The sequence below is a fragment of the Streptomyces hiroshimensis genome (assembly GCF_014650335.1).
Classification (GTDB): Bacteria; Actinomycetota; Actinomycetes; order Streptomycetales; family Streptomycetaceae; genus Streptomyces; species Streptomyces hiroshimensis.
The window spans coordinates 54,895-110,857 of sequence record NZ_BMUT01000010.1; the positions used below are offsets into that span (position 1 = coordinate 54,895).

General features: G+C 73.0%; 52 protein-coding genes and 1 riboswitch (2 of these 53 running past the window's edge). Of the genes, 30 read left to right on the top strand and 22 right to left on the bottom strand.

The window, feature by feature from the left end; translation table 11 throughout:
- Positions 1–364, bottom strand: partial view of an alpha/beta hydrolase gene (locus tag IE241_RS22275; protein ID WP_190023574.1) — the beginning only. 764 nt of this gene lie to the left of the window's left edge; 364 of the gene's 1,128 nt are visible here — the first part of the coding sequence; its start codon is at positions 362–364; the stop codon falls past the left edge of the window.
- 194 nt (positions 365–558) lie between these two features.
- Complete coding sequence (locus tag IE241_RS22280) at positions 559–1,209, bottom strand: class II aldolase/adducin family protein (protein ID WP_190023575.1); 651 nt, start codon at positions 1,207–1,209, stop codon at positions 559–561.
- Between the two features lie 126 nt (positions 1,210–1,335).
- Between IE241_RS22280 and IE241_RS22285 the strand changes: the two genes are divergently transcribed.
- The 7 genes from IE241_RS22285 (at position 1,336) to IE241_RS22315 (ending at position 10,127) form a co-directional block, all read left to right on the top strand.
- Complete coding sequence (locus tag IE241_RS22285; RefSeq protein WP_190023576.1) at positions 1,336–2,580, top strand: inorganic phosphate transporter; 1,245 nt, start codon at positions 1,336–1,338, stop codon at positions 2,578–2,580.
- Between the two features lie 19 nt (positions 2,581–2,599).
- On the top strand, positions 2,600–2,833 hold the full coding sequence (locus tag IE241_RS22290; protein ID WP_190023577.1) for a hypothetical protein: 234 nt from the start codon (positions 2,600–2,602) through the stop codon (positions 2,831–2,833).
- 343 nt (positions 2,834–3,176) lie between these two features.
- A riboswitch (cobalamin riboswitch) is annotated at positions 3,177–3,295 on the top strand.
- 126 nt (positions 3,296–3,421) lie between these two features.
- Positions 3,422–4,381 (top strand): cobalamin biosynthesis protein, encoded by a 960-nt coding sequence (locus IE241_RS22295; protein WP_190023578.1) that lies wholly within the window; start codon positions 3,422–3,424, stop codon positions 4,379–4,381.
- Between the two features lie 29 nt (positions 4,382–4,410).
- Complete coding sequence (locus IE241_RS22300; protein ID WP_190023808.1) at positions 4,411–5,958, top strand: cobyric acid synthase; 1,548 nt, start codon at positions 4,411–4,413, stop codon at positions 5,956–5,958.
- Between the two features lie 38 nt (positions 5,959–5,996).
- The gene (locus IE241_RS22305) at positions 5,997–8,054 is read left to right on the top strand and encodes a putative cobaltochelatase (protein ID WP_229899693.1); all 2,058 of its coding nucleotides are present in this window, start codon (positions 5,997–5,999) and stop codon (positions 8,052–8,054) included.
- Positions 8,054–8,662: a cob(I)yrinic acid a,c-diamide adenosyltransferase gene (gene cobO / locus IE241_RS22310; RefSeq protein ID WP_190023580.1), complete on the top strand. Its 609-nt coding sequence runs from the start codon at positions 8,054–8,056 to the stop codon at positions 8,660–8,662. The genes IE241_RS22305 and cobO overlap by 1 nt, the downstream gene beginning before the upstream one ends.
- A gap of 7 nt (positions 8,663–8,669) precedes the next feature.
- Positions 8,670–10,127, top strand: coding sequence for a cobyrinic acid a,c-diamide synthase CobB (locus IE241_RS22315; RefSeq protein ID WP_373300733.1), 1,458 nt, complete (start codon positions 8,670–8,672; stop codon positions 10,125–10,127).
- 9 nt (positions 10,128–10,136) lie between these two features.
- Here IE241_RS22315 and IE241_RS22320 read toward each other — a convergent pair whose 3' ends face one another.
- Positions 10,137–10,844, bottom strand: a complete 708-nt coding sequence (locus IE241_RS22320) for a ZIP family metal transporter (RefSeq protein WP_373300742.1) — start codon at positions 10,842–10,844, stop codon at positions 10,137–10,139.
- A gap of 81 nt (positions 10,845–10,925) precedes the next feature.
- Here IE241_RS22320 and IE241_RS22325 point away from each other — a divergent pair, with 81 nt between their 5' ends.
- From IE241_RS22325 to IE241_RS22335, 3 genes are all read left to right on the top strand, one after another.
- A complete protein-coding gene (locus IE241_RS22325; protein ID WP_229899651.1) occupies positions 10,926–11,309 on the top strand; it encodes a cobalamin biosynthesis protein in 384 nt (127 codons plus the stop codon).
- 147 nt (positions 11,310–11,456) lie between these two features.
- Complete coding sequence (cobC, locus tag IE241_RS22330; protein WP_190023584.1) at positions 11,457–12,509, top strand: Rv2231c family histidinol phosphate aminotransferase CobC; 1,053 nt, start codon at positions 11,457–11,459, stop codon at positions 12,507–12,509.
- Positions 12,510–12,555: 46 nt separating this feature from the next.
- Positions 12,556–13,524 (top strand): bile acid:sodium symporter family protein, encoded by a 969-nt coding sequence (locus IE241_RS22335; RefSeq protein ID WP_190023585.1) that lies wholly within the window; start codon positions 12,556–12,558, stop codon positions 13,522–13,524.
- A gap of 342 nt (positions 13,525–13,866) precedes the next feature.
- Here IE241_RS22335 and IE241_RS22340 read toward each other — a convergent pair whose 3' ends face one another.
- Complete coding sequence (locus tag IE241_RS22340) at positions 13,867–14,967, bottom strand: amidohydrolase family protein (RefSeq protein WP_190023586.1); 1,101 nt, start codon at positions 14,965–14,967, stop codon at positions 13,867–13,869.
- Positions 14,968–15,380: 413 nt separating this feature from the next.
- Here IE241_RS22340 and ectA point away from each other — a divergent pair, with 413 nt between their 5' ends.
- The 4 genes from ectA to thpD all read left to right on the top strand — a co-directional run bounded on the left by ectA (position 15,381) and on the right by thpD (position 18,692).
- Entirely contained in the window at positions 15,381–15,968 is a 588-nt protein-coding gene (gene ectA, locus IE241_RS22345; RefSeq protein WP_190023587.1) for a diaminobutyrate acetyltransferase, read from the top strand.
- A 77-nt stretch (positions 15,969–16,045) separates the two neighbouring features.
- Positions 16,046–17,314: a diaminobutyrate--2-oxoglutarate transaminase gene (gene ectB, locus IE241_RS22350; RefSeq protein ID WP_190023588.1), complete on the top strand. Its 1,269-nt coding sequence runs from the start codon at positions 16,046–16,048 to the stop codon at positions 17,312–17,314.
- A 58-nt stretch (positions 17,315–17,372) separates the two neighbouring features.
- Complete coding sequence (locus IE241_RS22355; protein WP_058044967.1) at positions 17,373–17,771, top strand: ectoine synthase; 399 nt, start codon at positions 17,373–17,375, stop codon at positions 17,769–17,771.
- 3 nt (positions 17,772–17,774) lie between these two features.
- Entirely contained in the window at positions 17,775–18,692 is a 918-nt protein-coding gene (thpD, locus tag IE241_RS22360; protein ID WP_190023589.1) for an ectoine hydroxylase, read from the top strand.
- Positions 18,693–18,788: 96 nt separating this feature from the next.
- Here thpD and IE241_RS22365 read toward each other — a convergent pair whose 3' ends face one another.
- The gene (locus IE241_RS22365; RefSeq protein ID WP_190023590.1) at positions 18,789–19,829 is read right to left on the bottom strand and encodes an aminotransferase class V-fold PLP-dependent enzyme; all 1,041 of its coding nucleotides are present in this window, start codon (positions 19,827–19,829) and stop codon (positions 18,789–18,791) included.
- Positions 19,830–20,039: 210 nt separating this feature from the next.
- Here IE241_RS22365 and IE241_RS22370 point away from each other — a divergent pair, with 210 nt between their 5' ends.
- From IE241_RS22370 to IE241_RS22380, 3 genes are read left to right on the top strand one after another with little or no spacing between them, the layout of a single operon-like run.
- Positions 20,040–21,050 (top strand): hypothetical protein, encoded by a 1,011-nt coding sequence (locus tag IE241_RS22370; protein WP_190023591.1) that lies wholly within the window; start codon positions 20,040–20,042, stop codon positions 21,048–21,050.
- 5 nt (positions 21,051–21,055) lie between these two features.
- Positions 21,056–22,339: a sensor histidine kinase gene (locus IE241_RS22375; protein ID WP_229899653.1), complete on the top strand. Its 1,284-nt coding sequence runs from the start codon at positions 21,056–21,058 to the stop codon at positions 22,337–22,339.
- Between the two features lie 38 nt (positions 22,340–22,377).
- Positions 22,378–23,001, top strand: a complete 624-nt coding sequence (locus IE241_RS22380; protein ID WP_190023809.1) for a response regulator — start codon at positions 22,378–22,380, stop codon at positions 22,999–23,001.
- Between the two features lie 370 nt (positions 23,002–23,371).
- Here the strand turns inward: IE241_RS22380 and IE241_RS22385 are convergent, their stop codons facing one another.
- Positions 23,372–24,541 carry a serine hydrolase domain-containing protein gene (locus IE241_RS22385; RefSeq protein ID WP_190023592.1) on the bottom strand — a complete coding sequence of 390 codons (1,170 nt, stop codon included), beginning with the start codon at positions 24,539–24,541 and terminating at the stop codon, positions 23,372–23,374.
- Positions 24,542–24,781: 240 nt separating this feature from the next.
- Here IE241_RS22385 and IE241_RS22390 point away from each other — a divergent pair, with 240 nt between their 5' ends.
- A complete protein-coding gene (locus IE241_RS22390) occupies positions 24,782–25,591 on the top strand; it encodes an NAD-dependent epimerase/dehydratase family protein (RefSeq protein WP_190023593.1) in 810 nt (269 codons plus the stop codon).
- A 92-nt stretch (positions 25,592–25,683) separates the two neighbouring features.
- A complete protein-coding gene (locus IE241_RS22395) occupies positions 25,684–26,895 on the top strand; it encodes a TerD family protein (protein WP_190023811.1) in 1,212 nt (403 codons plus the stop codon).
- Here IE241_RS22395 and IE241_RS22400 read toward each other — a convergent pair.
- The 3 genes from IE241_RS22400 to IE241_RS22410 form a co-directional block, all read right to left on the bottom strand.
- The gene (locus IE241_RS22400) at positions 26,870–27,904 is read right to left on the bottom strand and encodes an MsnO8 family LLM class oxidoreductase (RefSeq protein WP_190023594.1); all 1,035 of its coding nucleotides are present in this window, start codon (positions 27,902–27,904) and stop codon (positions 26,870–26,872) included. The two genes, IE241_RS22395 and IE241_RS22400, sit on opposite strands and share 26 nt — an antisense overlap.
- 52 nt (positions 27,905–27,956) lie before the next feature.
- The gene (locus tag IE241_RS22405) at positions 27,957–29,420 is read right to left on the bottom strand and encodes an alkaline phosphatase PhoX (protein ID WP_190023595.1); all 1,464 of its coding nucleotides are present in this window, start codon (positions 29,418–29,420) and stop codon (positions 27,957–27,959) included.
- A 449-nt stretch (positions 29,421–29,869) separates the two neighbouring features.
- Complete coding sequence (locus tag IE241_RS22410; RefSeq protein WP_190023596.1) at positions 29,870–31,402, bottom strand: hypothetical protein; 1,533 nt, start codon at positions 31,400–31,402, stop codon at positions 29,870–29,872.
- Positions 31,403–31,700: 298 nt separating this feature from the next.
- Between IE241_RS22410 and IE241_RS22415 the strand changes: the two genes are divergently transcribed.
- Entirely contained in the window at positions 31,701–33,548 is a 1,848-nt protein-coding gene (locus IE241_RS22415) for a DUF8508 domain-containing protein (protein ID WP_190023597.1), read from the top strand.
- Between the two features lie 133 nt (positions 33,549–33,681).
- Positions 33,682–34,572, top strand: a complete 891-nt coding sequence (gene dapA, locus IE241_RS22420; RefSeq protein WP_190023598.1) for a 4-hydroxy-tetrahydrodipicolinate synthase — start codon at positions 33,682–33,684, stop codon at positions 34,570–34,572.
- A gap of 109 nt (positions 34,573–34,681) precedes the next feature.
- Here dapA and dapD read toward each other — a convergent pair whose 3' ends face one another.
- Together dapD and IE241_RS22430 are read right to left on the bottom strand one after the other, a co-directional pair.
- A complete protein-coding gene (gene dapD, locus IE241_RS22425) occupies positions 34,682–35,671 on the bottom strand; it encodes a 2,3,4,5-tetrahydropyridine-2,6-dicarboxylate N-succinyltransferase (protein WP_190023599.1) in 990 nt (329 codons plus the stop codon).
- Positions 35,672–35,747: 76 nt separating this feature from the next.
- Entirely contained in the window at positions 35,748–36,113 is a 366-nt protein-coding gene (locus IE241_RS22430) for a VOC family protein (RefSeq protein WP_190023600.1), read from the bottom strand.
- A 48-nt stretch (positions 36,114–36,161) separates the two neighbouring features.
- Between IE241_RS22430 and IE241_RS22435 the strand changes: the two genes are divergently transcribed.
- Positions 36,162–37,157 carry an agmatine deiminase family protein gene (locus tag IE241_RS22435; protein ID WP_229899655.1) on the top strand — a complete coding sequence of 332 codons (996 nt, stop codon included), beginning with the start codon at positions 36,162–36,164 and terminating at the stop codon, positions 37,155–37,157.
- Between the two features lie 63 nt (positions 37,158–37,220).
- Here IE241_RS22435 and IE241_RS22440 read toward each other — a convergent pair whose 3' ends face one another.
- The 8 genes from IE241_RS22440 to IE241_RS22475 all read right to left on the bottom strand — a co-directional run bounded on the left by IE241_RS22440 (position 37,221) and on the right by IE241_RS22475 (position 43,886).
- Positions 37,221–37,559, bottom strand: coding sequence for a metal-sulfur cluster assembly factor (locus tag IE241_RS22440; RefSeq protein WP_190023602.1), 339 nt, complete (start codon positions 37,557–37,559; stop codon positions 37,221–37,223).
- Positions 37,556–38,020 carry a Fe-S cluster assembly sulfur transfer protein SufU gene (sufU, locus tag IE241_RS22445; protein WP_190023603.1) on the bottom strand — a complete coding sequence of 155 codons (465 nt, stop codon included), beginning with the start codon at positions 38,018–38,020 and terminating at the stop codon, positions 37,556–37,558. Before sufU ends, IE241_RS22440 begins: the two co-directional genes overlap by 4 nt.
- Before the next feature lie 12 nt (positions 38,021–38,032).
- Complete coding sequence (locus IE241_RS22450) at positions 38,033–39,289, bottom strand: cysteine desulfurase (protein WP_190023604.1); 1,257 nt, start codon at positions 39,287–39,289, stop codon at positions 38,033–38,035.
- Complete coding sequence (gene sufC / locus IE241_RS22455) at positions 39,286–40,053, bottom strand: Fe-S cluster assembly ATPase SufC (RefSeq protein ID WP_190023605.1); 768 nt, start codon at positions 40,051–40,053, stop codon at positions 39,286–39,288. Before sufC ends, IE241_RS22450 begins: the two co-directional genes overlap by 4 nt.
- Positions 40,054–40,060: 7 nt before the next feature.
- On the bottom strand, positions 40,061–40,387 hold the full coding sequence (locus IE241_RS22460) for a non-heme iron oxygenase ferredoxin subunit (RefSeq protein ID WP_190023606.1): 327 nt from the start codon (positions 40,385–40,387) through the stop codon (positions 40,061–40,063).
- A complete protein-coding gene (gene sufD, locus IE241_RS22465; protein ID WP_190023607.1) occupies positions 40,384–41,565 on the bottom strand; it encodes a Fe-S cluster assembly protein SufD in 1,182 nt (393 codons plus the stop codon). Before sufD ends, IE241_RS22460 begins: the two co-directional genes overlap by 4 nt.
- A gap of 93 nt (positions 41,566–41,658) precedes the next feature.
- Complete coding sequence (sufB, locus tag IE241_RS22470) at positions 41,659–43,080, bottom strand: Fe-S cluster assembly protein SufB (protein ID WP_058044943.1); 1,422 nt, start codon at positions 43,078–43,080, stop codon at positions 41,659–41,661.
- Positions 43,077–43,886, bottom strand: coding sequence for a helix-turn-helix transcriptional regulator (locus IE241_RS22475; protein ID WP_190023608.1), 810 nt, complete (start codon positions 43,884–43,886; stop codon positions 43,077–43,079). The genes sufB and IE241_RS22475 overlap by 4 nt, the downstream gene beginning before the upstream one ends.
- Positions 43,887–44,103: 217 nt before the next feature.
- Between IE241_RS22475 and IE241_RS22480 the strand changes: the two genes are divergently transcribed.
- The 3 genes from IE241_RS22480 (at position 44,104) to IE241_RS22490 (ending at position 46,933) form a co-directional block, all read left to right on the top strand.
- Positions 44,104–45,063 carry an ABC transporter ATP-binding protein gene (locus IE241_RS22480; RefSeq protein ID WP_190023609.1) on the top strand — a complete coding sequence of 320 codons (960 nt, stop codon included), beginning with the start codon at positions 44,104–44,106 and terminating at the stop codon, positions 45,061–45,063.
- A complete protein-coding gene (locus IE241_RS22485; protein ID WP_190023610.1) occupies positions 45,060–45,845 on the top strand; it encodes an ABC transporter permease in 786 nt (261 codons plus the stop codon). Before IE241_RS22480 ends, IE241_RS22485 begins: the two co-directional genes overlap by 4 nt.
- A gap of 95 nt (positions 45,846–45,940) precedes the next feature.
- Positions 45,941–46,933, top strand: a complete 993-nt coding sequence (locus IE241_RS22490; RefSeq protein WP_190023611.1) for a COX15/CtaA family protein — start codon at positions 45,941–45,943, stop codon at positions 46,931–46,933.
- On the opposite strand, the gene IE241_RS22495 is transcribed toward IE241_RS22490, so the two are convergent.
- The 3 genes from IE241_RS22495 to IE241_RS22505 form a co-directional block, all read right to left on the bottom strand.
- A complete protein-coding gene (locus IE241_RS22495) occupies positions 46,903–47,952 on the bottom strand; it encodes an amidohydrolase family protein (RefSeq protein WP_190023612.1) in 1,050 nt (349 codons plus the stop codon). The genes IE241_RS22490 and IE241_RS22495 overlap by 31 nt on opposite strands.
- Positions 47,953–48,032: 80 nt before the next feature.
- Positions 48,033–48,434, bottom strand: a complete 402-nt coding sequence (locus tag IE241_RS22500; RefSeq protein ID WP_190023613.1) for a hypothetical protein — start codon at positions 48,432–48,434, stop codon at positions 48,033–48,035.
- Positions 48,435–48,457: 23 nt separating this feature from the next.
- Positions 48,458–49,432, bottom strand: a complete 975-nt coding sequence (locus IE241_RS22505; RefSeq protein WP_373300734.1) for a heme o synthase — start codon at positions 49,430–49,432, stop codon at positions 48,458–48,460.
- Between the two features lie 444 nt (positions 49,433–49,876).
- Here IE241_RS22505 and tkt point away from each other — a divergent pair, with 444 nt between their 5' ends.
- The 5 genes in view from tkt to pgl are tightly spaced (at most 35 nt apart) and all read left to right on the top strand, a layout consistent with a single transcriptional unit that may run on beyond the window.
- Complete coding sequence (gene tkt, locus IE241_RS22510) at positions 49,877–51,964, top strand: transketolase (protein ID WP_190023615.1); 2,088 nt, start codon at positions 49,877–49,879, stop codon at positions 51,962–51,964.
- A gap of 35 nt (positions 51,965–51,999) precedes the next feature.
- The gene (tal, locus tag IE241_RS22515; protein WP_190023616.1) at positions 52,000–53,115 is read left to right on the top strand and encodes a transaldolase; all 1,116 of its coding nucleotides are present in this window, start codon (positions 52,000–52,002) and stop codon (positions 53,113–53,115) included.
- Position 53,116: 1 nt separating this feature from the next.
- Positions 53,117–54,643: a glucose-6-phosphate dehydrogenase gene (gene zwf, locus IE241_RS22520; protein WP_190023617.1), complete on the top strand. Its 1,527-nt coding sequence runs from the start codon at positions 53,117–53,119 to the stop codon at positions 54,641–54,643.
- Complete coding sequence (gene opcA, locus IE241_RS22525) at positions 54,640–55,722, top strand: glucose-6-phosphate dehydrogenase assembly protein OpcA (RefSeq protein WP_190023618.1); 1,083 nt, start codon at positions 54,640–54,642, stop codon at positions 55,720–55,722. Before zwf ends, opcA begins: the two co-directional genes overlap by 4 nt.
- Positions 55,719–55,963, top strand: the start of a protein-coding gene (gene pgl, locus IE241_RS22530) for a 6-phosphogluconolactonase (protein WP_190023619.1). 535 nt of this gene lie beyond the right edge of the window; only the first 245 of its 780 coding nucleotides appear in the window; it begins with the start codon at positions 55,719–55,721; its stop codon lies beyond the right edge, outside the window. Before opcA ends, pgl begins: the two co-directional genes overlap by 4 nt.

Here is a 55,963-nt window from a genome sequence, read left to right on the forward strand (position 1 = left end):
CGTGCAGCTGCGGGGTCAGCCACACCCGGTCGCCGGGCTCGGGCACGCCGCGCGTGACGCGCTCCAGGCGGCGTACGACGCCGTCGGCGGCGTGCGGGACGTCGTGGACGACGGGGCCGACGACGGCGTGCAGGCCGCTGCCGGTGAGCCCGTAGGTGCCGGGGCGCAGCGAGGCCTGGTCGCGGGTGAGGGTGATGCAGTCGCCGTCGACGGCGTGGACGGCGAGCCGCGGCTGGTCGGGCGGGGGCCCGCCGGGGACGGCCCGGAGGACTGTATCGGAGGCGTACCGGCCGGCCGCGAGGGCGGCTGCGCCGGCACCGATCACTGTGACGGCGGCCACGGCTGCCGTGGTCCGTATGCCCATGCTCTCCAGTGTGGGCGGCCGGGGCGACACCGGCCAGTGGACGGCGCGGGGCGCCTGCGGCGGGCACTCTGCCCGTCGGCCTCTTGCCCCGCCGGCCTCTTGCCCCGCCGGCCTCTTGCCCCGCCGGCCTCTTGTCCCGCCGCCGCGGCGGGGGTCCACTGCGTGGCGGAGGTCACAGTCGGGTGGCCGGGCGCCTACGGGCTCCCGTAGCCGCGGAGTTTTTCCTTGGCTCGTTCGGCCTGGGCAGGGGTGAGGAGGGTGGGCGCGCGGCCGGGGACCGAGGATGCGGTGAGCCAGACCCGGCACATCCACTCCAGCTGGGCGGTGCGGTCGTAGGCCTGGTCGAGGCTCGCGCCGTAAGTGAGGGTTCCGTGGTTGCGCAGGAGGCAGCCGGTGCGGCCGGTCAGGGCCTCCAGGGCGTGCTCGGCCAGCTCCTCGCTGCCGTAGAGGGCGTAGGGGGCGACCCGGACCGGCCCGCCGAGGGCGCCGGCCATGTAGTGGATCAGGGGGAGCTCGTCGACGAGGGTGGAGACGGCCGTGGCGTGCACGGCGTGCGTGTGCACGATCGCGGCGGCGCCGGTGGCCCGGTAGACCGCGAGGTGCAGGGGGAGCTCGCTGGTGGGGGCCAGATCGCCCAGGAGCGGGCGGCCCTCCGGATCGACGGCGACCACGTCGCGCGGGGTCAGCCGGTCGTAAGGGATGCCGCTCGGGGTGACGACGACCACGTCCCCGACCCGCGCGGAGACATTGCCCGAGGTGCCCACCACGAGGCCGTCGGCCGTGGTGCGCCGGGCGGTCGCCACGACGTCGGCCCATGCCCGGCGGATCTCTTCGCTCTCTCTCATCCGTCCCTCCATCCGTCCCCCGCCTCCGGTTCGCGTCACTGATCGATCCGATCCAGTTCACCTTCCGTTCACCCAAGGTATTTACGGTCCACGCTGTACTGACCATCGAGCTGATTGCCTGGGTGAATGGAACACATCACGCTTCTCATCGGGATCGTGATCGTCACGGCCTTGGTGTTCGACTTTACGAACGGCTTCCACGACACGGCCAACGCCATGGCCACCACCATCTCCACCGGCGCCCTCAAGCCCAAGACCGCGGTGGCGATGTCGGCGGTCCTGAACCTCGTCGGGGCGTTCCTGTCCGTCGAGGTGGCCAAGACCATCTCCGGGGGAATCATCGATGAGACCGCCGGCATCAGACCCGAAGTGATCTTCGCGGGCCTGGTCGGCGCCATCGTCTGGAACCTGCTGACCTGGCTCGCCGGGCTCCCCTCCAGCTCCTCGCACGCCCTCTTCGGCGGTCTGATCGGTGCGACGGTCGTCGCCGTCGGCTTCGACGCGGTCAACACCGACAAGGTCGTCATGAAGGTCCTGATCCCGGCCGTCGCCGCGCCGCTCGTGGCCGGCATCGCCGCCTGGTGCGCGACCCGCCTCACCTACCGGCTCGCCAAGGGCCGTGACGAGCGCGACACCGCCAAGGGCTACCGCGCCGGCCAGATCGCCTCGGCCGCCCTGGTCTCCCTCGCCCACGGCACCAACGACGCCCAGAAGACGATGGGCGTGATCACCCTCGCCCTCGTCGCCGGCGGCGTCGTCGCCCCGCACTCCGACCCGCCGATGTGGGTCATCGTCTCCGCGGGCCTGGCCATCGCGCTCGGTACGTACCTGGGCGGCTGGCGCATCATCCAGACCCTCGGCAAGGGCCTCACCGACATCAAGCCCGCCCAGGGCTTCGCCGCGCAGACCGGCGCCGCGACCGTGATCCTCGCCTCCTCGCACATCGGCTTCGCCCTCTCCACCACCCAGGTCTGCTCCGGCTCGATCATGGGCGCCGGCCTCGGCCGCAAGGGCGGCGTCGTGCGCTGGTCGACCGCCGGCCGCATGGTCATGGCCTGGGGCCTGACGCTGCCCGCCGCGGGCCTGGTCGCCGGTGGCGCCGCCCTCCTCGCCGACCAGGGCGACTGGGGCGTCGCGGCGGTCGCCGTCCTCGGCCTGGCCGTCTCCGGCGCGATCTGGCTGGCCTCGCGCCGCAAGCCCGTCACCCACGGCGACCTGGACTCGCGCGACGCCGTCGCCGACGCCGAGCCGGCCGGTGTCGTCACCGCGGCCCTGCAGGCCGTCGCCCCGCCGCCGGCCGGTCCGCTGGCCGCCGCGGTCTCCCCCTCCCCCGAGGCCGGGCGGGCTCCTGCCGCCGCCGCGGCGGGCTAAGGCTTAAGGAAGAAACAGCATGCACATCGACTGGGCAGCCCTCGGCCAGGTCTTCGGCGTCAGCCTCGTGGTGACGGTCGGACTGGTGGGCATCTTCACCCTCGGCATCGTCGGCACGTCGCCCCGTACGGGGGGCTCGGCGGACTCGGGTACGGGTGCGGGTACGGGTACGCTCGCGCGCTCCGGTGCGTACGTGTGCTTCGCACTGTGCGCGGCGGCCGTGGGTTACGGCATCTACCTGATCGTGGCGTAAGCCCCGCGATCCGATCCGATTCGATCCGCCCGGCCGGGATCCCTACGGGGGTCCCGGCCGGTGTCGTACCCGCGGGCGGGGCCGGGCGGAGGAGCCCGGCGACCCCGGAACCACCGGAATCACACGCTCCCGTTGCCGCGCGACAGACCCCCGCCGCAACGGCGAACAACCACCGCGGCGGAGCCCGGCGGTGCCCGGCGGTGCCATGCCGACCGGCAAGCCCGGCGCCGCCGGGAACGCAGGGCGCCGCCGGCGCGCGCCGTGCGCACTCCCCGCAGGTCAGGAGTGAGTTGACGGCGCCCGCGGCGCATGGTGGACTTCCGGAGCCAAACGGCGACAGCAGAGGAAGCCGGTGTGAATCCGGCGCGGTCCCGCCACTGTCACCGGGGAGCGTCTCCCCACGCGATGCCACGGCGGCGAGCCGGAAGGCCGGGGCGGCGCGGATCCGGGAGCCAGGAGACTCTGGTCGCCGGTCACGTCGAGCCAGGGCGCGGACCCTGAGTGAGGACACATCCATGCCCGGCGCCCGCCGTCGAACGCCCCGCACACTCCCCTCCCCCCGCCGAGGCGTGACGGCGGTCTGATCCGATGCGTGCCGATCCGATCGGTTTCGCGTGCGGCGCCGCCCTCGGCTTCCTCGGTGACCGCGTCCTGGGCGACCCCCGCCGCGGCCACCCCGTGGCCGCGTTCGGCCGCGCCGCCCACGCCGTAGAGCAGCGCCTGTGGCGCGACCACCGCGGCCACGGTGCCGTGCACGCCCTGCTGTGCGCGGGCGGCGCCGCCGCCGGGGCCGCGCTGCTGGCGCGCGCCGCTCGCACGTCCCGCCCCGCCGGCATCGCCCTGACCGCCGCCGCCACCTGGGCGGTGCTCGGCGGCACTTCCCTGGGCCGTGAGGCCCGCGCCATCGGGGGCGCGCTCGCCGTCGGCGACGTGGACGTCGCCCGCGAGCGCCTGCCGCACCTGTGCGGGCGCGACCCGCAGGCCCTGGACGGGCAGCAGATCGCGCGCGCCGTCGTGGAATCCGTGGCCGAGAACACCTCCGACGCCGTCGTCGGCGCGCTGGTGTGGGGCGCCCTCGGGGGCGTGCCCGGCCTGGTGGCCTTCCGGGCCGTGAACACGCTGGACGCCATGGTGGGCCACAAGTCCCCCCGCTACCGCCGTTTCGGCTGGGCCGCGGCCCGTCTCGACGACGTCGCCGGCTGGCCCGGCGCCCGCCTCACCGCGGCCCTCGCCGTCCTCGCGGGCCCGGACCCGCGCGGCGCCTGGCGGGTGGCCCGGCGGGACGCCTCCCGCCACCCCAGCCCCAACGCGGGCCCCGTGGAGGCCTCGTTCGCCGGGGCCCTCGGCGTGCGGCTCGGCGGCACTCTCGCGTACGCGGGCCGCGTCGAGCACCGGCCCGTGCTGGGCGCGGAGAACCGCCCGGTGGCGACGGACGACATCGAGCGCGCGGTACGCCTCTCGCGCCGGGTGTCCCTGCTGGCCCTGGGAACGACGGTTGCGGCCCGCACAGTGGGCAGTCTGTTCATGACCGCAAGGAGGAACCGGTGACGGCTGACAGGAGCGGGCCGGCGGGCCCGCTGGGCGGGGGCCTGCTGGTGGCCGGCACCACCTCGGACGCCGGCAAGAGCGTGGTGACGGCCGGCATCTGCCGCTGGCTGTCCCGCAAGGGCGTCAAGGTCGCGCCGTTCAAGGCGCAGAACATGTCGCTCAATTCGTTCGTGACGCGTGAGGGCGCGGAGATAGGCCGGGCGCAGGCCATGCAGGCGGCCGCTGCCCGCGTGGAGCCGAGCGCCCTGATGAACCCCGTGCTGCTCAAGCCGGGCGGCGACCGCAGCAGCCAGGTCGTGCTGATGGGCAAGCCGGTGGGCGAGCTCAGTGCGCGCGGCTATCACGCGGGGCGCCAGGAGCAGTTGTTCGGCACGGTGACGGAGTGCCTGGAGGAGCTGCGGCGCACGCACGACGCGGTGATCTGCGAGGGCGCCGGCAGCCCGGCCGAGATCAACCTGCGGCGCAGCGACATCGTCAACATGGGCATCGCCCGGGCGGCCCGGCTGCCCGTGGTCGTGGTCGGCGACATCGACCGCGGCGGCGTCTTCGCGTCCTTCTTCGGCACGACCGCCCTGCTCTCGCCCGAGGACCAGGAGCTGATAGCGGGTTACGTCGTCAACAAGTTCCGGGGCGACGTGACGCTGCTGGAGCCCGGCCTGGACATGCTGTACGAGCTGACGGGCCGTCGGACGTACGGCGTCCTGCCGTTCGCGCACGGCCTCGGCATCGACGAGGAGGACGGCCTGCGCGTCTCGCTGCGCGGCGCCGTACGCGAGTCGGTGGTGGCGCCGCCGCACGGGGCGGACGTGCTGCGGGTCGCGGTGTGCGCGGTGCCGCTGATGTCCAACTTCACGGACGTGGACGCGCTGGCGGCCGAGCCGGGCGTCGTCGTCCGCTTCGTCGACCGCGCGGAGGAGCTCGCCGACGCGGACCTGGTGGTCGTACCGGGGACGCGCGGGACGGTGCGGGCGCTGGCCTGGCTGCGCGAGCGCGGGCTCGCGGACGCGCTCGCGCGCCGCGCGGCGGAGGGCCGCCCGGTGCTGGGCATCTGCGGCGGCTTCCAGGTGCTGGGCGAGCGCATCGAGGACGAGGTGGAGTCCCGGGCCGGCGTGGTCGAGGGGCTGGGGCTGCTGCCCGTACGCATCCGCTTCGCAGCGGAGAAGACCCTGGCAAGGCCGGTGGGCACGGCCCTGGGCGAACCGGTCGAGGGCTACGAGATCCACCACGGCGTGGCCGATGTCCGCGGTGGCGACGAGCCGTTCCTCGACGGCTGCCGCGTCGGCGCCGTGTGGGGCACGCACTGGCACGGTTCGCTGGAGAGCGACGGCTTCCGGCGGGCGTTCCTGCGGCGCGTCGCGGAGGCGGCGGGCCGGGCGTTCGTCCCGGCGCCGGACACGAGCTTCGCGGCGCTGCGCGAGGAACAGCTCGACCGGCTGGGCGATCTGATCGAGGAACACGCGGACACGGACGCGCTGCTGCGGCTGATCGAGGACGGAGTCCCCCCGGGGGTCCCGTTCATACCGCCGGGTGCACCGGCTCCGCTCGCGCGGAACGACAACACAGGGGGTACCCGTTGACGGCCTCGGCCACCTATCCGTTCACCGCGGTCGTCGGCATGGACGACATGCGGCTGGGCCTGTTGCTCAACGCGATCTCGCCGTCGATCGGCGGAGTGCTCGTACGAGGTGAGAAGGGCACGGCCAAGACGACGACGGTACGGGCCCTGTCGGCGCTGCTGCCGCAGGTCGTGACGGTGCCCGGCTGCCGGTTCTCCTGCGATCCCGCCGCCCCCGACGCCACCTGCCCGGACGGTCCGCACACGGGCGGGGAGGGCGACGCCCGCCCGGCGCGCATGGTCGAGCTGCCCGTCGGCGCGTCCGAGGACCGGCTCGTCGGGGCGCTCGACATCGAGCGGGCGCTGGGCGAGGGCGTGAAGGCCTTCGAGCCGGGCCTGCTGGCCGCCGCGCACCGCGGTGTCCTCTACGTCGACGAGGTCAATCTGCTCGGGGACCATCTGGTCGACGCACTCCTCGACGCGGCGGCGACCGGCGCCTCCTACGTAGAGCGTGAGGGAGTGTCGGTCCGTCACGCGTCCCGCTTCCTCCTCGTCGGCACCATGAACCCCGAAGAGGGCGAGCTGCGCCCCCAGCTCCTGGACCGCTTCGGCCTGACCGTCGAGGTCGCGGCCTCGCGCGAGACCGACGAGCGCGTCGAGGTCGTGCGCCGCCGCCTGGCCTACGACGAGGACCCGGCCGCGTTCGCCGCCAAGTGGGCCGCCGAGGAGGAGACGCTGCGCGAGCGGATCGCCGCCGCCCGCGCGCTGCTGCCGTCCGTACGGCTGGGCGACGGCGCGCTGCGCCGGATCGCCGCCGTGTGCGCGGGCTTCGAGGTGGACGGCATGCGCGCGGACATCGTGACCGCGCGCACCGCGACCGCGCTCGCCGCGTGGGCGGGCCGCACGGACGTGACGACGGCGGACGTACGGCAGGCGGCGCTGCTGTCGCTGCCGCACCGGCGCCGGCGCAACCCCTTCGACGCGCCGGGTCTGGACGAGGACAAGCTCGACGAGATCCTGAACGGCTTCGAGGACGACGAGCCGGAGCCCGAGCCGGACCCGGAGCCCGAGGGCCCGGACGACGGCGGCCCCGAGGGCGGCCCCGAAGGCGGCGGTCCCGACGGCGGCGGGCAGCCCCCGCAGGACGCCACGGGCCCCGACGGCGCCCCCGACGTCCCGCAGCAGCGGCAGGAGCCGGAGTCCACCGGCCCCGAGCCCGCCTCCCCCGAGAGCCCGGACGCCCCCGAGTCCGCCCCCGCCCGCGGGGAGGCCCCCGAGGCCCCGGCCGTCGCCGCCGCCGACCCCTTCCGCACCCGGAAGTTCGACGTCCCCGGCCTCGGCGAGGGTGCCGACGGCCGCCGTTCGCGGGCGCGGACGGCGCACGGCCGGACGACCGGCGCGCGCCGCCCCCGCGGCGCCCTGTCCAAGCTCCACCTGGCCGCCACGGTCCAGGCCGCCGCCCCGCACCAGCGGGCGCGCGGGCGCAGCGGCGCCGGGCTCGTCGTCCGCCGTGACGACCTGCGGGAGGCGGTGCGCGAGGGCCGCGAGGGCAATCTGGTGCTGTTCGTCGTGGACGCCTCCGGCTCCATGGCCGCCCGCAAGCGGATGAGCGCCGTCAAGGGCGCGGTGCTGTCCCTGCTGCTGGACGCGTACCAGCGCCGGGACAAGATCGGCATGGTCACCTTCCGGGGCTCCGGCGCGGACGTGGCGCTGCCGCCGACGTCCTCGGTGGACGCGGGCGCGGCACGGCTGGAGAAGCTGCCGACCGGCGGGCGCACGCCGCTGGCGGCGGGCCTGCTGCAGGCGCACGAGGTGCTGCGCGTGGAGCGCCTGCGCGACCCGTCCCGGCGCCCGCTGCTGGTCGTGGTCACCGACGGCCGGGCGACCGGCGGCCCGGAGCCGCTGGCCCGGGCGGCGCGCGCCGCCCGGCTGCTGGCCGGCGAGGGCACGGCGTCGGTGGTCGTGGACTGCGAGCAGGGGCCGGTACGCCTCGGGCTCGCCGCCGAGCTGGGCCGGGAGCTGCGCGGCCCGGTCGTCACGCTGGACGAGCTGCGCGCGGACAGCGTCTCCGCGCTCGTACGCACCGTACGGACCGCACACACCAGGAAGGCCGCGTAATGCCCCAGGGACAGCCGACCGTCGTTCCCGACGACGGACTCACCACGCGCCAGCGCCGCAACCGGCCGCTGGTCTTCGTCCACACCGGCATCGGCAAGGGCAAGTCCACGGCGGCCTTCGGCCTGGCGCTGCGGGCGTGGAACCAGGGCTGGCCGGTCGGGGTGTTCCAGTTCGTGAAGTCGGCGAAGTGGAAGGTCGGCGAGGAGAACGCGCTGCGGGTGCTCGGTGCGTCGGGCGAGGGCGGCACGGTCGGCTGGCACAAGATGGGCGAGGGCTGGTCGTGGATCCAGCGCGACCCCAAGGACGGCGAGCAGAGCAACGAGGACAAGGCGCGCGAGGGCTGGGAGCAGGTCAAGCGCGACCTGGCGGCCGAGACGTACAAGCTGTACGTGCTGGACGAGTTCGCCTACCCCCTGCACTGGGGGTGGATCGACACGGACGAGGTGATCGAGGTGCTGCGCAACCGCCCCGGCACCCAGCACGTGGTGATCACGGGCCGCAACGCCCCGCAGGCGCTCGTCGAATTCGCCGACCTGGTCACCGACATGTCCAAGGTCAAGCACCCGATGGACACCGGCCAGAAGGGCCAGCGGGGCATCGAGTGGTGAGCATCAAGTGGTGAGTACGCACATCCCCCGCCTGGTCATCGCCGCCCCGGCCTCCGGCAGCGGCAAGACCACGGTGGCCACCGGCCTGATGCGGGCCTTCGCGGACGCGGGGCTCGCCGTCTCGCCGCACAAGGTCGGCCCGGACTACATCGACCCCGGCTACCACGCGCTCGCGACGGGCCGCCCCGGCCGCAACCTGGACGCGTACATGTGCGGCCCGGACCGCATCGCCCCGCTGTTCCTGCACGGGGCCGCGGGCTGCGACATCGCGGTGGTCGAGGGCGTCATGGGCCTCTACGACGGGGCGAGCGGGCAGGGCGAGCTGGCGTCGACGGCACACGTGGCCAAGCTGCTCAAGGCCCCGGTCGTGCTGGTCGTCGACGCGTCGTCGCAGTCGCGGTCGGTGGCCGCGCTGGTGCACGGCTTCGCGTCCTGGGACCCGGAGGTGCGGGTCGCGGGCGTCATCCTCAACAAGGTCGGCTCGGACCGGCACGAGGCGCTGCTGCGCGAGGCCCTGACGGAGTCGGGCGTACCGGTCCTGGGCGCGGTGCGCCGCGCCGAGCAGGTGCACACGCCGTCCCGGCACCTGGGCCTGGTCCCGGTCGCCGAACGCAGCACCGAAGCGGTGGACGCGGTGGCGGCCCAGGCGGCCCGGGTGAGGGAGGGCTGCGACTTGGAGGGCCTGCTGGCTTTGGCACACAGCGCACCTCCACTGGTGGACGAGCCATGGGCTCCCCATGGTGTGTGGGCAGGCGCCCCGGCTTCCCATCCCACCCCCACCGGTTTGTGGGCAGGCGTCCCGCAGGGCGGGACGGGTGGGCACAAACCGACCACCGGCCCGCACCCGAAGAACGCACCGGTGATCGCCGTAGCAGGCGGCCCGGCCTTCACCTTCTCGTACGCCGAGCACACCGAACTACTGCAGGCGGCCGGCGCCGAGGTGGTCACCTTCGACCCCCTCCACGACGAGGCCCTCCCGGAGGGCACCGCCGCCCTCGTCATAGGCGGCGGATTCCCCGAGGTCTACGCCCCGGAGCTGTCCGCGAACGAACCCCTCCGCAAAGAGGTCGCCGCCCTCGCGGCAACCGGCGCCCCGGTCGTAGCCGAGTGCGCGGGCCTGCTCTACCTCTCCCGTTCCCTGGACGGCAAGCCCATGTGCGGCGTGCTCCCCGCGGACGCCCGCATGTCCGGCCGTCTCACTCTCGGCTACCGCGAGGCGGTGGCCCTCGCGGACAACCCGCTGGCGCAGGCCGGCACCCGCGTCCGGGGGCACGAGTTCCACCGCACGGTGGCGGAGCCGGGCGCGGGCGGGACCCCCGCCTGGGGGTTCACGCACCCGGAGCGCCGCACCGAGGGCTTCGTACGCGACGGGGTGCACGCCTCGTACCTGCACGTGCACTGGGCGGGCGCCCCGGGCGCGGCCGCCCGGCTCGTGGCGAGCGCGGGCGGTGCCCGCAGCCGGTGACGGGCGGCGTCAGCTCGCGAGGCCCACGACCAGCCAGATGAAGCCCGCGCCGGCCACCGTGCAGGCGAGGGTGGAGACGGCCGGGTGGGTGTGGTGGGCCTCGGGGAGGATGTCGGACGTGGCCAGGTAGAGCAGGACGCCGCCGAAGAAACCGAGGTAGACGCCGAGGAACCCGGCCGGAAGAGTGAAGAAGAGGGTGGACGCCGCACCGACGAGGGGGGCGACGGCGTCCGCGGCGAGCATCAGGAGGGCGCGGTGCCGGTCGTTCCCGTACAGGTCGGTGATCGTGTACGTGTTGAAGCCGTCCGCGAAGTCGTGCGCGATGACGGCCACGGCGACGGCGACCGCCACGCCCTCGCCGACCTGGAAGGCCGCGCCGATGGCGACGCCGTCCATGGCGCTGTGACCGACGAGGGCGGCGGCCGCGGTGAGGCCGACCTGGGGGGTGCGTTCGGCGGCGCTGATGCCGTGGGCCGCCTTGCGGACGGCGAGGAGCCGCTCGACCATATGGGCGGCGAGGAAGCCGGCGACGAAGCAGAGCAGGGCGGCCGGCACGCCGAAGACGTCCTGGCCGGCGGCCTCCAGGGCCTCGGGCAGCAGGTCGAGTCCGACGACGCCGAGCATCAGCCCGCCCGCGAACCCCAGGACGAGGTGCCTGCGGTCGGTGATGCGGTGCGCGGCCCAGCCGCCGAGCAGCGTCATCAGGAACGCGCCCATGGCGATCACGACCGGCACGGTTCCACCCTTCTCGCGGCTGAAGTATCTCCCGCGGGCCCGGCCGCCGCACCCGCTGTGTACGTGGGGGTGGGCGCCCGGCGCGGCGTGACGGCCGCGGAGGTGCTGGAGCTGGTGGAGCGGACGCTGGCGGAGGCCGGGGCGGGCGGGCTGCGGCCGGTGGCGCTGGCGACGGCCGAGGCGAAGGCGGGCGAGGGCGGGCTGCTGGAGGCGGCGGCCGGGCTGGGCGTGCCGCTGCGGGTGTACGGGGCCGGTGCGCTGGCCGGGGTCGTGGTGCCGGATCCTTCGGCCGCGGCGCTGGCCGCCGTGGGCACGCCCGCGGTGGCCGAGGCGGCGGCGCTGCTGGCGGCCGGGGAGGGCGGAGTGCTGGCCGTGGGGAAGCGGAAGTCGGCGCGGGTGACGTGCGCGGTGGCGTACGCGTACGGGCCGGCGTACGGGCTGATGTAAGGGCCGGCGTAAGGAACGACGTAAGGACCCGCTTGACGGCCGTTCCGCAGCCGTCAGTACGGTCTTTGGTGCGGGCGCTTCGCGCCCGGCGACAGCGACTGTGACGACGACCGGCAGCACACGGACAAGAGAAGGCGGCCCGCGGCCATGCACACTCCCAGCGAACCCGACCTGCGCCACCACGGTGACGCCGAAGTGCGGGGTGCCGGCGCGGAGCTGACGGACCTCGCGGTGAACGTACGGGCGGGCACGCCCCCGGTGTGGCTGCGCGAGCACATCGCCGCGTCGCTCGACGGGCTCGCCTCCTATCCGGACGGGCGGGCCGCGCGGCGGGCGGTGGCGGCGCGCCACGGGCTGCCGGAGGAGCGGGTGCTGCTGACGGCGGGGGCCGCGGAGGCGTTCGTCCTGCTCGCGCGGGCGCTGCGGGTGCGGCGGCCGGTGGTGGTGCACCCTCAGTTCACGGAGCCGGAGGCGGCCCTGCGGGACGCCGGGCACCGGGTGGAGCGGGTGCTGCTCGACGAGGCGGACGGGTTCCGGCTGGATCCGCGTGCGGTGCCGGGCGATGCGGACCTGGTGGTCGTCGGCAATCCGACCAACCCCACCTCCGTCCTCCACCCGGCGCGGGACCTGGCGCGGCTCGCCCGGCCGGGGCGGACCCTGGTGGTCGACGAGGCGTTCATGGACGCGGTGCCGGGCGAGGCGGAGTCGCTGGCGTCCGTCACGGACCTGCCGGGGCTGGTCGTGCTGCGCAGCCTCACCAAGACCTGGGGGCTGGCGGGGCTGCGGATCGGCTACGTACTCGCGTCGCCCGGCACCATAGCCCGGCTGGAGCGGGCTCAGCCGCTGTGGCCGGTGTCGTCCCCGGCGCTGGCGGCGGCGGAGGCGTGCAGCGCTCCCCCGGCGCTCGCGGAGGCCGCGCGCGCCGCGGACCGCCTCGCCGAGGACCGGACGTATCTGGCGGCCGCGGTGGGCCAGTTCGAGGGGGTCCGGGTCCACGGTCCGGCGGCCGGGCCGTTCCTGCTGATCCGGGTGCGGGGGGCCGCGGCCGTGCGGGGCAGGCTGCGGGGGCTGGGCTTCGCGGTGCGCCGCGGCGACACCTTCCCGGGGCTGGGGCCGGACTATCTGCGCCTCGCGGTCCGGGACCGGGCGACCACGGACCGCTTCGCGGAGGCCCTCGGGAAAGCGCTCGCCGAGGGGTGAGACCGCCTCTGGCCGAGGCCGGGAGTGATCGCTAGGGTGCCGCCGTATGGCGACCTCGCGAATAGCCCCGGCAGCCCCGACAACCCCGGCAGCCGCCGACCGGACGGCACGGCTGGCCGTCACCGTGTTCCCGCTGCTCGTCGTCGCGGCCGGGGCGCTGGGGCTCGCCGCGCCGTCGCACTTCACCGGCTGGGCGCCGGCCGTGCCGTACCTGCTGGGCGTCGTGATGTTCACCATGGGCCTCACGCTGACCGGTGACGACTTCCGCGCGGTCGCCAAGCGGCCCTGGGCGGTCGGGCTCGGCCTCGTCGCCCACTACGTGATCATGCCGGGGCTGGGCTGGCTGATCGCCACGGTGCTGGGGCTGCCGCCGCAGCTGGCGGCCGGGGTGATCCTGGTCGGCTGCGCGCCGAGCGGGACGGCGTCCAACGTGGTCACGTACCTCGCGCGCGGGGACGTGGCCCTGTCGGTGTCCGTCGCGACCGTGTCGACGCTCGTCGCGCCCCTGGTGACACCGCCGTTGACACTGCTGCTGGCGGACCGGTTCCTGGACGTGGACGCGGGCGCCATGTTCACCGACATCCTCAAGACCGTGCTCGTGCCGGTGGTCGGCGGGGCGCTGGTGCGGATGGCGGCGGGGCGGTGGATCGGCAGGGTGCTGCGCGCCCTGCCGGCGCTCTCGGCGCTGACGATCGCCGTCCTCGTCCTCATCGTGGTGTCGGGCAGCGCGGCCCGCATCAAGGACGCGGCCGCCCTCGTCCTCCTCGCCGTCGTCCTCCACAACGGCCTCGGCCTGGCCCTCGGATACGCGGCGGGCCGCCTGGCCCGGCTCGGCGGTCCGTCGAGCCGGGCGATGGCCTTCGAAGTCGGCATGCAGAACTCGGGCCTGGCGGCGTCCCTTGCAACGGCCCACTTCAGCCCCGCGGCGGCGCTGCCGGCGGCGGTCTTCTCGGTGTGGCACAACGTGTCCGGCGCGGCGGTGGCAGCCTGGATGTCAAGGCGCCCTCACTCCTAGCGGCGCGAAGCGCCGACCGGACCCCGGGTGCACCGGGCACCGCCGAACTCCACCGTCGTGGCGGATCGCCACTGCGGCGGAAGGGGGTTGCCGGCCCCAGGCCCGAACACGGGCTGAAGGCCGGCAACCCGCCAGGCCGGCACCGCCGGACACCACCGCCGTGGCACATCACCGCCGCGGCGGAGGAAGTTGCCGGCCCCGGCGGTAGACGCCGAACCCCGGCCCCTGAGCCGACCCGACCGCAGGTCCGCCCGGCACCGCCGGACACCACCGGCGTGGCGGATCGCCGCCGCCGGGGCGGCGGAGGGAGTCGCCGCAAGCCGACCGCAGGTCACCCCGTGCCTAGCCGATCACCCGCCCCCGCAGAATCACCCGCTTCGGTGAGCCCAGGACCCTGACGTCCGCCCGTGGATCCGTCTCGTAGACGACCAGGTCCGCCGGGGCGCCCTCCTCCAGGCCCGGGCGGCCCAGCCAGGCGCGGGCCGACCACGTGGCGGCCGACAGGGCCGCTAGCGGGGGCAGGCCGGCCTTGACGAGTTCGGCGACCTCCTGGCCGACCAGGCCGTGGGCGAGCGAACCGCCCGCGTCCGTACCGACGAAGACCGGGATGCCCGCGTCGTACGCCGCCCGCACCGTCTCGTAGCGCCGGGCGTGCAGGCGCCGCATGTGGTCCGCCCAGCGCGGGAACTTCGCCTCGCCGCCGTCCGCGAGCCGCGGAAACGTCGCGATGTTGACGAGCGTCGGCACGATCGCGACCCCGCGCTCGGCGAAGAGCGGAATGGTCTCCTCGGTGAGCCCGGTCGCGTGCTCGATGCAGTCGATGCCCGCCTCCACGAGCGGCGCCAGCGACTCCTCCGCGAAGCAGTGCGCGGTCACGCGCGCCCCGAGGCGGTGCGCCTCGGCGATCGCGGCCGCGACCTCCCCGCGCGGCCAGCACGCGGACAGGTCGCCCGTCTCGCGGTCGATCCAGTCGCCGACGAGCTTGACCCAGCCGTCCCCGCGCCGCGCCTCCCGCGCCACGTACGCCACGAGGTCGTCCGGCTCGATCTCGTGCGCGTAGTTGCGGATGTAGCGGCGGGTGCGCGCGATGTGGCGCCCGGCGCGGATGATGCGGGGCAGGTCCTCGCGGTCGTCGATCCAGCGCGTGTCCGAGGGGGAGCCGGCGTCGCGCAGCAGCAGCGCTCCCGCATCCCGGTCGGTGAGCGCCTGCTTCTCGGCGGTGGAGGCGTCGACCGGGCCGTGGGCGTCGAGGCCCACGTGGCAGTGCGCGTCCACGAGGCCGGGCAGCGCCCACCCCTCGACGGTGGTGACGTCCCGCGCCCCCGCCGGCCGTTCGAAGGTGATCCGGCCGTCGACGGCCCACAGCTCGTCGCGCACCCCGCCGTCCGGGTCCGCGCCGACGAGCACCCGCCCCTTGATGTGCAGCACCCCACTGTCGCTCATGGACCGCACTGTACGAGCCCGCTCCTCCCGCCCGCCAAGGGGCTGCCGGGGCGCCGCCGGGGGGCGGCCGCCGGGGCGCCTCCACGGCCGCCCCGGGCAATTCCCCGGAACTCCTCTCCGGTAATTCCTCAGACAACTCTCCGCGCATTCTCATGCCCGCTTTCCCGTACCCTAAACGCAGCATTTTCCTTACGTTCCCGCAAGGGAATTCCCCGCCCCTTACCGATCCCCGGCGATCACCTGTGACACACTCCACACCATCCGCGATTTGCCCGGATATTACCGGGCAAACCACCACATCATCCACCCGCTTTGCGCGCCCCCGCGCCTCCGCGCGATAACACAACCACCCCCTTCCGAGTAACCCGGACCCCCGATGCGATTTCCGATCCGCATCGGTAAATTCCCTCCGCATGACCGCAGCACAAGCAGACCTTGCACGTGCCCGTCCCGCCTCCCTCCGGGAATTCCCGGAAATGCCGGAGGACCTCACGCTCGACGTCCCGCGGGTCGAGGACGGAGCCGCGATCTGGCGCATCGCCCGCGACTCGGGAACCCTGGACCTCAACTCCTCGTACAGCTACCTGCTGTGGTGCCGCGACTTCGCCGCCACCTCGGCCGTGGCCCGCCCCGCCGGCGGCGGGACGGGTGGGAAGGGCGGGGAGCCCGCCGGATTCATCACCGGCTACGTCCGGCCCGCCCGCCCCCGCACCCTCGTGGTCTGGCAGGTGGCCGTGGACCGCCCGCACCGCGGCCGCGGCCTGGCCGCCGCCCTGCTGGAGGGCCTCGTCGCCCGGGTCGCCCGCGAGAGCGAGGGCGGCATCGACGGGATCGAGACCACCGTCACGCCCGGAAACACCGCCTCCAACCGCCTGTTCGCCTCCTTCGCCGAGCGGCACCGCGCCCCCGTCGAGCGCGAAGTCCTCTTCCACGGCGGGCTGTTCCCCGAGACGGGGCACGACCCCGAGGTACTGCACCGCATCGGCCCCCTGACGCACTGAGACGCGCTGAGACGCACGAGACGCACGAGACGCACCGAAACGTCCGAGACCGCTCACACACCGACAGGAGCACCCCCATGACCATCACCCCGCCCGCACTCAGCGTCTTCGAGACCCTGGAGTCGGAGGTGCGCAGCTACTGCCGCAGCTGGCCCGCGGTCTTCGACCGCGCCCAGGGCAGCCGGATGTACGACGAGGACGGCCATACGTACCTCGACTTCTTCGCCGGTGCCGGAGCACTCAACTACGGCCACAACAACCCGGTCCTCAAACGCGCCCTGATCGACTACATCGAACGCGACGGCGTCACCCACGGCCTGGACATGGGGACCACCGCCAAGCGCGCGTTCCTGGAGGCCTTCCAGGACGTCGTGCTGCGCCCGCGCGACCTGCCGTACAAGGTGATGTTCCCCGGCCCGACGGGCACCAACGCCGTGGAGGCCGCGCTGAAGCTGGCCCGCAAGGTCAAGGGCCGCGAGGCGATCGTGTCCTTCACCAACGCCTTCCACGGCATGTCCCTGGGCTCGCTCGCCGTCACCGGCAACGCCTTCAAGCGGGCCGGTGCGGGCATCCCCCTGGTGCACGGCACCCCGATGCCCTTCGACCACTACCTCGACGACCGGGTGCCGGACTTCCTGTGGTTCGAGCGGCTGCTGGCCGACCAGGGCTCGGGCCTGAACACCCCCGCCGCCGTCATCGTCGAGACGGTGCAGGGCGAGGGCGGCATCAACGTGGCCCGCCCCGAGTGGCTGCGCGGGCTCGCCGCGCTGTGCGAGCGCCACGACATGCTGCTGATCGTGGACGACATCCAGATGGGCTGCGGCCGCACCGGCTCCTTCTTCTCCTTCGAGGAGGCGGGCATCACCCCGGACATCGTGACGCTCTCGAAGTCCATCGGCGGATACGGCCTGCCGATGTCGCTCACCCTCTTCCGCCCGGAGCTCGACCTCTGGGAGCCCGGCGAGCACAACGGCACGTTCCGCGGCAACAACCCCTCCTTCGTCACCGCCGCCGCGGCGCTCGACGCGTACTGGAGGGACGGGCAGATGGAGAAGCAGACCCTCGCCCGCGGCGAGCAGGCCGAGGAGGCGCTGCGCGCCATCTGCACCGAGCACCCGGAGCTGGGCGGCCACTACCGGGGCCGCGGGCTCGTGTGGGGGCTGGAGTTCGCCGACAAGGCCCGGGCCTCGGCGGTCGCCGGGCGGGCCTTCGAGCTCGGCCTGCTCGTGGAGACGTCGGGCCCGGAGGGCGAGGTCGTCAAGCTGCTGCCCGCCCTGACGATCTCCCCCGAGGAGCTGGACGAGGGCCTGCGGATCCTCGCCCGCGCGGTCCGCGAGACGGCCTGACCGCACCACCACCGCTGGTACCGCCACTGGTACCGCCACCGAAAGAAAGGAACCACCCGTGATCGTCCGTTCCCTCCAGGACATCGAGAACACCGACCGCCACGTCAAGGCCAAGTCCGGTACGTGGGAGAGCAAGCGGATCGTGCTCGCCAAGGAGCGGGTCGGCTTCTCCCTGCACGAGACGGTCCTCTACGCCGGCACGGAGACGTCCATGTGGTACGCCAACCACATCGAGGCCGTGCTGTGCGTGGAGGGCGAGGCCGAGCTCACCGACGACGAGACCGGCGAGAAGCACTGGATCTCCCCCGGCACGATGTACCTGCTCGACGGCCACGAGCGGCACACCCTGCGCCCGAAGACCGACTTCCGCTGCGTGTGCGTCTTCAACCCGCCGGTGACGGGACGGGAGGACCACGACGAGAACGGCGTCTACCCGCTGCTGACGGAGGAGGGCTGAACCATGGCCGCGGTCACCGACCTCTACCCCACGCGCGGCACGCACGAGGCGGCCGTCCCGCGCCGTGACCCCGTGGTGTGGCCCGGGTCCGGATCCGCGTCCGCGTCCGGGTCCGGCTCGCGCACGCCCGGGCCGATCGACGCGGCCGCCCTCGCGGGCTACGAACGCGACGGGTTCCTCACCGTGGACGAGATGATCACGCCGGGCGAGGTGCAGGTCCTGCGCGCCGAGCTGGACCGGCTGATCGCCGACCCGGCGGTGCGGGCCGACGAGAGAGCGGTCGTGGAGCCGCACTCGCAGGACGTGCGGTCGGTGTTCGAAGTGCACCGGATCAGCGACGTGTTCGCGCGGCTGGTACGCGATCCGCGCGTGGTGGGCCGGGCGCGGCAGATCCTCGGCTCCGACGTCTACGTCCACCAGTCGCGGGTCAACGTCAAGCCGGGCTTCGGGGCCTCCGGGTTCTACTGGCACTCGGACTTCGAGACCTGGCACGCGGAGGACGGGCTGCCGCGGATGCGGACGGTGTCGGTGTCGATCGCGCTGACGGAGAACCTCGACACCAACGGCGGCCTGATGATCATGCCGGGGTCGCACCGGACGTTCCTGGGCTGTGCAGGGGTGACGCCGCAGGACAACTACAAGCGGTCGCTGCGGATGCAGGAGGCGGGCACGCCGTCGGACAGCGCGCTCGCCGCGCTGGCGGGCCGGCACGGCATCCGGCTCTTCACGGGCCCGGCCGGTTCGGCGACGTGGTTCGACTGCAACTGCATGCACGGGTCGGGCGACAACATCACGCCGTTCCCGCGCAGCAACGTCTTCATCGTCTTCAACAGCGTGGAGAACACGGCGGTGGACCCCTTCGCGGCCCCGTCCCGCCGCCCGGAGTTCGTGGGGGCACGGGACTTCACGCCGGTGGGGTGACCGGCACGGGCGGCCACGGCCACGGCCATCCGTCCGCCCGGCGAACCCGGGCCGTGGCCGCCCCTTCCTTATCCGCCCCTTCCTTGTCCGCCCTGCTCAGGACAGCGTCTTCAAGACCCTGTCCACGTCGGTCGCGCTGTTGTAGAGGTGGAACGACGCCCGCAGTCCCCCGGCCCGTGCGCTGACGCGTACGCCCTCCGCCGCGAGGCGCTCCGCCGCGTGTCCGAGGCCGGGGACCGACACGACGGCGGAGTCCGGCGCCGCCACGGGCCGGTGCCCGAGCGCGGCGAGCCCCGCGCGGAAGCGCTCGGCGAGCGCCCGGTCGTGCGCGGCGATCCGCTCCGTTCCGAGCTCCTCGATCAGCCGGAGCCCGCCCAGGGCTCCCGCATACGGCAGGAGGGCGGGGTTCTCGTCGTAGCGGCGGGCGGAGCGGGCGAGCGACACCTTCCCGTACGTGCTGTCCCAGGGGTTCTCCCCCGCCACCCACCCGGCGAAGACGGGGGTGAGGCCGCCGAGGTCCTCGGGGACGGTGAGGAAGGCCGTGCCGCGGGGCCCCATCAGCCACTTGTAGCCGACGCAGACGGTGAAGTCGTACGCGCCCGCGTCGACGGGCAGCCAGCCCGCGGCCTGGCTGATGTCGACGAGCGTGCGGGCGCCGTGGGCGCGGGCCGCCGCGGTGATCGCGCCGAGGTCGGCGATGCGGCCGTCGGCCGACTGGACGGCGCTGACGGCGACGAGCGCGGTCCCGGGGCGCACCGCGCCGGCGACCTCCTCCAGGGGGACGGTGCGGACGCCGAGCCCGGGCCGCACGTGGAAGGGGTTGACGAGGGAGCTGAAGTCGCCTTCCGCGCACAGGACTTCCGACCCCTCGGGCAGCGACTGGGCGACGAGCCCGCAGAAGACGGCGGCCGAGCCCCCGGTGGCGACCTGCCGGGCGGGCACGCCGACGAGGCGGGCGAAGGCGGCGCGGACGGCCTCCACGACCGGGAAGTGGTCCTCCGCGCCGGGGCGGCCCAGCGAGAACGCGGTGGCGGCCTCGGTCATGGCGGCGACGGCGGGGGCGGGCACGAGCCCGGTGGCGGCGGTGTTGAGGTAGACGGTCTCGGGCGCGAAGTGTGCGGGGGCGAGGCTCTCCATGCCCACTCACTATGCGCGTCCGGCAATCACTCGTCCATCGGCCGGCCCACGGGCCGGTCCATCGGCCGGTCCACGGGCCGGTCCACCGGCCGGTCCATGCGGGAGCCTCCCGGCCCCTGCCTGAGGACGAGCCGCCCTTCCGCCGCGCGGCGGAGGAGGTCCGCCGGTCAGGGCGACGCGGCGGCGCCCCACGGACGGAACGCTGGTCACATGACCAGTACGACGACGACCGTCCCGGATGACCACGCCACCAAGCGCCGCGTGCTCCGCGCGGTGGCCATCACCGCCTGCCTGCCCTACCTCGGCCTCAAGGTCGCCTGGGTGGCGGGCAGTCACGTCGGCATCCCGGAGGGCAGCACCCTGCGGGATGCCGGCACGGGGCTGGTCGTGGCGAACGCCATCACCATTCTGATGGACGCCACGGTGGTGGCCCTCGCCCTGTTGCTGACCCGCCCCTGGGGCAGACGCGTCCCCGCCTGGCTGCTGACGCTGCCGATGTGGGGCGCGGTGGGGCTGCTGACGCCCATCATGTACGGCTTCCCGGCGCAGTTGACCGTCCGCGCACTCGGCGGTTCGGCGGCGGCCGGTTCCGGCAGCGGGGCCGAGAAGCCGTTCCTGGACGAGTGGGTCTTCGGCGTGGTCTACACCGGGTTCATCGTCCAGGGGCTGGCCCTGGGCACCCTGTTCGTGCTGTACGCCCGCGAGCGCTGGGGACACCTGTGGCGGGGCAGCGTCCGTGACCTGACGGTCCGTCCGCTCGGCCGGGGCCAGCGGGCCGCGCTGGCCACGGCGGGCGCCCTGGCCGTCCTGCCCGGCGGGGTGCACCTGATGTGGACGTGCGGGGTGTCGGCGGGGCTCACGCCGGAGATAGCCCGGATGGACCGCGGCGACTTCGCGGCCGGGGAGTCGGGCTACGTGCTGTACGCCGCCGCGACGATCGCGGGCGCCGTCCTGCTGTTGTCCGGCCGGGCCCTGTCCGGACGCGGCGGCCGGCTACCGCTGCGCGTGCCGCTGCTCCTCGCGGGGGTCGGCTCGGCCGCGACGGCGGCGTGGGGCGGCTGGCAGCTGCTCGCGACGCTGACGTCCCTGGCCGACGACGGCCGGGGGCCGACGGCGACGATGGCCGTCGCCTACGCTGTGCAGGTGATCATCGGTCTGCTGGTCCTCGCCGCCGGCGCACGCTTCTTCGTCCAGCGCTCCGCGCGGGCCGCCGCGCTGTGAGGGCCGTGACTGCCCTCCTGCGGCGCGGCGCCGATGCCCTGGTGGGCCGCCGCGCCCGCCTGCGATGGGTGCACCTGCTGCTCGGCGGTGCGCTGCTGATGCCGTACTACCTGCTGGCGAGCACGCTGACGGCGGTCTTCGTCAGGGACACGAACATCCTGTTCCCGTCCACCCTCGGCCGGCAGTTCGGCGTCTTCGCGCTGGCGCTGGTGCCGGCAGCGGTGACCGCGCTGGTGCCCTTCGTACGGACGCTGGAGTCGGAGGCGGCACGCGCCCTGTGCGGGGTGCCGGAGGAGGAGCTCGCGACGGGCCCGGGCGAGTCGCGGGCCGCGCGCGGGCGGACCGCCCTGTGGTACACCCTGCACCTGCTGGCCGGCGGCATCGTGAGCGGCATGTCGCTGGCCACGCCCCCGTTCGCGCTGATGCTGATCGCCCTGCCGGTCACCGGCGTCCCGGGAGGCGAGGACGCCCCGTACGGGCTCGGGGACCTGGCCTTCCCGTGGACGCTGCTGGCGCTGCCGGCCGGCCTGGCGGTGCTGCTCCTGCTCACCGGGGCGTCCGCGGCCGCGGGCGCCCTCCTCGCCCGCTGCGCGCCCGTCCTGCTCGGCCCGACCGCCGCCGACCGGCTGGCGGAGGCCGAGCAGCACGCCATGCGGCTGGCCCTGCGCAACCGGCTGGCGCGCGAACTGCACGACTCCGTGGGGCACGCGCTGAGCGCGGTCACGCTGCAGGCGAGCGCCGCGCGCAAGGTCCTCGACGCCGACCCGGAGTTCGCGCGGCAGGCGCTGGCCGCGATCGAGGAGACGACGCGCGAGGCGGTCGGCGAGCTCGACACCGTCCTCGGGCTGCTGCGCGAGGACGGCGCCGCCTCCGCCGCGCCCGCGCCGACCCTCGCCGACCTGGACGGGCTGCTGGAGCGCACCCGCGCCGCGGGCGGCACCGTCACCCTCGCCGCACCGGCCGCCCTGGACGGCGTGCCGCCGGTCGTCTCCCGCGAGGCGTACCGGATCGTGCAGGAGGGCCTCACCAACGCCTTGCGGCACGCGGGCCGGGTGCCCGTGCTGCTGCGCATCACCGTGCACGACGACGCCGTGGAGGTCGCCTTGGAGAATCCGGTCAACCCCGACAAGGCCCCCGGCCGCGCGCACCGCCGCACCGGCGGCGGCCGCGGTCTGACGGGCATAGCCGAACGGGCCCGGCTGCTGCGCGGCAGCAGCAGCTCCGGCGAGCGGGACGGGGTGTGGCGGCTCGCCGTCCGCCTGCCGCTGAGCGGGGGTGCGGGCCGGTGACGACGCCCCTGCGGATCGTGCTCGCCGACGACGAGCGCATGGTGCGGACCGCCCTGCGGGCGATCCTGGGCGCCGAGGAGGACCTGGAGGTCGTCGGCGAGGCCACGACCGGCGCGGAGGCGGTCTCCGTCGTCCGCGAACTGCGTCCGGACGTCGTCCTGATGGACGTACGGATGCCCGAGGTCGACGGCATCCGGGCCACCGAACAGCTGCTGGGCGGCATGGACTCCCCGCCGCGCGTCATCGTCGTCACCACGTTCGAGAACGACAGCTACGTGTACGACGCGCTGCGCGCGGGCGCCAGCGGCTTCCTCCTCAAGCGGGCGGGCGCCGACGAACTCGTCCAGGCCGTCCGGCTGGTGGCCCGCAGCGACTCGCTGCTCTTCCCCGCCGCGGTACGCGCCCTCGCGGCGGAGCACGCGCAGACGCGGCGGGCGAAGGCGGCCGCGGGGAAGCTGCGCGCGCAGCTGTCGGACCGGGAGGCGGAGGTGCTCCGCCTGATGGCCCGGGGCCTGTCGAACGCCGAAATCGCCGAGCAACTCGTCCTGGGCGCGGCGACGGTGAAGACCCACGTGGCGGGCGCCCTGGCCAAACTGGGCGTCCGCAACCGCACGCAGGCGGTCATCGCCGCGTACGAGTGCGGTTTCGTGTCCCCACGCTGAGGCCTGCGGCCGGCTCGGCACCACGGTTCGCCCCCGTGGGGCCCGGCCCCGGCGCACCCCTTCCGCCGCAACGGCGACCTGCCACGACGGCGGAGCCCGGCGGTGCCCGGCAGCCCGCGGGCGGCTCGGCACCGCCGACGACCCCGGTGGGGGTCACGCACCGCCGCGGCGGAAGAAGACACCCGGGCCCAGCCCACACCTCCCGCCGCAACGGCGATCCACCACCACGGCGGAGCCCGGCGGTGCCCGGCAGCCCGCGGGCGGCTCGGCACCGCCGACGACCCCGGTGGGGGTCGCTCACCGCTGCGGCGGAAGACGAAAACCGGGCCCAGCCCGCCCCTCCCGCCGCGGCGGGAACGAGCGCAGAGGGTCAGCGACCCGCCGCCGCCTCGCTGACCGCCTTCGCCAGCCGCGTCACCTGAAGGTCGTTGTCGTCGCGGAACCCGTACCGGCGGCGGTTGAAGCCGAAGGCCAGCCCGCTGGACGGGTCGGCGAAGGCCTGGGAGCCGGCGGCGCCGCCGTGCCCGAAGGCGCGGCCGCCGAGGAAGGGGTACTTGTCGCCGACGGCGGCGAAGCCCAGGCCGAAGGCCATGTGCTGGCGCACGACCAGGTCGTAGCCGATGGAGTGGATCTGGGCGAAGTCCGCGGCGGTGCCGGGCGTCAGCAGCGCCTCCTTCCCGTCGACGCCGCTGATCGCGGCCGCGTACATCCGGGCCAGGCCGCGCGCGGAGGCCATGCCGCCGACGGAGGCGGGGCCGCCCGCGCGGATGACGCGGTGGTTCGGCAGGTCCTCCAGGACGGTGGGCTCGGCGTGGTTGAGGTTGAAGGCGACGCCCATCAGGCTGTGCGGCCCCGAGGCGCCCTCGAGCAGGGCGCGCTTCTGGCCGGGCGTCGGGTCCATGGGCTGGATGTCGAGGACGCGGTGCTCGTGCTCTTCGGGCAGGCCCATGTAGAAGTCGATGCCGTAGGGGGCGCGGATGCGCTCCTCGTAGATCTCCTGCATGGTGCGCCCGGTGGCGCGCAGGACGACCTCACCGGTCAGGGCGCCGATGACCAGGCCGTGGTAGCCGAAGGCGGTGCCGGGGCGCCAGTAGGGGTGCTGGCCGGCCAGCTTCTCGGCTATGACGCGGTCGTCCGCGAGCTCCTCCGTGGTGAAGCCGCCCTCGATGCCGATGACCCCGGCCCGGTGGGCGAGGAGGTCGCGCAGGGTGACGGCTCCCTTGCCCGCGGCGGCGAACTCGGGCCAGTAGTGGGCGACCTCGCGGTCGAGGTCGAGCACGCCTTCCTGGACGAGGAGGGCGACGACGAGGTGGGCCGCACCCTTGGTAGAGGAGAACACGCCGGTGAGCGAGTCGCCCTCGAAGCCGGGGCCGCCCCACAGGTCGACGACCTGCTTGCCGTCGACGTAGGCGGCGAGCTGGGCGGAGTGCCCGGCCCGCTCCTCGGCGAAGGTGGCCTCGAACTCCTCGCGGACGCCCTCGTATCCCTTGGCGACGGTTCCCTGTACGGCGGTCCCCTGCGCGGCGGTGGGGCTCGGCATGTGTGCTCCTTGTGGATCAGTGGTGACTTCGATGGGTGCAGCAGAGCGGACCCCGTCGTTATTTCGTGACGATCGTCATCTCGCCGATGGAATAAGCGGATTGAATAATTCCGGCCCCCTCCTTCATCCCCCACCTCCGTCCCCCTCCCCCTTCCCCCTCCGCGCCTCCTTGACCGCCGCACACCCGCTCCCTAACGTGTGCGCTTCCCCTTCCGGACCGCCCCAGGAGGCCCCGGCGCCATGCCCGCATCCCGCACGGTCCTCCTCACCGGCGCGGCCGGCCGCATCGGCACCCACCTGCGCACCCGGCTGCCCGCCCACGGCCACCGGCTGCGCCTGTTCGACGCCCGGCCGGTGCCGGGCGAGCCGGACGCGATCACCGCCGGCCTCGCCGACCGCGAGGCGCTCCTGAAGGCCGTCGACGGCGTGGACGCGGTCGTCCACCTGGCGGGGATCCCCCTGGAGGCGTCGTTCGAGGACATCCTGCGCGCCAACGTCGAGGGCACGTACCGCCTCTACGAGGCCGTCCGGGAGGCGGGCGTCCGGCGCGTGGTCCTCGCCTCCAGCAACCACGCCGTCGGCTTCGCACCCGTCCCCGCGGAGGGCGCGCCGCTCCTGCCCGCGGAGACCGCCCACCGCCCCGACACCTTCTACGGCCTCTCCAAGTGCTTCGGCGAGGACCTCGCCTCCCTCTACCGGGACCGGCACGGCATCGAGACCGTCTCCCTGCGCATCGGCGCCTGCTTCCCCGAGCCCACGTCGGTGCGCATGCTGTCGGTCTGGCTGAGCCCGGGCGACTGCGCCCGGCTCGTGCACGCCGCCCTCACCGCGGACGGCGTCGGCCACACCGTCGCCTACGGCAGCTCCGCCAACACCCGGCTGTGGTGGGACCTGTCGACCGCCCGCGCACTGGGCTACGAGCCCCAGGACGACTCGGAGCCGTACGCGCCCGCCCTGCTGGCCGCGGAGGGCGGAACCCCGCGGGAGGGGCACGACCGCATCGGCGGCGAGTTCTGCACCGCCGACCCGCCCCGCTGGCACCCCGGCTGATCTGCGGCGACCGCATCCGTAACGGGACCGCATCAGGTGTTCGGTAATGGAACCGCAAAGAGCGGCCGCTCGTTACCCGGGACATGACCGCTATGACACCCGGCTCGAACATCCCTCTCTCCGTCGCCCGCGTGACGGTGGACGTCACCGCCCCGGTGCGGCTCGACGTATCGGGCCTGCTGCTCACCGCCGACGGCAAGGTGCGCTCCGACGACGACTTCGTCTTCTACAACCAGCCCTCCGGTCCGGGCGTGAGCCACCGCGCCGCGTCCGGCGGCTCGCCCGACGCCATCGTGGTGGACACCGCCGCCGTCCCGGCCGGCATCGAGAAGATCGTGGTGACCGCCAGCCCCGACGCCCAGGGCACGAGCTTCGCCGGCATCGAGCCGACCGCCACCGTCCGCAGCACCGACGACGGCTCGGTCCTCGCCACGTTCACCCCGCCCCGGCTGGGCTCCGAGACGGCTCTGGTGATCGTGGAGGTCTACCGCCGGGCGGGCGCCTGGAAGGTGCGCGCGGTCGGCCAGGGTTACGCGAACGGCCTGGCGGGGATCGCCACCGACTTCGGCGTGAGCGTGGAGGAGCCCGCGGCCCCCGCGCCCATGCCTGCCGCCGCGCCCGCACCCGCACCCGTGCAGCCGGCCGCCCCCGTACCGCCGATGCCCGCGGCCGCCCCGGCCGCGCCCGCCGTTCCCCCGGCTCCGCCCGCCCCCGCCCCCGGCGCCGGGAAGATCAACCTGGACAAGGGCCGGGTGAGCCTGCAGAAGAACCAGACGGTGTCGCTGGTCAAGGGCGGCCGGCCGCTGACGCAGTCGGTGAAGATGGGCCTGGGCTGGGAGCCCGCCTGGGGCACCCGCGCCATCGACCTGGACGCCTCCGTCATCGCCTACGGCCCCGACCGCAACATGATCGACGCCTGCTACTTCGGCAAGCTGCAGATCCTCAACGGCGCCGTCCAGCACTCCGGCGACAACCTCACCGGCGAGGGCTCCGGCGACGACGAGACCATCACCGTGCACATGGAGGGCCTGCCGCCGGAGGTGACCGGCCTGGTCTTCACCGTCAGCTCCTTCAACGGCCAGAAGTTCAACCAGGTCGCCAAGGCCTACTGCCGCCTGCTCGACGCCCGCACGGGCGAGGAGCTGGTGCGCTTCGACCTGACCGGCGCGGAGCCCAAGACCGGCGTGCTGATGGCGAAGTTCATCCGGCAGTACTCGGGCGAGTGGGAGATGACGGCCCTGGGCGAGTTCGTGAAGTCGCGCACGGTGCGCGATCTGGTCAAGCCGGCCGCGCAGGCCCTGTGAGCACCTGGGCTCCCGCCGCCGGCAGACCCGCGATCCCGGCCAGCCTGCGGTAGGAGTCCAGCAGCGCCTTACGGTCGTACGAGGACGTGGTGACGAGCACCTCGTCGGCGCCGCTGCGCTCGATCAGCGTCCCGAGCGCGGCGGACACCTCGTCCTCCGTGCCGTGGATGTGCCCGCGCAGCCCGTCCTCGTACAGCCGGCGCTCCCGCCCGGTCATCTCCCGCGCCTCGGTCTCCTCCGCGGGCTCCAGCGGCGGGAAGGCGCCGTGCGTACGGGAGTGGGCCAGCGCCCACGCCTCGGGGACGAGCAGCCTGCGGGCCTCCTCGCGGGTGCCGGCGACGGCCACGTTCCCCGCCACCACGACGTACGGGCGCCGCCACCACGCCGACGGCCGGAAGGCCGCCCGGTAGCGCCCGACGGCGGCGAGCATCCGCTCCTCGCCGCTCAGGCCGCCGATGACCAGGGCGGCTCCCGCGGCGGCCGCCAGGTCCGCGCCCGCCTCGTTGGCGAGGACGAACGCCGGGACCGTCAGGCCCTCGGCCGGGCGGGCGTGCACCCCGTCGTACGCGCGGGGGCCGCCGGTGAACCAGTCCTCCAGCTCGGCGAGCTGCCCGGCGAAGTCCCCCATGGCGTCCTTGTCCGTGCCCAGGGCCCGGCGGATGCCGTCCGTGAAGCCGACCGAGCGGCCCAGGCCCATGTCGATGCGGCCCGGGAAGAGGGACTCCAGCACCCCGAACTGCTCGGCGACGACGAGCGTGCGGTGGTTGGGCAGCATCACCCCGCCCGTGCCCACCCTGATCCGCGAGGTCGCGGCCGCCACCGCCGCGGCGAGCACGGTCGGGGCCGAGCCCGCCACGCCGGGCACGCTGTGGTGCTCCGAGACCCAGAAGCGGTGGTAGCCGAGCGCCTCGGCCTGCTGCGCGAACCGCACGGTGTCGCGCAGCGCCTCACCCTGCGGGCGGTCCCGGCGGGTGCGGGAGCGGTCGAGTACGGAGAGCCGGATCGTCACCTCTCCTTCAACAAAGGCGACCGGTCATGATTCCCGGGGGCTCATGTGCCCGTCACCTGCCCTGACGGCGCCAGGGGCCGGTGATCGCCAGCATGATGCCGGGCTCCTGGATGTTGGCGAAGAGCGTCCTGCCGTCCGGCGAGAAGGTGACCCCGGTGAACTCGCTGTACTCGGGCTTCTGAGCAGTTCCCATGTTGAGCTCGTTGCGGGCGATGGGGTACGTGCGGCCGTCGTCGAGGGCGCCGAAGAGGTGCTGGATCCCCTCGCCGTCCTCCGCGACGACCAGGCCGCCGTGCGGCGAGACGGTGATGTTGTCGGGGCCGTCGAAGGCGCCGTCCCGGCCCGGGTCCTTGTTCACGCCGAGTCGCACCTTCAGGGTGAGGGTGCGACGGCGGGGGTCGTAGAACCACACCTGGCCGTCGTGCTGGACGGGGCTCTCCTCCCGGGCGAAGGACGAGACGATGTAGGCGCCCCCGTCCCCCCACCACATGCCTTCGAGCTTGCGGGCCCGGGTGACCTCGTCGTCCTTGAACTGCTTGCGCACCGGCACCGACCGGGCGTCGCGGTCGGGCACGCCGACCCAGTCGACGCCGTAGACCGTGCCCGTACGGGTGGCGCGGGAGAGGTCGTCGACGAAGCGGCCGCCGGAGTCGAAGCACTTGAAGGCCTGGAGCACGCCCGCGTCGTCGGCGAGCGTGCGCAGCTTGCCACGGCCGTGCCGGAAGCCGCTCGGCGGGGTCCAGCGGTAGAGCAGGCCGTTGGGGCCCGAGGCGTCCTCGGTGAGGTAGAGGTGACCGCGGGAGGGGTCGGTGACGACGGCCTCGTGGGCGTAGCGGCCCAGCGCCTTGACGGGCTTGGGGGCGCGGTTCGCGCGGCGGTCGTGCGGGTCGACCTCGAAGACGTAGCCGTGGTCCTTGGTCATACCGTGCTGCCCGGCCTTGTCCTCGGTCTCCTCGCAGGTCAGCCAGGTGCCCCACGGGGTGGCGCCGCCGGCGCAGTTGGTGGACGTGCCCGCGATGCCGACGTGCTCGGCGACGTGCGAGCCGTCGTGGGAGACCTCGACGACGGTGCAGCCGCCGGACGCGGCGGGATCGTAGACGAGCCCCTCGGTGAGGGGCACCGGATACTTCCAGTTGCCCCGGGGGCCCTTGAGCTCGTGGTTGTTGACGAGGACGGTGGCGCCGCGGGGGCCTGCGAAGGCGGCGGTGCCGTCGTGGTTCGAGGGCGTGGGCTCGCCGGACTCCAGCTTGGTGACGCCGGCCCGGGTGACGACGCGGTAGGAGAAGCCGGCGGGCAGGGCGAGGAGGCCCTTCGGGTCCGGCACGAGGGGCCCGTAGCCGGGCCGACGGCGGGGGCGGGAGCCCGCTTCGGCGTCGCCGCCGGCGCCGGGCTGCTCGGGGATGCCGCCCGCCAGGGCGCCGGGGGCACTGGCGAGCACTCCCACGCTGCCGGTCAGCGCCACCCCGGCACCGGCGACGGCGGATCGCTTCGCGAAGTCTCTTCGGCTGAGGGTCATCTGCTCTCCAGGGTCCGCGGGCTCACGCGCCTACATTCCCGTTCCCCACCGAATACCGTATGAACACCGCACAAAGCGCGAGGGACGGGCGCGGGGCGCGCGATCCGCGCGGGACGCGCCCGCCGTATCACCGCCACCGGTCCCCCGCAGGGGGGGCGAAACGACGAAAGGGCGGGACCGGGGCGCTTCCTCCGCCGCCGCACCCTGAAACCGCGGCCGGCCCGGCGCCGCCGCCCGGCTCCCCGCAGGGGGAAACGGCGAAAGGGCGGGACCGGGGCCACTCCCTCCGCCGCAACGGCGAGCAACCACCACGAACACATCCGGCGGCGCCGAACCCGGCCCAGGCCGACCAGGCACCGCCGGACACCACCACGGCAGCTGATCACCGCCGCAGCGGAGAGCACACCGGGGGCGCCCCGGCCCGAAGAGGGCCGGGGCGACGCAAGGGGTCAGCCCCGCGAGCGGGCCTTGAACGCCGCCTTGCGGGCCTCCTTCGCGATCTTCTTCTCGGGGTGGAGGCGGCCCATGGCCTCCAGGACCTCCGCCGTCGCCGGGTGGTCCACCCGCCACGCCGCGTCGAAGAACCCGCCGTGCTGCCCGACCAGGCTCTCCACCAGCCCGCGCAGCTCGTCCGTGTCGCCGGAGGCGGCCAGCTGGGCGGCGATCGTGTCGATCGTCAGCCAGAAGACCATGTCCTCGCCCGGCTCGGGCACGTCCGCCGCCCCGTGCTCGGCGAGCCACACGCGGGCGAGCCCGCCCAGCTCGCGGTCGTCGAGGACCTCGCGCACGGCCGGGCCGGCGTCCGCGCCGAGGAGGGAGAGCGTCTGCTGGCAGGCGAGGCGGCGCGACGGCGCGTCCGCATCGTCGCCGCGCCCGGCGGCGAGCAGCTCCCGGGCGGCGTCCGCGGGCGTCCGGCGGGCGAGCCACAGCTCGGCCTCCGCGCGGGCGGCCGTCTCCGGGTGGCCGGGCAGGGCGGCGAGGAGGGCGTCGGCGCCCTTGTCGGCGAGGTCGCCGACGGCGGGGGCGTCGATGCCGGCCTGCACCATCCGGTCCCGGACGGCGAAGACGCCGAGCGGGGTGAGGGAGACCATGCCGTAGCGGCTGACGTCCTCCTCCTCGGGGGCGTCGGAGACGACGCCGTCGACGGACTCGCGGATGTGGCCCTCGCCGTCGACCTCCTCGATGAGGGACTCGTCGACGGGCCGGTACTCGATGATCCCGGTGGGCGCGAGCAGCCGGAACTGGTCGTCCAGGCGCATCATCGCGTCGGAGACCTCTTCGAGGATGTCGTCCGTGGGCTCGTCCATGTCATCGGGCACGATCATGGACGCGGCGAGCGCCGGCAGCGGTACGGGATGCTGCGCGTCGCTCTGCTCCAGCGCGGTCAGCAGGTAGAGGTTGCCGAGGACGCCGTCGAGGAAGTCGGCCTCGCCCTCGGGGTCCCAGTCGAGGGAGTCGAGGTCGAGGTCCTCGCCCTCGGCGATCCGGTCGGCGATGTCGCCGAGGTCGGGCGCGGCGGCGTCGGCGAGGACGCTCTCGAAGCCGCCGAGGAACAGTTCGAGGACGTCGGCGGGGCTGCCGGAGGTGAGCGTGGCGAGCTCCTCGCCGGCGACGGCGGTGCCCCGGGACCCGTCCTCGCCCGCTTCCGGCTCCTCGTCCCCCTCCGCGCCCTCTGCGTCCCCTTCGGCCCCTTCACCCTCGTTTTCCTCGAAGTCCACCAGCCCGGTGTCGAGCGCGTGCTGCCACGCGTCCATGGCGTAGGCGTCGCCGTCCTCGTCGCCCGCGAGCCCGAGGAGCTCCGTGGCCGCCCGCAGCTGCTCCACGAGCAGCTCGCCGCCGACCCCGACCGGGATGCCCTCCTCGCCGGCCCAGCGCGCGAGCTTCGCGGCGCGGGCGAGCAGCGGCGCGGACAGCGCGTCGCGCGCGAGCTCCGCGTCGGAGGGGAGCCGCACCGGCGGCATGGTCGGGCGGTCTCCGGACATCAGGGGGGTCTCTCCTCGTCGTGACGTGCGTCGCGGCACATGCGGTGACGTGCGGCGGCGCGCGGTGTGGCAGGCAGCGCCGCATGTACCCGGGCGCGATGCCCAAGCCTAAACGCGTTTTCCTCCCTGCCGCCCGGTTCGCCGAACCGCCGACGGACATATGGCTGACGGTTACCCGCGGAACCTTGACAACTTCCCGGGGCGCGCAAGACATTGACGCGCGTAGAGATCGTCAGGATCGCGTCAACGACGATTCCTCTGCGTCATACCCCCCTCACATCCCTACCGGGAGGCATCCGTGCCCACTCGCCCGTCCGACCCCCGTCCCCGCTCCCTGCGCAGACCCGCGGCCCTCGGCTCCCTCGTCGCCGGCGCACTCGCTGCGGGCCTGCTCGCCGCCCCGCAGCCGGCGAACGCCGAGGGCCTGCGTATCCACGACATCCAGGGCACGACCCGGGTGTCCCCGCTCGCCGGCCGGCAGGTGTCGGGCGTCCCCGGCGTCGTCACGGCCGTACGCGCGTTCGGCTCGGCGCGCGGCTTCTGGCTGCAGGACACGCACCCGGACCGCAACGACGCGACGAGCGAGGGCATCTTCGTCTTCACCGGCTCCACCACGCCGGCGGTGGCCGTGGGCGACGCCGTGACCGTCTCCGGCACCGTCGCCGAGTACTACCCGGGCGGCGAGAAGGCCGGCCTGCAGTCGGTCACCCAGCTCACCAGGGCCACGTGGACGGTGCGCTCCTCCGGCAACGCCCTGCCCGCCCCGGTGAAGCTGCGCCCGTCGCAGATCCCCGACCGCTACGCGCCCGACGCGCACGGCGGCTCCATCGAGAAGCTCCCGCTGCGGCCGGGCTCGTACGCCCTGGACCGCTACGAGTCACTGGAGGGCATGCGCGTCTCCGTGCAGGACGCCCCGGTCGTCGGCGCCACCAGCGAGCACAAGGACCTGTGGGTCACCGCCGAGCCCCGCCACAACCGCACCGCCCGCGGCGGCACGCTCTACGGCTCCTACCGCGACCCGAACGCGGGCCGGGTCAAGGTGGCCTCGCTGATCCCCTTCGCCCAGCGCCCCTTCCCCGTCGCGAACGTCGGCGACGAGCTGACCGGCACCACCGCGGGCCCGCTGGACTACGACAACTTCGGCGGCTACACGCTGCAGGCCACCGAGCTCGGCAAGCTCGCCGGTCACGGCCTGAAGCGCGAGACGACGCGCAAGCAGCGCGGCGACGAGCTCTCGGTCGCCACGTACAACGTGGAGAACCTCTCCCCCAGGACGCCGCAGGCGAAGTTCGACCGGCTGGCGGCCGCGCTGGTCACCAACCTCGCCTCGCCCGACATCGTCGCCCTGGAGGAGGTCCAGGACGACAACGGCACCACCGACGACGGCACCGTCGACGCCGGACAGACGCTGAAGAAGCTCAAGGACGCCATCAAGGCGGCCGGTGGCCCGGCGTACGAGGCGCGGCAGATCAACCCCGTCAACGGGCAGGACGGCGGCCAGCCGGGCGGCAACATCCGCACCGCCTTCCTCTTCAACCCCGCCCGGGTCTCCTTCACCGACACCCCCGGCGGCGACTCCACCACCGCCGTCAGGGCCGTCCGTGCGGGCGGCAAGGCCGCGCTGACCGCCTCGCCCGGCCGTATCGACCCCGGCAACGCCGCGTGGGCGAACAGCCGCAAGCCCCTCGTGGGCCAGTTCACCTTCCGGGGCGAGCGGGTCTTCGTCGTCGCGAACCACTTCAACTCCAAGGGCGGCGACCAGGGCCTCGACAGCCGCTTCCAGCCCCCGGCCCGCTCCTCGGAGGTGCAGCGCAACCAGCAGGCCAAGGCGGTGAACGCCTTCGTCAAGCAGCTGCTGGCGGCCGACCGGCAGGCGAACGTCATCGTCGCGGGCGACCTGAACGACTACCAGTTCTCGTCCGCCCTGAAGACCCTCACCGCGGGCAAGGTGCTGACCGACCAGGTCGGCCGGCTGCCGCGCGGCGAGCGCTACGGCTACGTCTACCAGGGCAACTCCCAGGTGCTGGACCACATCCTGACCAGCTCTCACGTGCGCCGCGTGGACTACGACATCGTGCACGTCAACGCGGAGTTCGCCGACCAGGCCAGCGACCACGACCCGCAGGTGCTGCGCTGGAAGCCGTAGAAGCGCTGGAAGCCGCAGAAGCCGTAGCAGTGCTTAGCGGTTCGCGGCAGAACAATTAAATAGACCTGTACGGTCGAAGGGGCCGAGAATCCTGTTCCAGAACAGGACCACCCGACCCGGAGCGTGAAGCACCATGCTGCCCACCAGCCCCTTCGGCCGTACCGTCTGCGCGATGGTCACCCCCTTCACCCCGGAGGGGGAGCTCGACCTCGACGGGGCGCAGGCCCTCGCCGACCGCCTCGTCGGGGACGGCGGCTGCGACGGCCTCGTCCTCAGCGGCACCACCGGCGAGTCGCCGACCACGAGCGATGCGGAGAAGAGCGCGCTCGTCCGGGCCGTGGCCGAGGCCGTCGGCGACCGGGCGCGCATCACGGCGGGCGTCGGCTCGGCCGACACCCGCCACACCGTGGAACTGGCCCGGGCGGCCGAGGCGGCCGGGGCGCACGGCGTGCTCGTGGTGACCCCGTACTACAGCCGGCCGCCGCAGGAGGACATCGCCGAGCACTTCCTGACCGTGGCCGACGGGACCGGGCTGCCCGTGATGCTCTACGACATCCCGGGCCGCACCGCCACCCGCATCGAGCCCGCCACCATGCTGCGCCTGGCCGAGCACCCGCGCATCGCGGGCGTCAAGGACTGCGCGTACGACCTGCTGGGCAGCGCCAAGGTCATCGCCGCCACGGATCTCGCGTACTACTCGGGCTCGGAGGAGCTCAACCTTCCGCTGCGCTCCGTGGGCGCGACCGGCTACGTCAGCACGGTCGCCAACGTCGCGGGCCCGGTGCTGGCCGCGGCCCTGGACGCCTTCGACCGCGGCGCCCCGGCGGAGGCCACCCGCCTGCACCGGCAGGTGCTGCCCCTGGTCGAGCTGATGATGGCGTCCGGCCTGCCCGGCACGGTCACGGCGAAGGCCCTGCTGAACGCCCTCGGCCGACCGGCCGGCCCGGTACGCCCGCCGCTGCGCGCGGCAAGCCCCGAGCGCACGGAGGCGCTGCTCAAGGCGTACGCGGAGCTGGGGCTCTAGCGCGGACCGCGCCGATCGCCTCCGCTCCGGCCCGGGCAGGCACAGCAGAGCGCCCTCCCGGGGCCGGTCGGGCCCCGGGAGGGCGCTCGTGTGCAGGTGACCGCGGGACTCAGTTGTGGCTGTGCAGGATCTCGTTCAGGCCGCCCCAGGTGCTCTTGTAGGGGCGGGCCTCGACGGCGCCCGTCGTGGAGTTGCGGCGGAAGAGGATGTTGTCCGCGCCCGACAGGGTCAGTGCCTTGACGATCTCGCCGTCCGGCAGGGTGACGCGCGTGCCGGCCGTCACGTACAGGCCCGCCTCGACGACGCACTCGTCGCCGAGCGCGATGCCGATGCCCGACTCGGCGCCGAGCAGGCAGCGCTCGCCGATGGAGATGATCTGCTTGCCGCCGCCGGAGAGCGTGCCCATGGTGGACGCGCCGCCGCCGATGTCGGTGCCGTCGCCGACGACGACGCCCGCGCTGATGCGGCCCTCGACCATGGAGGTGCCCAGCGTGCCGGCGTTGAAGTTGACGAAGCCCTCGTGCATGACGGTGGTGCCGGAGCCGATGTAGGCGCCGAGGCGGACGCGGTCGGCGTCGGCGATCCGGACGCCGGACGGGGCGACGTAGTCCGTCATCCGCGGGAACTTGTCGATGCTGGTCACCTGCAGGTGCAGGCCCTCCGCGCGGGCGGCCAGGCGGGCGCTTTCGACCTGGGAGACGGCGACGGGGCCGAGCGAGGTCCAGGCGACGTTGGCGAGCAGGCCGAAGATGCCGTCCAGGTTCTGGCCGTGCGGCTTGACCAGGCGGTGGGAGAGCAGGTGCAGGCGCAGGTAGGCGTCGTGCGCGTCGAGCGGCTTGTCGTCCAGCGAGGCGATGACCGTACGGACGGCCACGACCTCGACGCCCCGGCGCGGGTCCGGGCCGACGGCCTTGAGGGCGTTCTCGCCGAGCAGCTCGGCGGCGCGCTCGGCGCTCAGGCGCTCGGTGCCGGCCTGGCCGGCGTCCTCGGTGAGCTCCGGAGCGGGGAACCAGGTGTCGAGGACGGTCCCGTCCTCGGTGATCGTGGCAAGGCCGGCGGCGACGGCGCCGGTGGTACGGGAGGCAACAGCATCGGTCATGCTCGAAAACCTAACCGGAGGGGCCCTCTCAAGGCGAACTCACGGCGCACCGGTCGCCTCACCGGCGCGTACGGCCCTACGCGACGAGCGATCGCTTGGGGCTCAGCACGCAGAACTCGTTGCCCTCGGGGTCGGCGAGGACGCGCCAGGAGACGTCCGGGCCCTGTCCCACGTCCGCCGGGCGGGCGCCGAGCGCGGTGATGCGCGCGACCTCGGCGTCGAGGTCGTCGGGGTTGAGGTCGATGTGCAGCCGGTTCTTGAGGGTCTTGCCCTCCGCCACGGGCACGAAGGTGATGCCGGGAGTCGCGGATTCGTCAACGCCGATGACGATTTCCGCGTCATCCTCGTAGAGCACCTTCCAGTCGAGGACACCGCACCAGAACCGCGCCTGCGCGCGCATGTCGTGTGCGTCGATCACGATGGTGTAGAGCGAAGAAGCCATGGCCACAGTCTGTCCCAGCGGCTCCGAGGATTCCCGACGATGCATCAGATGTCCGCCGAATCACAGCCCCACCTGCGCACCTTCATGGGCTGGCCGCCGGCCGGCCCCGTCTGGGGCCGGTACACCGCAGCCGTCCGGGAGGACGTCGCCGCCGTCGCGCGGACGATCGCGGAGTACGAGCCCGTGGTGCTGCTCGCGGCGCCCGAGGACGCCGGGGCTGCGCGGACGGCGTGCGGCGGGGGCGTCGAGGTCGTGCCCGTGCCCGTCGACGACCTCTGGCTGCGCGACTCCGGCCCCGTCTTCGTGACCGGGCCCGGCGGGGCCGCCGCGGGCATCGACTTCGGCTTCAACGGCTGGGGCGGCAAGCAGGAGCACCCCCGCGACCGCCTGGTGGCACGCCGGGTGCTGGAGGCCTTCGGGGTGCCCCGCATCCAGGCGCCGATCGTGGCCGAGGGGGGCTCGCTGGAGACCGACGGCGAGGGAACGCTGCTGGTCACCGAGAGCTCGCTGGTCAACGACAACCGCAACCCGGGCCGCTCGCGCGACGACATCGAGAAGACCCTCAAGGAACTCCTCGGCGCCCGCAAGGTGATCTGGCTGGAGGGCGTCCGCGGCGAGGACGTCACCGACTGCCACGTCGACGCCCTCGCCCGCTTCGCCGCCCCCGGCACGGTCCTGCTGAGCAGCCCGCCGCCCGGGGCGCGGCCGGACGTCTGGACGCGCGTGTACGAGCAGGCCCGCGCCACCCTGGAGACGGCCACCGACGCCCACGGCCGCCGCCTGCAGATCGTGGGCCTCCCCGAACCGGACCCGGCCGCCCTCGGCAAGCGCGGCGAGGACTTCCTCGGCTGCTACGCCAACTACTACATGGCGAACGGCGCCGTCGTCCTCCCCCGCTTCGGCGACCGCCGCGCCGACGACCGCGCGGCCTCGCTCCTCCGCGACCTCCACCCCGGCCACGAACTCCGCCAGGTGGAGATCCACACCCTCGCCGAGGGCGGCGGCGGCATCCACTGCGCCACACAGCAGCAGCCCGCCCTCTGACCGGTGGTCAGGGGGCGGGCTGTCCTGCGCATTTCCTGCGCATTCCCTACGCGGTCGGACGGCTCAGACGTTGAAGCCGAGCGCGCGGAGCTGCTCGCGGCCGTCGTCCGTGATCTTGTCCGGGCCCCACGGCGGCATCCAGACCCAGTTGATCCGGAGCTCGTTGACGATGCCCTCGGTGGCCGACTTGGCCTGGTCCTCGATGACGTCGGTCAGCGGGCAGGCCGCGGACGTCAGGGTCATGTCGAGGGTGGCGATGTTGGCGTCGTCGATGTGGATGCCGTAGATCAGGCCGAGGTTGACGACGTCGATGCCCAGCTCGGGGTCGACCACGTCGTAGAGGGCCTCGCGGACCTCTTCCTCCGTGGCCGGCTTGGTGGTCACCTCTGCGTTGTCACTCATGCGGTCTTCCTTTCAGCGCTCTCGCCCATTGCCTGGGCGGTCGCGTCCTTCCACGCCATCCAGCTCAGCAGAGCACACTTCACGCGCGCCGGATACTTGGAGACGCCGGCGAACGCGACCGCGTCCTCCAGCACCTCCTCCATCGCGTCGTCCGGCTCGATGCGGCCCTTGGACTGCATCAGTTCCAGGAAGGTCTCCTGGATCTTCTGCGCCTCCTCCAGCCCCTTGCCGACCAGCAGCTCGTTGAGCACGGAGGCGCTGGCCTGGCTGATGGAGCAGCCCTGGCCCTCGTACGAGACGTCCTCGATGGTGTGGCCGGCCATGCGCACCCGCAGCGTGATCTCGTCGCCGCAGGTCGGGTTGACGTGGTGCACCTCGGCGTCGCCGTCCCGCAAGCCCCGGCCGTGCGGGTGCTTGTAGTGGTCCAGGATGACGTCCTGGTACATCGAATCCAGCTTCACAAGATCCCCGCTCTACCCGAAGAAGTTCCGGACGTGCTCCAGGCCCTCGATCAAGGCATCGACCTCACCGGGGGTGGAGTACAGATAGAACGACGCCCGCGTGGTCGCAGGAATTCCGTACCGCAGGCAGACGGGACGGGCGCAGTGGTGGCCGACGCGCACCGCGATGCCCTGCTCGTCGAGGACCTGGCCCACGTCGTGCGGGTGGATGTCACCGAGCGTGAAGGAGATCGCGGCGCCGCGGTCCTCGGCCGTGGTGGGGCCGATGATGCGCAGGTCCGGCACCTCCTGGAGGCGGCGGACGGCGTACTGCGTGATCGCGTGCTCGTGCCGGGCGATGTTCTCCATGCCGATCGAGGTGAGGTAGTCCACCGCGGCGCCGAGGCCGACGGCCTGGGCGATCGGGGGCGTACCGGCCTCGAACTTGTGCGGCGCGGGGGCGTAGGTGGAGGAGTGCATCGAGACGGTCTCGATCATCTCGCCGCCGCCGAGGAACGGCGGGAGGTCCTCCAGCAGCTCCTGGCGGCCCCACAGGACGCCGATGCCCGTCGGGCCGCACATCTTGTGGCCGGTGAAGGCCACGAAGTCGGCCTGGAGGGCCTGGACGTCCAGCACCATGTGCGGGGCGGCCTGGGAGGCGTCGATGACGACGAGCGCACCGACCTCCTGGGCGCGCCGGACGATGGTCTCGACGGGGTTGATCGTGCCCATGATGTTGGAGACCAGCACGAACGAGACGACCTTGGTCTTCTCGGTGATGATCTCGTCGATGTTGGACAGGTCGAGCCGGCCGTCGTCGGTGAGGCCGAACCACTTCAGCTTCGCGCCGGTGCGCTGCGAGAGCAGCTGCCACGGGACGATGTTGGAGTGGTGCTCCATCTCCGTGATGACGATCTCGGTCTCGTGGTCGACCCGGTAGGGCTCGTCGGCCCAGCCGAGCATGTTGGCCACGAGGTTGAGCGACTCGGAGGCGTTCTTGGTGAAGATCACCTCGTCGCGGCTGGGGGCGTTGATGAAGGCGGCGACCTTGTCGCGCGCGCCCTCGTACAGCGCCGTGGCCTCCTCGGCGATGGTGTAGACGCCGCGGTGGACGTTGGCGTTGTGCCGCTCGTAGTACGCGTTGAGCGCGTCGAGCACCTGGCGCGGCTTCTGGGAGGTGGCCGCGGAGTCCAGGTAGACGATCTTCTTACCGTCGTGGACCGTGCGGTCCAGGATGGGGAAGTCCTTGCGAATCGCCTCGGTGTCGAGGAGGCCCGGCAGTATGGTCACGCGGTTACGCCACCCTTCGTCTGGTAGGCCTCGTAGCCCTCGGACTCCAGCTTGTCGGCGAGCTCGGCGCCGCCGGACTCGACGATGCGACCGCCGGAGAAGACGTGGACGAAGTCGGGCTTGATGTAGCGCAGGATGCGCGTGTAGTGCGTGATCAGCAGGGTGCCGACCTCACCGGTCTCGCGGACGCGGTTGACGCCCTCGGAGACCTGGCGCAGGGCGTCGACGTCGAGGCCGGAGTCGGTCTCGTCGAGGATCGCGATCTTCGGCTTGAGGAGCTCCAGCTGGAGGATCTCGTGGCGCTTCTTCTCACCGCCGGAGAAGCCCTCGTTGACGTTGCGCTCGGCGAAGGCGGGGTCCATGTTGAGGCGCTCCATGGCCCCCTTGACCTCCTTCACCCAGGTGCGCAGCTTGGGGGCCTCGCCGCGGATGGCGGTGGCGGAGGTGCGCAGGAAGTTGGAGACCGAGACGCCGGGCACCTCGACGGGGTACTGCATGGCGAGGAAGACGCCGGCGCGGGCGCGCTCGTCGACGGACATCGCGAGGACGTCCTCGCCGTCGAGGGTGACGGTGCCGCCGGTGATCGTGTACTTGGGGTGACCCGCGAGGGAGTACGCCAGGGTCGACTTGCCGGAGCCGTTGGGGCCCATGATGGCGTGGGTCTCGCCCTGCTTCACGGTCAGGTCGACGCCCTTGAGGATCTCGCGCGGGCCGTTCTCGGCTTCGACGGAGACGTGCAGGTCGTGGATCTCAAGCGTTGCCATGGGGAACTCAGGACTCCTGGGTGACGGAGACGAGCACGTCGTCCCCTTCGATCTTGACGGGGTATACGGGGACGGGGCGCGTGGCGGGCAGGCCGGAGGGCTTGCCGGTGCGCAGGTCGAAGCTGGAGCCGTGCAGCCAGCACTCGATCGCGCAGTCCTCCACCTCGCCCTCGGAGAGCGAGACATTCGCGTGCGAGCAGATGTCGTTGATGGCGAAGACCTCTCCCTCGGTGCGGACGAGGGAGACGGGGACGCCGTCGATCTCGACCCGCTTGGGGGTGTCCTCTTCCAGGTCGCTCAGCGCGGCCGCGCGGACGTAGGGGTTCTCGCTCATGCCACCGACGCCTCCAGCTCGGCCTCGATCTTGGCGATGAGGCGCTCCTCGAGCTCCGGGATGCCGATCTGCTGGACCAGCTCGGCGAAGAAGCCGCGGACCACCAGACGGCGGGCCTCGTCGGCCGGGATGCCGCGGGCCATCAGGTAGAACAGCTGCTCGTCGTCGAAGCGGCCGGTCGCCGAGGCGTGGCCGGCGCCGACGATCTCGCCGGTCTCGATCTCCAGGTTGGGCACGGAGTCGACACGGGCGCCGTCGGTGAGGACGAGGTTGCGGTTGAGCTCGTAGGTGTCGGTGCCCTCGGCCTCCGCGCGGATGAGGACGTCGCCGATCCAGACGGCGTGGGCGTCCTTGCCCTGCAGCGCGCCCTTGTAGGCGACGTTGCTGCGGCAGTGCGGGGTGTCGTGGTCGACGAAGAGGCGGTGCTCCTGGTGCTGGCCCTTGTCCGTGAAGTACAGACCGTAGAGCTCGGCCTCGCCGCCGGGGGCGCCGTAGACGACCCGGGGGTGGAGGCGGACCAGGTCGCCGCCGAAGGTGACGATCACGGACTTGAAGGAGGCGTCGCGGCCGATCAGCGCGGTGTGCTGGGCGGCGTGCACCGCGGTGGCGTCCCAGTCCTGGACGGAGACGACGGTGAGCTTCGCGCCGTCGCCGACGAGGAACTCGACGTTGGCGGCGAGCGTGGTGTCACCGGTGTGGTCGAGGACGACGACGGCCTCGGCGAAGGCGCCGACCTCGATCACCTGGTGGCCGAAGGCCACGCCGCCCTCGCCGTGCACGGAGATCGTGACGGGCTCGGTGAGGACCGCGTCCTTGGGGATCGAGACGACCGAGGCCTTCTCGAAGGAGGTGTAGGCCTGGGCGGCGACGCGGTCGACCGGCTTGCCGGAGCGGCCGAGGCGGGCGTCGTCACGGCCGACGGTCTCGACGGTGACGCCCGCGGGGGCGCTGACCTCGACCTTGACGCCGCCGCCGTTCGCCACAGCGGTGCCGTCGTGCAGACCGCGCAGGCGCTCCAGCGGGGTGAACCGCCACTCCTCCTCGCGGCCGTGAGGCACGGGGAAGTCCGCCACGTCGTACGAGGCGGGGGCGCTCACGCGCGCGTCGATGGGCTGCTGCGGCCCGCCCACCTGGATGGCGCCGTCGGTCGTGCTGCCGGCGGGGGTGTTGTCAGCCATGGCTGTCGTCGTGCTCTCTTCCTGTCACAAAGGGTTCGCTGCTGCGGTCGGGGGCGTCCGTGCCCCTCCCCTGCCTTCGAGGCCGGGGGAGGATCAGCCGACGGAGCCTTCCATCTGCAGCTCGATCAGCCGGTTGAGCTCCAGCGCGTACTCCATGGGCAGCTCGCGGGCGATCGGCTCGACGAAGCCGCGCACGATCATCGCCATCGCCTCGTCCTCGGACAGACCGCGGCTCATCAGGTAGAAGAGCTGGTCGTCGCTGACCTTGGAGACGGTCGCCTCGTGGCCCATGGAGACGTCGTCCTCGCGGACGTCGACGTAGGGGTAGGTGTCCGAGCGGGAGATGGTGTCCACGAGCAGGGCGTCGCAGAGCACGTTCGACTTGGAGCCGTGGGCGCCCTCGCCGATCTCGATCAGGCCGCGGTAGGAGGTGCGGCCGCCGCCTCGCGCCACCGACTTGGAGACGATGTTGGAGGAGGTGTTCGGCGCCATGTGGACCATCTTGGCGCCGGCGTCCTGGTGCTGGCCCTGGCCGGAGAAGGCGATGGAGAGCGTCTCGCCCTTGGCGTGCTCGCCCATCAGGTAGACCGCGGGGTACTTCATGGTCACCTTGGAGCCGATGTTGCCGTCGACCCACTCCATGGTCGCGCCCTCGTAGGCCACGGCGCGCTTGGTGACCAGGTTGTAGACGTTGTTCGACCAGTTCTGGATGGTCGTGTAGCGGCAGCGGCCGCCCTTCTTGACGATGATCTCCACGACGGCGCTGTGCAGCGAGTCCGAGGAGTAGATCGGGGCGGTGCAGCCCTCGACGTAGTGGACGTAGGCGTCCTCGTCGACGATGATCAGCGTCCGCTCGAACTGGCCCATGTTCTCCGTGTTGATACGGAAGTAGGCCTGGAGCGGGATGTCCACGTGGACACCCTTGGGGACGTAGATGAAGGAGCCGCCGGACCACACGGCGGAGTTCAGCGAGGCGAACTTGTTGTCACCGACGGGGATGACCGTGCCGAAGTACTCCTGGAAGAGCTCGGGGTGCTCCTTCAGGGCGGTGTCGGTGTCCAGGAAGATGACGCCCTGCTCCTCCAGGTCCTCACGGATCTGGTGGTAGACGACCTCCGACTCGTACTGCGCGGCGACACCGGCGACGAGGCGCTGCTTCTCGGCCTCCGGGATGCCCAGCTTGTCGTAGGTGTTCTTGATGTCCTCCGGCAGGTCCTCCCAGGTGGCGGCCTGCTTCTCGGTGGAGCGGACGAAGTACTTGATGTTGTCGAAGTCGATGCCGGAGAGGTCGGAGCCCCAGGTCGGCATGGGCTTCTTGTCGAAGAGCTTCAGACCCTTCAGACGCAGCTTGAGCATCCACTCCGGCTCGGACTTCTTCGCCGAGATGTCGCGGACGACCGCCTCGGAGAGGCCGCGCTTGGCTGCGGCGCCGGCCACGTCGGAGTCGGCCCAGCCGTATTCGTACGTGCCCAGGCCTTCGAGCTCAGGGTGGGCAGTCTCCGTGGGGAGAGTCATGCGGGGTTCCTCCCGGCCGTGCTGGCGGATGCTGTGGTGGTCTTGGTCTTGCTCTTGGGGATGAACGTCGTGCACACCCCGTCGCCGTGGGCGATGGTGGCAAGACGCTGCACATGTGTCCCGAGCAGGCGGGAGAAGACCTCGGTCTCCGCCTCGCACAGCTGCGGGAACTGCTCGGCGACATGGGCGACCGGGCAGTGGTGCTGGCAAAGCTGTTCGCCGACCGGCGCGCTACGCGCCGTAGCAGCGTACCCGTCCGCGGTCAATGCCCTGGCAAGGGCCTCCGTGCGGGATTCGGGGGCAGCGGCCTCGAGCGCCTTGCGGTAGCCCTCGGCCTGGGCTGCCATACGGGCCCGGGCGAAGGCGGCCACGGCGGCCTCGCCCATCTCGCCGCCGCCGGCCGCCTGCGCGATCCAGCGCAGGGCATCCCCGGCGAGCTTGTCGTAGGCCTGGTCGAAGGCGTCCCGGCCGCAGTCGGTCAGGGCGAAGGCCTTGGCGGGGCGGCCGCGGCCGCGCGCGCCGTAGACCCGCTTCTCGCGGGGCTCGACGACGCCCTCGGCGACGAGGGTGTCGAGGTGGCGGCGGACGGCGGCCTGGGTGAGCTCCAGGCGCACGGCCAGATCGGCCGCGGTGGACGGGCCGTGGTCGAGGATGGAGCGGGCGACGCGATTGCGGGTGCCGCGCTGCTCGTCATGACCGCGCTCTTCGGCGCGGGCGGGCGCGGGCGCAGCCTGCTGCGACCCGGCGGCCACGGATCCCTCCGCACTGGCCGCGGGGTCCTGCGGGACCTCGCGCGCGTATTTCACAACACCATTGTTGCGTAATTACCTGGAGGCGGACAAGCCCGGCCCCCACCGGTCGGCGGTGTCCTCGATCACTAAGGGTTACCTAACCGCCACCCGTCGATCTTGGTCTCCGCCCCGCTCTCCCCCGCTCTCCCCCGGGGCCCGCGCCCCCCTGATTCCTGGACGGGATCCACCCCGGGGCATCCGGGGACACGCCGGGCTTCGTAGACTTCCCGCCATGCGCAGCGTCTTCCCGGGGGACACCCCCGAGGCCCCCGGCCGGCCCGCGGTCGAGGTCCGCGGGCTGGTGAAGCGGTACGGACCCAAGACCGCGGTGGACGGCCTCGACCTGTCCGTCGCCCGCGGCGGCCTCACCGCCGTCCTCGGCCCCAACGGGGCCGGCAAGACCACCACGATCGAGACCTGCGAGGGCTACCGCCGCCCCGACGCCGGCACCGTCCGCGTCCTCGGGCTCGACCCCGTCGCCGACGCCGCGGCCCTGCGGCCCCGCGTCGGCGTGATGCTGCAGAGCGGAGGGGTGTACGCGGGGGCGCGCGCGGAAGAGATGCTGCGCCACGTCGCCTCCCTGCACGCCCACCCCCTCGACGTCCCCTCCCTCATAGACCGGCTGGGCCTGGGCAGCTGCGGCCGGACGCCCTACCGGCGCCTGTCCGGCGGCCAGCAGCAGCGCCTCGCGCTCGCCATGGCCGTCGTCGGCCGCCCCGAGCTCGTCTTCCTGGACGAGCCGACGGCCGGCCTCGACCCGCAGGCCCGCCACGCCACCTGGGAGCTGGTGCGCGAGCTGCGCACCGACGGCGTCACCGTCGTCCTCACCACGCACTACATGGACGAGGCCGAGGCCCTGGCCGACGACGTCGCCATCATCGACAGCGGCAAGGTCATCGCCCAGGGCAGCCCCGAGGAGCTGTGCCGGGGCGGCGCGGAGAACACCCTGCGCTTCAGCGGCCGGCCCGGACTGGACCTCGGCTCGCTCCTGAAGGCCCTGCCCGCCCAGTCGACGGCGGCGGAGCTGACCCCGGGCACGTACCGCGTCGGCGGCCGCATCGACCCGCAGCTGCTGGCCACCGTGACCACGTGGTGCGCGCAGAACGGCGTCATGCCGGACCGCATCGCGGTCGAGCGGCACACGCTGGAGGACGTCTTCTTGGAGCTGACCGGTAAGGAGCTGCGGGCATGAGCCATGTGACCTCTACGAGCGACGGGGCATTCACCCCGCGTCCCGGCGCCGCGCCCCTCTCCCGGATGATCCGCGCGCAGGCCGCGCTGGAGACCCGCATGCTGCTGCGCAACGGCGAGCAGCTGCTGCTGACCGTCGTCATCCCCACGCTGCTGCTCGTCCTCTTCAGCGCCGTCGACATTGTGGACACAGGCGACGGCGAGGCCGTCGACTTCCTCGCCCCGGGCGTGCTGGCGCTTGCCGTGATGTCCACGGCGTTCACCGGCCAGGCCATCGCGACCGGCTTCGAGCGCCGCTACGGCGTCCTCAAGCGGCTCGGCGCCACCCCGCTGCCGCGCTGGGCGCTGATGACGGCGAAGACCTGCTCGGTGCTGGTCACCGAAGTGCTGCAGATCGTGCTGCTGACGGTGATCGCCTTCGCGCTGGGCTGGTCGCCGCAGGGCAACCCCTTCGCGGTCCTGCTGCTGCTCGTCCTGGGCACGGCGGCGTTCTCCGGCCTCGGGCTGCTGATGGCCGGCACGCTCAAGGCAGAGGTGACGCTGGCCGCGGCGAATCTCGTCTTCCTCCTGCTGCTGGTCGGCGGCGGCGTGATCGTGCCGATGGAGAAGTTCCCCGGCGGGGTGCGGGCGGCGCTGGAGCTGCTGCCGATCTCGGCTCTGTCGGACGGCCTGCGGGACGTCCTGCAGCACGGCGCGGGCATGCCGTGGGGCGACCTCGGCATCCTCGCCGTGTGGGCGGTGCTGGGGCTGGGGGCGGCGGCGAAGTTCTTCCGCTGGGAGTGAGCCCTCCGCCGGAAGCGAGCCCGGTGAGCTGCATGAATGCACGCCACGCCGCCCCCTCGTGAATCCGTGCACAAGCTCCCCTTTACGATGAGCCCGTGCCGAAAACGCTGAACCCCCTCCAGATCGTCGCCGACCGCTGGCAGCCTTCCGCGCGCTTCGTCCGGCGGGCGGCCCTCGCCGCCGTGATGATGGCCGTGGTCATCGTGGTGACGGGCGGCGCGGTCCGGCTCACCCAGTCGGGGCTCGGCTGCCCGACGTGGCCCACCTGCACCGAAGACAGCCTGACGCCGACCCCGGAGATGGGCATCAACGGCGTCATCGAGTTCACCAACCGCATGCTGACGTACGTGCTGTGCGTGTTCGTCGGCGTCGCGATCGTGGCGGCACGCGCGCGTGCCCCGCGCCGCCGCTCCCTCACGCGCCTGGGCTGGGCCCAGTTCTGGCTCATCGCGAGCAACGGCATCATCGGCGGCATCACCGTGCTGACGGGCCTCAACCCGTACATCGTGGCCCTGCACTTCCTGGCGGCCACCGCGCTGCTGACGGTGGCCGTGGTGATGTGGCACCGCTCGGCCGAGGGCGACGACGAGCCGCGCGACCTGGTGGCGCGTCCGGTGCGGCAGCTCAGCTGGGTCCTGGTCGGGGCGACCGTCCTGCTGATCCTGGCCGGCACGGTGGTGACCGGCTCCGGCCGGCACGCGGGCGACGCCAAGAAGGACGTCCACCGCATCCCGCTGGACTGGCGCGAGGTCACCCAGCTGCACGTCGACTTCGTCTACATCGTGGTCGGCCTGACGATCGCCCTGTGGTTCGTCCTGCGGGCCGTCAAGGCGCCGGCCGTGCCGCGCCGCCGCGTGGTCGAGCTGTTCGCCGTGCTGATGTTCCAGGGCGTCATCGGCTACGTGCAGTACTTCAACGACGAGCCGGAGCTCGTCGTCGGCGCGCACATGTTCGGCTCCTGCCTGGTGTGGATCGCCGCGCTGCGGGTCGCCCTGTCGCTGCGGGAGCGCGGCGAGGCCGCCGTCCTGCCCGCCCCGTCGGGCGAGCACGAGGCGATTCAGGCCGCCACCTCCGCGTCCAGCCGGTAGACCCTGCGGGCGGTGCCGGCCGCGACGAGCGAGGCGATCCTGCTCGCGTCGGCCCGCCGGCACCAGCCGTCGGCCACCCAGTCACCCATCAGCCGCTCCATGGCCCGGGAGAACGACCGGGCGGCGACCACGTAGAGCTCGGCCGGGCCGCGCGCGCCGCTGGAGAACAGCAGCTTGCCGAAGGGCGCCTCGCGCAGCGTCTCCTCGGGCCGCGCGCCCACGTCCGCGTACACGTGCGGGAAGGCCCCCGCGAGCTGCGCGGCCTCCCGGTGGTGCCAGGGGTCGGGCAGCAGCACCAGATCGGCGCCCAGGCCCGCGGTGGCCCGCAGGAAGCGGGAGAGCCGCAGCGGGTCGGGGCAGTGCAGCTGGACGGGCAGCCCGGCGGCGAGTGCGCTCCACAGCAGATGGCGGGCGAGCACCGGATCGTCCAGCCGGCCGCCCGGGCGGCGCGTCCGCAGCCACTGGCCCGCGGCCTTGCGCACCTCTGCGAGGCCCGGCGGGCTGCCCTCGCAGAAGGGGACGGCGCAGGCGAACGCGGTGGCGCTCAGGGCGGCCGCGTAGAGCGCCTCGGCGAGGTAGGCGGTGAAGGAGTCCGCGCTTCCGGAGGTGTCGGCGATCTGTTCGGCGAGCGGTTCGAGGCGCACGATCTCGTAGGCGCGGCCGTCCGCGGCGCCGGCGAGCTCGGCGGCCGAGGTGAGGCCGCTCGGCTCCCCCGTCTCCAGCAGGAAGGTGCCGATGCCCGCGCCGCGCAGCAGCAGCTGCCCCGCGCGGTAGGCGCCCAGCTCGCGGCGGCGGGCCAGATAGCGAACGGGTGAGCAGTAGGGGTCCAGGCCCAGCAGGGGCGGACACCAGCGGCGCAGGGCGAGGCCGGTGCGGCTGTCGAAGAAGGTGGTGCCGGGCGGCGCGGGGCCCGCGGCCCCGGCGGCCGCGGCCAGGTGCGCCTCGAACCCGCCGAGCCCCAGCTCGCCATGGACCGCGCCGTGGCTGTGCTGGTCGACGAGCAGCGGCAAGCCGTCCATCCCCCGCCCCCTCGTGCCGTGCCCCGCCCCGAGCGGCGCATGTGCGCCGCTCCCCGCGGGTCTAACGGCCGAGGGGCGCGTCAGTTATCGCCGGGGTTGGCCGGCCCGCCGACCTGGATGCCGGCCATGCGCGACCACTCGTACGGGCCGGTGCGGACCTTGGCGGCGAGCTCGCCGTCGAAGTCGTCGTGGAGGGTGAGCCCGGCCTTCTCGGCGGCCTTGCGGGCGACGTCCATGGAGGGGGCGACGAGGTTGCCCCACTCGCCGTTGGAGCCCACCAGGGCGATGCGCGTGGTGCCGCGGGCGATGTGGGCCAGCTGGCCCTCGGCGGAGCCGCCGTGGCTCTTGGCGAAGGTCTCGATCTGGCGGGCGAGCCGGGCGGCCTTGCGGTCCGCCCGGGCGTCGGAGGGTGCGGCCTTCTCGGCCGTCTTCTCCGCCGTCTTCTCTGCCGCGCCGTCCTGCGGGGTGGTGTCATCTGCCATACACAGATGCTACCGAGCGGTAATTAACGAAGGAAGGGGTCCACGGCCACGGCCACGAACAGCAGCGACACATAGGTGATGGACCAGTGGAACAGCCGCATCTCCTTGAGCTTCGCCCCCGTGATGCCGGCCTTGGCCCGGGCCTGCAGGGCGTGGGCCTCCTTCAGCCAGAAGGCGCCGAGCGCGGCCGCGACCACCGTGTAGAACCAGCTGGTGTAGCCGAGCGGCTGCAGCGAGAGCGAGACGGCGACCATCACCCAGCTGTAGAGGACGATCTGCTTGGCGACCGCCTTGTTGCCCGCGATGACGGGCAGCATGGGCACACCCACGCGCTCGTAGTCGTCCTTGACCTTCATCGACAGCGGCCAGTAGTGCGGCGGCGTCCAGAAGAAGATGACCAGGAACAGCACGAGCGAGGCCCAGGAGACGGAGTTCGCGACGGCCGACCAGCCGATGATGACGGGCATGCAGCCCGCGATGCCGCCCCAGACGATGTTCTGCGCGGTGCGGCGCTTGAGGATCATCGTGTAGACGACGACGTAGAAGGCGTTGGCGCCCAGGGAGAGCATCGCCGACAGCGGGTTGACCAGGAACCAGAACCACAGGGTCGAGCCCACGGTCAGCGCGGAGGCGAAGACCAGGCACTCCTTGGGGGAGACCATGCCGGTCACCAGCGGGCGCTGCGACGTACGGTCCATCAGGGCGTCGATGTCGCGGTCGTACCACATGTTGAACGCGCCGGCGCCGCCCGCGGACAGGTAGCCGCCGATACAGGTGGCCAGGACCAGCCACAGGTCGGGCACACCCTCGGCCGCGAGGAACATCACCGGCACGGTCGTCATCAGCAGCAGCTCGATGACACGCGGCTTGGTCAGCGCCACGAACGCCTTGGCACGGGCTCCGAACGGCCGGTGACCGGGGCTTTCGGTAAGCTCCCCCACTGCCTTAAAGGCGTGGGAGGTACCCCCACCCGCAGGACGGGATTCGACGGCCGTCACGCACACCCCTGACAGAGATAAGGCCAGCAAGCACATCCGGGACGGAAAGCCCGGTAAAGACTTGCGCGTACCACGCCACTTTAGACGCAGGGGATGGCGCGGCCTCCGCCGGGGTGGGTCGTGTTGAGGGCGCACCGAACGGATCAAGAAGGCGCCCCCGCACCACCCGGGGGCGGCCGCGGAGCCCCCGGAGCCACCCCCGGACATGACGGAACGGTCGCGTTCGGGAGGCGGGCGGCCGCCCCGCCCGGCAGGCTGTAATCAGGGCGCCGCGCTCGCGGCGGGAATCCCTGGCGCCGTGATTCGCTTGCCCTTGAACGGGCAGCCGACTGTACGTCGAAAAGATGCACGTCCCTACAGGGGTAGGCTCGACCACGCCGCGTCGTGGCGGAACATACCGCCCCCGGCAGATAAGACCATGTGGAGAGGAGCCCTGATCCAAGGGTGAGCACCAAGCCGACCACCACAGACCTCGAATGGACCGAACTGGACCAGCGGGCCGTCGATACCGCCCGCGTCCTGGCCATGGACTCCGTGCAGAAGGTCGGCAACGGCCATCCGGGCACGGCAATGAGCCTGGCCCCCGCCGCCTATCTGCTGTTCCAGAAGATGATGCGCCACGACCCCAGTGACGCCGACTGGACCGGCCGCGACCGGTTCGTCCTCTCCCCCGGCCACACCAGCCTGACGCTGTACATCCAGCTGTTCATGGCGGGCTACGGCCTGGAGCTCTCCGACCTCAAGTCCTTCCGCACCTGGGACAGCAAGACCCCCGGTCACCCGGAGCACGGTCACACGCGCGGTGTGGAGACGACGACCGGCCCGCTGGGCCAGGGCATCGCCAACGCCGTGGGCATGGCCATGGCCGCCCGCTACGAGCGCGGCCTGTTCGACCCGGAGGCCCCGGAGGGCACGTCCCCGTTCGACCACACCATCTGGGCGATCGTCTCCGACGGCGACCTGGAGGAGGGCATCTCCGCCGAGGCCTCCTCGCTCGCCGGCCACCAGAAGCTCGGCAACATCGTCGCGCTCTACGACGACAACCACATCTCGATCGAGGGTGACACGGAGACCGCGTTCTCCGAGGACGTCCTGGGGCGCTACGAGGCCTACGGCTGGCACGTCCAGCGCATCGAGCAGGCCGCCAACGGCGACTTCGACGTCCACGCCCTGCACGCGGCGCTGAAGGCCGCGCAGGAGGAGACCGAGCGCCCCTCGATCATCGCCGCGCGCACGATCATCGCCTGGCCGGCCCCGAACGCCCAGAACACCGAGGCCTCGCACGGCTCGGCGCTGGGTGCCGAGGAGGTCGCCGCGACCAAGCGCGTCATGGGCTTCGACCCCGAGCAGGACTTCCAGGTCGAGGACGAGGTCTTCAGCCACGTCCGCAAGGTCGTCGACCGCGGCCGCGAGGCCCACGCCACGTGGGACAAGCGCATCCAGGAGTGGCGCGAGGCCAACCCGGAGCGCGCCGCGGAGTTCGACCGCATCGTCGCGGGCGAGCTGCCCGACGGCTGGGAGAAGACCCTCCCGGTCTTCCCGGCCGGCAAGGACGTCGCGACCCGCAAGGCGTCGGGCGAGGTCCTCAAGGCGCTGGGCGGCGTGATCCCCGAGCTGTGGGGCGGCTCCGCCGACCTCGCCGGCTCGAACAACACCACGATCGACCCGTCATCGTCCTTCCTGCCGAAGGGCAACCCGCTGCCGGAGGCCGACCCCTACGGCCGCACGATCCACTTCGGCATCCGCGAGCACGCCATGGGCTCGACCATGAACGGCATCGCGCTGCACGGCAACACCCGCGTCTACGGCGGCACCTTCCTGGTGTTCTCCGACTACATGCGCCCGGCGGTCCGCCTGGCCGCGCTGATGAAGCTGCCGGTCACCTACGTGTGGACGCACGACTCCATCGGCCTCGGCGAGGACGGCCCGACCCACCAGCCGGTCGAGCACATGGCCGCCCTGCGCGCCATCCCGGGCCTGAACATGGTCCGCCCGGCCGACGCCAACGAGACGGCGATCGCCTGGCGCGAGATCACCAAGCGCCACACGGTCAAGCCCGCGCCGCACGGTCTGGCCCTCACCCGCCAGAACGTCCCGACGTACGAGGCGAACGAGGGTGTGGCCAAGGGTGGCTACGTCCTGTTCGAGGCCGAGGGCGGCCGTCCGCAGGTGATCCTGATCGGCACCGGCTCCGAGGTCCAGCTGGCCGTCGAGGCCCGCGAGCAGCTCCAGGCCGAGGGCATCCCGACCCGCGTGGTCTCCATGCCGTCCGTCGAGTGGTTCGAGGAGCAGGACCAGGCGTACCGCGACGGCGTGCTGCTGCCGGACGTCAAGGCCCGCGTGGCCGTCGAGGCCGGCATCGGCCTGACCTGGCACCGCTACGTCGGCGAGGCCGGCCGCATCGTGTCGCTGGAGCACTTCGGCGCCTCCGCCGACTACAAGGTGCTCTACCGCGAGTTCGGTCTGACCACCGAGGCCGTCGTCGCGGCCGCGCGCGAGTCGATCGAGCACGCCGACGCCAACCGCCGCTGACGCCCCTTTACGAGCAAGTAGGAGATGCAGAACCCATGACAGACGCACTCAAGCGCCTCTCCGACGAAGGCGTCGCGATCTGGCTGGACGACCTGTCCCGCAAGCGCATCACGTCCGGCAACCTGGCCGAGCTGATCGACCAGAGCCACGTCGTGGGCGTCACCACCAACCCGTCGATCTTCCAGAAGGCGATCTCGGGCGGCGACGGCTACGAGGCCCAGCTCGCCGACCTCGCGGCCCGCAAGGTCACGGTGGACGAGGCCATCCGCATGATCACCACGGCGGACGTCCGCGACGCCGCCGACATCCTGCGCCCGGTCTTCGACGCCTCGAACGGCCAGGACGGCCGGGTCTCCATCGAGGTCGACCCGCGCCTCGCGCACAACACCACGGCCACCGTCGCCGAGGCCAAGCAGCTGGCCTGGCTGGTGGACCGCCCCAACACGCTGATCAAGATCCCGGCCACCAAGGCGGGCCTGCCGGCCATCGCCGACGTGATCGGCAAGGGCATCAGCGTCAACGTCACGCTGATCTTCTCCCTCGAGCGCTACCGCGCGGTCATGGACGCGTACCTGACCGGTCTGGAGACGGCCAAGGCCGCGGGCCTGGACCTGTCCCTGATCCACTCGGTCGCGTCCTTCTTCGTGTCCCGCGTGGACACCGAGATCGACAAGCGCCTGGACGCCCTGGGCACCGACGAGGCCAAGGCGCTGCGCGGCAAGGCCGCCCTCGCCAACGCCCGCCTGGCCTACCAGGCCTACGAGGAGGTCTTCTCCTCGGACCGCTGGGCCGCCCTGGAGAAGGCCGGCGCCAACAAGCAGCGTCCGCTGTGGGCCTCGACCGGCGTCAAGGACCCGGCCTACAAGGACACGCTGTACGTGGACGACCTGGTCGCCCCGAACACGGTCAACACCATGCCGGAGGCCACCCTGGAGGCCACGGCCGACCACGGGCAGATCACCGGTGACACCGTGCGCGGCACGTACGAGCAGGCCAAGGCCGAGCTCGACGCGATCGCCAAGGTGGGGATCTCGTACGACGATGTCGTGCAGCTCCTGGAGGACGAGGGCGTCGACAAGTTCGAGCAGTCCTGGAACGACCTGCTGAAGTCCACCGAGGCGGAGCTCAAGCGCCTCGCTCCGGAGGCGTGAATTGAGCACAAGCAGCAATCCGCTGCGTGACGCTCTGGACCGACGGCTCCCGCGTATCGCGGGGCCGTCGGGCCTGGTCATCTTTGGCGTCACGGGCGATTTGTCCAGGAAAAAGCTGATGCCGGCGGTCTACGACCTCGCCAACCGCGGGCTGCTGCCGCCGGGCTTCTCGCTCATCGGCTTCGCGCGCCGCGACTGGGAGAACGAGGACTTCGCCCAGATCGTGCACGACGCCGTCAAGGAACACTCCCGCACGCCCTTCCGCGAGGAGGTCTGGCAGCAGCTGGTGCAGGGCTGCCGCTTCGTGCAGGGCGACTTCGACGACGACGCCGCGTTCGAGACCCTCAAGCACACCATCGAGGACCTCGACAAGCAGCAGGGCACCGGCGGCAACTTCGCCTTCTACCTCTCGGTGCCGCCCAAGTGGTTCCCCAAGGTCGTCCAGCAGCTGAAGAAGCACGGGCTGGCCGAGCAGAAGGAGGGCTCCTGGCGGCGCGCCGTCATCGAGAAGCCCTTCGGCCACGACCTGGCCAGCGCCCAGGAGCTCAACAAGGTCGTCCACGAGGTCTTCCCGACCGAAGAGGTCTTCCGGATCGACCACTACCTGGGCAAGGAGACCGTCCAGAACATCCTGGCGCTCCGCTTCGCCAACACCCTCTTCGAGCCGATCTGGAACCGGTCCTACGTCGACCACGTACAGATCACCATGGCCGAGGACATCGGCATCGGCGGCCGCGCCGGCTACTACGACGGCATCGGCGCCGCCCGTGACGTCATCCAGAACCACCTCCTCCAGCTGCTCGCGCTGACCGCCATGGAGGAGCCCGCCTCCTTCGACGCGGACGCGCTGGTCGCCGAGAAGACCAAGGTGCTGGGCGCCGTCCGGCTGCCCAAGGACCTCGGCAAGGAGACCGTCCGCGGCCAGTACGCGCACGGCTGGCAGGGCGGCGAGGAGGTCGTCGGCTACCTGGAGGAAGAGGGCATCGACCCGGCCTCCAAGACCGACACCTACGCCGCGATCAAGCTGGAGATCGACAACCGCCGCTGGGCGGGCGTCCCCTTCTACCTGCGCACCGGCAAGCGGCTCGGCCGCCGCGTCACCGAGATCGCGGTCGTCTTCCAGCGCGCCCCGCACTCCCCCTTCGACCACACTGCGACCGAGGAGCTCGGGCAGAACGCCCTGGTCATCCGGGTGCAGCCGGACGAGGGCGTGACCATGCGGTTCGGCTCCAAGGTGCCCGGCACCCAGATGGAGGTCCGGGACGTCTCGATGGACTTCGCCTACGGCGAGTCCTTCACCGAGTCCAGCCCCGAGGCCTACGAGCGGCTCATCCTCGATGTGCTGCTGGGCGACGCCAACCTCTTCCCGCGCCTGAAGGAGGTCGAGCTCTCCTGGCAGATCCTCGACCCGATCGAGCAGTACTGGGAGAGCAACGGCAAGCCCGCGTCCTACCCGGCCGGCACCTGGGGACCGGTCGAGGCGGACGAGATGCTCGCACGAGACGGACGGAGCTGGCGCCGGCCATGAAGATCGACCTCACGGACACCACCTCCAGCAAGATCAACAACGCGCTGGTCCAGGGCCGCCGCGCCATCGGCACCCCCGCCATCGGCATGGTCCTCACCCTGGTCATCGTCACCGACGAGGAGCACGCCTACGACGCGCTCAAGGCCGCCAACGAGGCGTCCCGCGAGCACCCCTCGCGCAAGCTCGTCGTCATCAAGCGCGTCAGCCGCTCCCCGCGCGACCGCGCCAAGGCCCGCCTCGACGCCGAGGTCCGGGTCGGCACCTCCGCCGGCACCGGCGAGACCGTCGTCCTGCGGCTCTACGGCGAGGTGATAGACCACGCCCAGTCGGTCGTCCTGCCGCTGCTGCTGCCCGACGCCCCCGTGGTCGTCTGGTGGCCGGTCGGCTCCCCGGTCGACCCCGACAAGGACCCGCTGGGTGCGCTCGGCCAGCGCCGTGTCACCGACGCGTACGCCGCCGAGGACCCGGTCAAGGAGATCGCGGCCCGCGCCGCGCACTACACGCCCGGCGACACCGACCTCGCCTGGGCCAGGATCACGCCGTGGCGCTCCATGCTCGCGGCCGCCCTGGACCAGCAGCACGCCGACGTCGTCTCCGCGGAGGTCGAGGGCGAGGGCTACAACCCCAGCGCCGAGCTCCTCGCCCTGTGGCTCGCCGACCGCCTCGGCGTGCCGGTGCGGCGCACCGTCTCCGACGGCCCCGGCCTCACCGCCGTCCGCCTGGAGACCAAGAACGGTCCCGTCGTCCTGGGCCGCCCGGACGGCTCCCTGGCCACGCTCTCCATGCCCGGCCAGCCCGACCGCGCCGTCGCACTCCAGCGGCGCGAGACGGCGGAGCTCCTCGCGGAGGAGCTGCGGCGGCTCGACCCGGACGACATCTACGAGTCGGCGCTGAAGTACGGCGTGGACCGGCTGAAGGACGCCCCGGCTCCGGCGGCGGCCGCGGCTCCGGCCGCGAAGGCCCCGGCGGCGGAGTCCGCCGAGGCTCCGGCCGCTGCCGAGGCTCCGGAGGCCGGGGAGAAGCCCGCTCCGGCCCCCGCCAAGAAGGCCGCCGGCGGCAAGAAGGCGGCCGGCAAGTGAGCACGCCGCAGATCGTCGTCCACCGGGACAAGGAGCTGATGGCCCAGGCCGCGGCGGCCCGGCTGATCACGAAGATCGTGGACGCCCAGGCCGCGCGCGGCTCGGCGTCCGTCGTCCTCACCGGCGGGCGCAACGGCAACGGGCTGCTCGCAGCCCTCGCCGCGGCGCCCGCCCGGGACGCGGTCGACTGGTCGCGCCTGGACCTGTGGTGGGGCGACGAGCGCTTCCTGCCCGAGGGCGA

Excerpts from the sequence above, each read along its gene's own strand:
- dapA (WP_190023598.1), top strand. The coding sequence starts at position 33,682 with ATGCTGCCCACCAGCCCCTTCGGCCGTACCGTCTGCGCGATGGTCACC.
- IE241_RS22305 (WP_229899693.1), top strand. The coding sequence starts at position 5,997 with ATGGACGACATGCGGCTGGGCCTGTTGCTCAACGCGATCTCGCCGTCG.
- dapD (WP_190023599.1), bottom strand. The coding sequence starts at position 35,671 with ATGACCGATGCTGTTGCCTCCCGTACCACCGGCGCCGTCGCCGCCGGC.
- IE241_RS22410 (WP_190023596.1), bottom strand. The coding sequence starts at position 31,402 with ATGTCCGGAGACCGCCCGACCATGCCGCCGGTGCGGCTCCCCTCCGAC.
- IE241_RS22290 (WP_190023577.1), top strand. The coding sequence starts at position 2,600 with ATGCACATCGACTGGGCAGCCCTCGGCCAGGTCTTCGGCGTCAGCCTC.
- cobC (WP_190023584.1), top strand. The coding sequence starts at position 11,457 with ATGCACACTCCCAGCGAACCCGACCTGCGCCACCACGGTGACGCCGAA.
- IE241_RS22485 (WP_190023610.1), top strand. The coding sequence starts at position 45,060 with ATGAGCCATGTGACCTCTACGAGCGACGGGGCATTCACCCCGCGTCCC.
- ectA (WP_190023587.1), top strand. The coding sequence starts at position 15,381 with ATGACCGCAGCACAAGCAGACCTTGCACGTGCCCGTCCCGCCTCCCTC.
- IE241_RS22440 (WP_190023602.1), bottom strand. The coding sequence starts at position 37,559 with ATGAGTGACAACGCAGAGGTGACCACCAAGCCGGCCACGGAGGAAGAG.
- IE241_RS22480 (WP_190023609.1), top strand. The coding sequence starts at position 44,104 with ATGCGCAGCGTCTTCCCGGGGGACACCCCCGAGGCCCCCGGCCGGCCC.
- sufB (WP_058044943.1), bottom strand. The coding sequence starts at position 43,080 with ATGACTCTCCCCACGGAGACTGCCCACCCTGAGCTCGAAGGCCTGGGC.
- tal (WP_190023616.1), top strand. The coding sequence starts at position 52,000 with ATGACAGACGCACTCAAGCGCCTCTCCGACGAAGGCGTCGCGATCTGG.
- sufC (WP_190023605.1), bottom strand. The coding sequence starts at position 40,053 with ATGGCAACGCTTGAGATCCACGACCTGCACGTCTCCGTCGAAGCCGAG.
- IE241_RS22435 (WP_229899655.1), top strand. The coding sequence starts at position 36,162 with ATGTCCGCCGAATCACAGCCCCACCTGCGCACCTTCATGGGCTGGCCG.
- IE241_RS22395 (WP_190023811.1), top strand. The coding sequence starts at position 25,684 with ATGACACCCGGCTCGAACATCCCTCTCTCCGTCGCCCGCGTGACGGTG.
- IE241_RS22460 (WP_190023606.1), bottom strand. The coding sequence starts at position 40,387 with ATGAGCGAGAACCCCTACGTCCGCGCGGCCGCGCTGAGCGACCTGGAA.
- IE241_RS22365 (WP_190023590.1), bottom strand. The coding sequence starts at position 19,829 with ATGGAGAGCCTCGCCCCCGCACACTTCGCGCCCGAGACCGTCTACCTC.
- IE241_RS22430 (WP_190023600.1), bottom strand. The coding sequence starts at position 36,113 with ATGGCTTCTTCGCTCTACACCATCGTGATCGACGCACACGACATGCGC.
- IE241_RS22285 (WP_190023576.1), top strand. The coding sequence starts at position 1,336 with ATGGAACACATCACGCTTCTCATCGGGATCGTGATCGTCACGGCCTTG.
- IE241_RS22390 (WP_190023593.1), top strand. The coding sequence starts at position 24,782 with ATGCCCGCATCCCGCACGGTCCTCCTCACCGGCGCGGCCGGCCGCATC.
- IE241_RS22295 (WP_190023578.1), top strand. The coding sequence starts at position 3,422 with ATGCGTGCCGATCCGATCGGTTTCGCGTGCGGCGCCGCCCTCGGCTTC.
- IE241_RS22370 (WP_190023591.1), top strand. The coding sequence starts at position 20,040 with ATGACCAGTACGACGACGACCGTCCCGGATGACCACGCCACCAAGCGC.
- cobO (WP_190023580.1), top strand. The coding sequence starts at position 8,054 with ATGCCCCAGGGACAGCCGACCGTCGTTCCCGACGACGGACTCACCACG.
- IE241_RS22320 (WP_373300742.1), bottom strand. The coding sequence starts at position 10,844 with ATGGGCGCGTTCCTGATGACGCTGCTCGGCGGCTGGGCCGCGCACCGC.
- ectB (WP_190023588.1), top strand. The coding sequence starts at position 16,046 with ATGACCATCACCCCGCCCGCACTCAGCGTCTTCGAGACCCTGGAGTCG.
- IE241_RS22380 (WP_190023809.1), top strand. The coding sequence starts at position 22,378 with ATGGTGCGGACCGCCCTGCGGGCGATCCTGGGCGCCGAGGAGGACCTG.
- IE241_RS22405 (WP_190023595.1), bottom strand. The coding sequence starts at position 29,420 with ATGACCCTCAGCCGAAGAGACTTCGCGAAGCGATCCGCCGTCGCCGGT.
- IE241_RS22500 (WP_190023613.1), bottom strand. The coding sequence starts at position 48,434 with ATGGCAGATGACACCACCCCGCAGGACGGCGCGGCAGAGAAGACGGCG.
- opcA (WP_190023618.1), top strand. The coding sequence starts at position 54,640 with ATGAAGATCGACCTCACGGACACCACCTCCAGCAAGATCAACAACGCG.
- IE241_RS22335 (WP_190023585.1), top strand. The coding sequence starts at position 12,556 with ATGGCGACCTCGCGAATAGCCCCGGCAGCCCCGACAACCCCGGCAGCC.
- IE241_RS22340 (WP_190023586.1), bottom strand. The coding sequence starts at position 14,967 with ATGAGCGACAGTGGGGTGCTGCACATCAAGGGGCGGGTGCTCGTCGGC.
- IE241_RS22385 (WP_190023592.1), bottom strand. The coding sequence starts at position 24,541 with ATGCCGAGCCCCACCGCCGCGCAGGGGACCGCCGTACAGGGAACCGTC.
- sufD (WP_190023607.1), bottom strand. The coding sequence starts at position 41,565 with ATGGCTGACAACACCCCCGCCGGCAGCACGACCGACGGCGCCATCCAG.
- IE241_RS22280 (WP_190023575.1), bottom strand. The coding sequence starts at position 1,209 with ATGAGAGAGAGCGAAGAGATCCGCCGGGCATGGGCCGACGTCGTGGCG.
- thpD (WP_190023589.1), top strand. The coding sequence starts at position 17,775 with ATGGCCGCGGTCACCGACCTCTACCCCACGCGCGGCACGCACGAGGCG.
- IE241_RS22495 (WP_190023612.1), bottom strand. The coding sequence starts at position 47,952 with ATGGACGGCTTGCCGCTGCTCGTCGACCAGCACAGCCACGGCGCGGTC.